The organism is Natranaeroarchaeum aerophilus, assembly GCF_023638055.1.
Taxonomy (GTDB): Archaea; Halobacteriota; Halobacteria; order Halobacteriales; family Natronoarchaeaceae; genus Natranaeroarchaeum; species Natranaeroarchaeum aerophilum.
In genome coordinates, this window is the sequence record NZ_JAKRVY010000001.1 from 317,815 (window position 1) to 372,809 (window position 54,995).

59 protein-coding genes (1 of these 59 running past the window's edge) are annotated in these 54,995 nt (G+C 63.5%); 21 read left to right on the forward strand and 38 right to left on the reverse strand.

Annotated features, from left to right (window positions below; all coding sequences use genetic code 11):
• On the forward strand, window positions 1-315 hold a 315-nt coding region (locus AArcSt11_RS01490), incomplete at its 5' end, for a sensor histidine kinase (protein ID WP_250593905.1).
• Window positions 316-357: 42 nt separating this feature from the next.
• Here AArcSt11_RS01490 and thrC read toward each other — a convergent pair.
• Entirely contained in the window at window positions 358-1,617 is a 1,260-nt protein-coding gene (thrC, locus tag AArcSt11_RS01495) for a threonine synthase (protein ID WP_250593907.1), read from the reverse strand.
• A 98-nt stretch (window positions 1,618-1,715) separates the two neighbouring features.
• On the opposite strand from thrC, the gene leuS reads away from it, so the two are divergent.
• Together leuS and AArcSt11_RS01505 are read left to right on the forward strand one after the other, a co-directional pair.
• Window positions 1,716-4,571 (forward strand): leucine--tRNA ligase, encoded by a 2,856-nt coding sequence (gene leuS / locus AArcSt11_RS01500; protein WP_250593909.1) that lies wholly within the window; start codon window positions 1,716-1,718, stop codon window positions 4,569-4,571.
• A 58-nt stretch (window positions 4,572-4,629) separates the two neighbouring features.
• Window positions 4,630-4,851, forward strand: coding sequence for a DUF7535 family protein (locus AArcSt11_RS01505; protein WP_250593911.1), 222 nt, complete (start codon window positions 4,630-4,632; stop codon window positions 4,849-4,851).
• Here AArcSt11_RS01505 and AArcSt11_RS01510 read toward each other — a convergent pair.
• On the reverse strand, window positions 4,816-5,832 hold the full coding sequence (locus AArcSt11_RS01510; protein ID WP_250593913.1) for an ornithine cyclodeaminase family protein: 1,017 nt from the start codon (window positions 5,830-5,832) through the stop codon (window positions 4,816-4,818). The two genes, AArcSt11_RS01505 and AArcSt11_RS01510, sit on opposite strands and share 36 nt — an antisense overlap.
• 76 nt (window positions 5,833-5,908) lie before the next feature.
• Here AArcSt11_RS01510 and AArcSt11_RS01515 point away from each other — a divergent pair, with 76 nt between their 5' ends.
• Window positions 5,909-7,264: a glycerate kinase type-2 family protein gene (locus AArcSt11_RS01515; protein WP_250593915.1), complete on the forward strand. Its 1,356-nt coding sequence runs from the start codon at window positions 5,909-5,911 to the stop codon at window positions 7,262-7,264.
• A gap of 188 nt (window positions 7,265-7,452) precedes the next feature.
• Here AArcSt11_RS01515 and thsA read toward each other — a convergent pair whose 3' ends face one another.
• From thsA to AArcSt11_RS01530, 3 genes are all read right to left on the reverse strand, one after another.
• Window positions 7,453-9,123, reverse strand: a complete 1,671-nt coding sequence (gene thsA / locus AArcSt11_RS01520) for a thermosome subunit alpha (protein WP_250594952.1) — start codon at window positions 9,121-9,123, stop codon at window positions 7,453-7,455.
• A 164-nt stretch (window positions 9,124-9,287) separates the two neighbouring features.
• Window positions 9,288-9,803 carry a hypothetical protein gene (locus tag AArcSt11_RS01525; protein WP_250593917.1) on the reverse strand — a complete coding sequence of 172 codons (516 nt, stop codon included), beginning with the start codon at window positions 9,801-9,803 and terminating at the stop codon, window positions 9,288-9,290.
• A gap of 87 nt (window positions 9,804-9,890) precedes the next feature.
• The gene (locus AArcSt11_RS01530) at window positions 9,891-10,439 is read right to left on the reverse strand and encodes a KH domain-containing protein (protein ID WP_250593919.1); all 549 of its coding nucleotides are present in this window, start codon (window positions 10,437-10,439) and stop codon (window positions 9,891-9,893) included.
• 97 nt (window positions 10,440-10,536) lie between these two features.
• On the opposite strand from AArcSt11_RS01530, the gene AArcSt11_RS01535 reads away from it, so the two are divergent.
• Both AArcSt11_RS01535 and AArcSt11_RS01540 read left to right on the forward strand, forming a co-directional pair.
• Entirely contained in the window at window positions 10,537-10,917 is a 381-nt protein-coding gene (locus AArcSt11_RS01535; RefSeq protein WP_250593921.1) for a GNAT family N-acetyltransferase, read from the forward strand.
• A gap of 77 nt (window positions 10,918-10,994) precedes the next feature.
• A complete protein-coding gene (locus tag AArcSt11_RS01540; RefSeq protein WP_250593923.1) occupies window positions 10,995-11,576 on the forward strand; it encodes an NADPH-dependent FMN reductase in 582 nt (193 codons plus the stop codon).
• Window positions 11,577-11,583: 7 nt separating this feature from the next.
• On the opposite strand, the gene AArcSt11_RS01545 is transcribed toward AArcSt11_RS01540, so the two are convergent.
• Window positions 11,584-11,835, reverse strand: coding sequence for a GIY-YIG nuclease family protein (locus AArcSt11_RS01545; RefSeq protein WP_250593925.1), 252 nt, complete (start codon window positions 11,833-11,835; stop codon window positions 11,584-11,586).
• Window positions 11,836-11,908: 73 nt separating this feature from the next.
• Window positions 11,909-12,058, reverse strand: coding sequence for a DUF7563 family protein (locus AArcSt11_RS17195; protein ID WP_238478302.1), 150 nt, complete (start codon window positions 12,056-12,058; stop codon window positions 11,909-11,911).
• A gap of 369 nt (window positions 12,059-12,427) precedes the next feature.
• Between AArcSt11_RS17195 and AArcSt11_RS01550 the strand changes: the two genes are divergently transcribed.
• Window positions 12,428-12,595, forward strand: coding sequence for a DUF1931 family protein (locus tag AArcSt11_RS01550; RefSeq protein ID WP_238478301.1), 168 nt, complete (start codon window positions 12,428-12,430; stop codon window positions 12,593-12,595).
• Between the two features lie 53 nt (window positions 12,596-12,648).
• Here AArcSt11_RS01550 and rpiA read toward each other — a convergent pair whose 3' ends face one another.
• The 5 genes from rpiA to AArcSt11_RS01575 form a co-directional block, all read right to left on the reverse strand.
• A complete protein-coding gene (rpiA, locus tag AArcSt11_RS01555; RefSeq protein WP_250593927.1) occupies window positions 12,649-13,335 on the reverse strand; it encodes a ribose-5-phosphate isomerase RpiA in 687 nt (228 codons plus the stop codon).
• A gap of 179 nt (window positions 13,336-13,514) precedes the next feature.
• Window positions 13,515-13,802 carry a DUF8152 family protein gene (locus AArcSt11_RS01560; protein WP_250593929.1) on the reverse strand — a complete coding sequence of 96 codons (288 nt, stop codon included), beginning with the start codon at window positions 13,800-13,802 and terminating at the stop codon, window positions 13,515-13,517.
• Entirely contained in the window at window positions 13,795-14,925 is a 1,131-nt protein-coding gene (locus AArcSt11_RS01565; RefSeq protein ID WP_250593931.1) for an ORC1-type DNA replication protein, read from the reverse strand. The genes AArcSt11_RS01560 and AArcSt11_RS01565 overlap by 8 nt, the downstream gene beginning before the upstream one ends.
• An 85-nt stretch (window positions 14,926-15,010) precedes the next feature.
• Entirely contained in the window at window positions 15,011-15,877 is an 867-nt protein-coding gene (locus tag AArcSt11_RS01570; protein WP_250593933.1) for a DUF4097 family beta strand repeat-containing protein, read from the reverse strand.
• A gap of 87 nt (window positions 15,878-15,964) precedes the next feature.
• Window positions 15,965-17,944, reverse strand: coding sequence for a MutS-related protein (locus AArcSt11_RS01575; protein ID WP_250593935.1), 1,980 nt, complete (start codon window positions 17,942-17,944; stop codon window positions 15,965-15,967).
• Between the two features lie 201 nt (window positions 17,945-18,145).
• On the opposite strand from AArcSt11_RS01575, the gene AArcSt11_RS01580 reads away from it, so the two are divergent.
• Window positions 18,146-18,514, forward strand: a complete 369-nt coding sequence (locus AArcSt11_RS01580; RefSeq protein WP_250593937.1) for a DUF2237 family protein — start codon at window positions 18,146-18,148, stop codon at window positions 18,512-18,514.
• Window positions 18,515-18,623: 109 nt separating this feature from the next.
• Here the strand turns inward: AArcSt11_RS01580 and AArcSt11_RS01585 are convergent, their stop codons facing one another.
• Entirely contained in the window at window positions 18,624-18,812 is a 189-nt protein-coding gene (locus AArcSt11_RS01585) for a hypothetical protein (RefSeq protein WP_250593939.1), read from the reverse strand.
• A 98-nt stretch (window positions 18,813-18,910) separates the two neighbouring features.
• Between AArcSt11_RS01585 and AArcSt11_RS01590 the strand changes: the two genes are divergently transcribed.
• The gene (locus AArcSt11_RS01590; protein WP_250593941.1) at window positions 18,911-20,839 is read left to right on the forward strand and encodes an ABC transporter ATP-binding protein; all 1,929 of its coding nucleotides are present in this window, start codon (window positions 18,911-18,913) and stop codon (window positions 20,837-20,839) included.
• A 26-nt stretch (window positions 20,840-20,865) separates the two neighbouring features.
• Here the strand turns inward: AArcSt11_RS01590 and AArcSt11_RS01595 are convergent, their stop codons facing one another.
• Window positions 20,866-21,486 (reverse strand): histidine phosphatase family protein, encoded by a 621-nt coding sequence (locus AArcSt11_RS01595; protein ID WP_250593943.1) that lies wholly within the window; start codon window positions 21,484-21,486, stop codon window positions 20,866-20,868.
• Window positions 21,487-21,693: 207 nt separating this feature from the next.
• On the opposite strand from AArcSt11_RS01595, the gene AArcSt11_RS01600 reads away from it, so the two are divergent.
• Window positions 21,694-22,092, forward strand: a complete 399-nt coding sequence (locus AArcSt11_RS01600) for a hypothetical protein (RefSeq protein WP_250593945.1) — start codon at window positions 21,694-21,696, stop codon at window positions 22,090-22,092.
• A gap of 1 nt (window position 22,093) precedes the next feature.
• On the opposite strand, the gene tatC is transcribed toward AArcSt11_RS01600, so the two are convergent.
• Window positions 22,094-23,341 carry a twin-arginine translocase subunit TatC gene (tatC, locus tag AArcSt11_RS01605; RefSeq protein WP_250593947.1) on the reverse strand — a complete coding sequence of 416 codons (1,248 nt, stop codon included), beginning with the start codon at window positions 23,339-23,341 and terminating at the stop codon, window positions 22,094-22,096.
• 96 nt (window positions 23,342-23,437) lie between these two features.
• Between tatC and AArcSt11_RS01610 the strand changes: the two genes are divergently transcribed.
• Both AArcSt11_RS01610 and AArcSt11_RS01615 read left to right on the forward strand, forming a co-directional pair.
• Window positions 23,438-25,735, forward strand: coding sequence for a twin-arginine translocase subunit TatC (locus tag AArcSt11_RS01610; RefSeq protein WP_250593949.1), 2,298 nt, complete (start codon window positions 23,438-23,440; stop codon window positions 25,733-25,735).
• Between the two features lie 73 nt (window positions 25,736-25,808).
• Window positions 25,809-25,985 (forward strand): ribbon-helix-helix domain-containing protein, encoded by a 177-nt coding sequence (locus AArcSt11_RS01615; protein WP_250593951.1) that lies wholly within the window; start codon window positions 25,809-25,811, stop codon window positions 25,983-25,985.
• A gap of 18 nt (window positions 25,986-26,003) precedes the next feature.
• Here the strand turns inward: AArcSt11_RS01615 and AArcSt11_RS01620 are convergent, their stop codons facing one another.
• Complete coding sequence (locus AArcSt11_RS01620; RefSeq protein WP_250594955.1) at window positions 26,004-26,771, reverse strand: RlmE family RNA methyltransferase; 768 nt, start codon at window positions 26,769-26,771, stop codon at window positions 26,004-26,006.
• A 134-nt stretch (window positions 26,772-26,905) separates the two neighbouring features.
• On the opposite strand from AArcSt11_RS01620, the gene AArcSt11_RS01625 reads away from it, so the two are divergent.
• Together AArcSt11_RS01625 and AArcSt11_RS01630 are read left to right on the forward strand one after the other, a co-directional pair.
• Window positions 26,906-27,649, forward strand: coding sequence for a DNA polymerase sliding clamp (locus tag AArcSt11_RS01625; protein WP_250593953.1), 744 nt, complete (start codon window positions 26,906-26,908; stop codon window positions 27,647-27,649).
• Between the two features lie 131 nt (window positions 27,650-27,780).
• A complete protein-coding gene (locus AArcSt11_RS01630; RefSeq protein ID WP_250593955.1) occupies window positions 27,781-28,740 on the forward strand; it encodes a C-terminal binding protein in 960 nt (319 codons plus the stop codon).
• A 32-nt stretch (window positions 28,741-28,772) separates the two neighbouring features.
• Here AArcSt11_RS01630 and AArcSt11_RS01635 read toward each other — a convergent pair whose 3' ends face one another.
• Complete coding sequence (locus AArcSt11_RS01635) at window positions 28,773-29,360, reverse strand: DUF7474 family protein (protein ID WP_250593957.1); 588 nt, start codon at window positions 29,358-29,360, stop codon at window positions 28,773-28,775.
• Window positions 29,361-29,444: 84 nt separating this feature from the next.
• Here AArcSt11_RS01635 and AArcSt11_RS01640 point away from each other — a divergent pair, with 84 nt between their 5' ends.
• Window positions 29,445-30,467, forward strand: coding sequence for a DNA primase large subunit PriL (locus AArcSt11_RS01640; RefSeq protein ID WP_250593959.1), 1,023 nt, complete (start codon window positions 29,445-29,447; stop codon window positions 30,465-30,467).
• Window positions 30,468-30,476: 9 nt separating this feature from the next.
• Here the strand turns inward: AArcSt11_RS01640 and AArcSt11_RS01645 are convergent, their stop codons facing one another.
• Window positions 30,477-30,728, reverse strand: a complete 252-nt coding sequence (locus tag AArcSt11_RS01645; protein ID WP_250593961.1) for a DUF7472 family protein — start codon at window positions 30,726-30,728, stop codon at window positions 30,477-30,479.
• Between the two features lie 193 nt (window positions 30,729-30,921).
• On the opposite strand from AArcSt11_RS01645, the gene AArcSt11_RS01650 reads away from it, so the two are divergent.
• Window positions 30,922-31,563: an SWIM zinc finger family protein gene (locus AArcSt11_RS01650; protein ID WP_250593963.1), complete on the forward strand. Its 642-nt coding sequence runs from the start codon at window positions 30,922-30,924 to the stop codon at window positions 31,561-31,563.
• Between the two features lie 7 nt (window positions 31,564-31,570).
• On the opposite strand, the gene AArcSt11_RS01655 is transcribed toward AArcSt11_RS01650, so the two are convergent.
• The 16 genes from AArcSt11_RS01655 to AArcSt11_RS01730 form a co-directional block, all read right to left on the reverse strand.
• A complete protein-coding gene (locus AArcSt11_RS01655) occupies window positions 31,571-32,884 on the reverse strand; it encodes a cytochrome P450 (RefSeq protein ID WP_250593965.1) in 1,314 nt (437 codons plus the stop codon).
• Window positions 32,885-32,942: 58 nt separating this feature from the next.
• Window positions 32,943-33,368: a Holliday junction resolvase Hjc gene (gene hjc, locus AArcSt11_RS01660; RefSeq protein WP_250593967.1), complete on the reverse strand. Its 426-nt coding sequence runs from the start codon at window positions 33,366-33,368 to the stop codon at window positions 32,943-32,945.
• Between the two features lie 26 nt (window positions 33,369-33,394).
• Window positions 33,395-33,781 (reverse strand): helix-turn-helix domain-containing protein, encoded by a 387-nt coding sequence (locus AArcSt11_RS01665; RefSeq protein ID WP_250593971.1) that lies wholly within the window; start codon window positions 33,779-33,781, stop codon window positions 33,395-33,397.
• Between the two features lie 204 nt (window positions 33,782-33,985).
• On the reverse strand, window positions 33,986-34,222 hold the full coding sequence (locus AArcSt11_RS01670; RefSeq protein WP_250593973.1) for a DUF8001 family protein: 237 nt from the start codon (window positions 34,220-34,222) through the stop codon (window positions 33,986-33,988).
• Window positions 34,222-35,139, reverse strand: coding sequence for an ornithine carbamoyltransferase (gene argF, locus AArcSt11_RS01675; protein ID WP_250593975.1), 918 nt, complete (start codon window positions 35,137-35,139; stop codon window positions 34,222-34,224). The genes AArcSt11_RS01670 and argF overlap by 1 nt, the downstream gene beginning before the upstream one ends.
• Entirely contained in the window at window positions 35,136-36,206 is a 1,071-nt protein-coding gene (locus AArcSt11_RS01680) for a [LysW]-lysine hydrolase (RefSeq protein ID WP_250593977.1), read from the reverse strand. The genes argF and AArcSt11_RS01680 overlap by 4 nt, the downstream gene beginning before the upstream one ends.
• Complete coding sequence (locus AArcSt11_RS01685) at window positions 36,203-37,339, reverse strand: aspartate aminotransferase family protein (protein WP_250593979.1); 1,137 nt, start codon at window positions 37,337-37,339, stop codon at window positions 36,203-36,205. The genes AArcSt11_RS01680 and AArcSt11_RS01685 overlap by 4 nt, the downstream gene beginning before the upstream one ends.
• A complete protein-coding gene (locus tag AArcSt11_RS01690; RefSeq protein ID WP_250593981.1) occupies window positions 37,336-38,190 on the reverse strand; it encodes an acetylglutamate/acetylaminoadipate kinase in 855 nt (284 codons plus the stop codon). The genes AArcSt11_RS01685 and AArcSt11_RS01690 overlap by 4 nt, the downstream gene beginning before the upstream one ends.
• Before the next feature lie 59 nt (window positions 38,191-38,249).
• A complete protein-coding gene (argC, locus tag AArcSt11_RS01695; protein WP_250593983.1) occupies window positions 38,250-39,296 on the reverse strand; it encodes an N-acetyl-gamma-glutamyl-phosphate reductase in 1,047 nt (348 codons plus the stop codon).
• Window positions 39,296-40,177 carry a lysine biosynthesis protein LysX gene (lysX, locus tag AArcSt11_RS01700; protein WP_250593985.1) on the reverse strand — a complete coding sequence of 294 codons (882 nt, stop codon included), beginning with the start codon at window positions 40,175-40,177 and terminating at the stop codon, window positions 39,296-39,298. Before lysX ends, argC begins: the two co-directional genes overlap by 1 nt.
• A 28-nt stretch (window positions 40,178-40,205) precedes the next feature.
• Window positions 40,206-40,370, reverse strand: a complete 165-nt coding sequence (gene lysW / locus AArcSt11_RS01705) for a lysine biosynthesis protein LysW (protein WP_250593987.1) — start codon at window positions 40,368-40,370, stop codon at window positions 40,206-40,208.
• A 188-nt stretch (window positions 40,371-40,558) separates the two neighbouring features.
• On the reverse strand, window positions 40,559-42,016 hold the full coding sequence (gene argH / locus AArcSt11_RS01710) for an argininosuccinate lyase (RefSeq protein ID WP_250593989.1): 1,458 nt from the start codon (window positions 42,014-42,016) through the stop codon (window positions 40,559-40,561).
• Window position 42,017: 1 nt separating this feature from the next.
• Entirely contained in the window at window positions 42,018-43,223 is a 1,206-nt protein-coding gene (locus tag AArcSt11_RS01715; protein ID WP_250593991.1) for an argininosuccinate synthase, read from the reverse strand.
• Between the two features lie 306 nt (window positions 43,224-43,529).
• Window positions 43,530-44,234, reverse strand: coding sequence for a DUF7345 domain-containing protein (locus AArcSt11_RS01720; RefSeq protein WP_250593993.1), 705 nt, complete (start codon window positions 44,232-44,234; stop codon window positions 43,530-43,532).
• A gap of 21 nt (window positions 44,235-44,255) precedes the next feature.
• On the reverse strand, window positions 44,256-45,098 hold the full coding sequence (locus AArcSt11_RS01725) for a hypothetical protein (RefSeq protein WP_250593995.1): 843 nt from the start codon (window positions 45,096-45,098) through the stop codon (window positions 44,256-44,258).
• Window positions 45,099-45,252: 154 nt separating this feature from the next.
• Window positions 45,253-46,437, reverse strand: a complete 1,185-nt coding sequence (locus AArcSt11_RS01730; protein ID WP_250593997.1) for a DUF7343 domain-containing protein — start codon at window positions 46,435-46,437, stop codon at window positions 45,253-45,255.
• A gap of 92 nt (window positions 46,438-46,529) precedes the next feature.
• On the opposite strand from AArcSt11_RS01730, the gene AArcSt11_RS01735 reads away from it, so the two are divergent.
• On the forward strand, window positions 46,530-46,724 hold the full coding sequence (locus tag AArcSt11_RS01735; RefSeq protein ID WP_353617656.1) for a DUF7554 family protein: 195 nt from the start codon (window positions 46,530-46,532) through the stop codon (window positions 46,722-46,724).
• Window positions 46,725-46,765: 41 nt separating this feature from the next.
• Window positions 46,766-47,266: a 2'-5' RNA ligase family protein gene (locus AArcSt11_RS01740; protein ID WP_250593999.1), complete on the forward strand. Its 501-nt coding sequence runs from the start codon at window positions 46,766-46,768 to the stop codon at window positions 47,264-47,266.
• On the opposite strand, the gene AArcSt11_RS01745 is transcribed toward AArcSt11_RS01740, so the two are convergent.
• The 4 genes from AArcSt11_RS01745 to AArcSt11_RS01760 form a co-directional block, all read right to left on the reverse strand.
• Window positions 47,267-49,060, reverse strand: a complete 1,794-nt coding sequence (locus tag AArcSt11_RS01745; protein ID WP_250594001.1) for a site-2 protease family protein — start codon at window positions 49,058-49,060, stop codon at window positions 47,267-47,269.
• Between the two features lie 54 nt (window positions 49,061-49,114).
• A complete protein-coding gene (gene lysS / locus AArcSt11_RS01750) occupies window positions 49,115-50,851 on the reverse strand; it encodes a lysine--tRNA ligase (RefSeq protein WP_250594003.1) in 1,737 nt (578 codons plus the stop codon).
• Entirely contained in the window at window positions 50,848-51,573 is a 726-nt protein-coding gene (gene pyrH / locus AArcSt11_RS01755; protein WP_250594005.1) for a UMP kinase, read from the reverse strand. The genes lysS and pyrH overlap by 4 nt, the downstream gene beginning before the upstream one ends.
• A gap of 61 nt (window positions 51,574-51,634) precedes the next feature.
• Window positions 51,635-53,014: a hemolysin family protein gene (locus tag AArcSt11_RS01760; RefSeq protein WP_250594007.1), complete on the reverse strand. Its 1,380-nt coding sequence runs from the start codon at window positions 53,012-53,014 to the stop codon at window positions 51,635-51,637.
• 93 nt (window positions 53,015-53,107) lie between these two features.
• On the opposite strand from AArcSt11_RS01760, the gene AArcSt11_RS01765 reads away from it, so the two are divergent.
• The 3 genes from AArcSt11_RS01765 to AArcSt11_RS01775 form a co-directional block, all read left to right on the forward strand.
• Window positions 53,108-53,938 (forward strand): molybdopterin synthase, encoded by an 831-nt coding sequence (locus AArcSt11_RS01765; RefSeq protein ID WP_250594009.1) that lies wholly within the window; start codon window positions 53,108-53,110, stop codon window positions 53,936-53,938.
• A 288-nt stretch (window positions 53,939-54,226) separates the two neighbouring features.
• Complete coding sequence (locus tag AArcSt11_RS01770) at window positions 54,227-54,487, forward strand: DUF7123 family protein (protein WP_250594011.1); 261 nt, start codon at window positions 54,227-54,229, stop codon at window positions 54,485-54,487.
• A gap of 61 nt (window positions 54,488-54,548) precedes the next feature.
• Window positions 54,549-54,995, forward strand: partial view of a site-2 protease family protein gene (locus tag AArcSt11_RS01775; RefSeq protein WP_250594013.1) — the beginning only. It continues 675 nt past the right edge of the window; the window shows 447 of its 1,122 coding nt (coding positions 1-447); it begins with the start codon at window positions 54,549-54,551; the stop codon falls past the right edge of the window.

Sequence of the window (54,995 nt, forward strand, 5' to 3'; positions counted from 1 at the left end):
GACGCCGAAGCACGAGATGCTTCGAGCCCTGCTTCGCAAGCTCAGCAGGACGCCGCTCAACACGACTCGACCGATACTGACCAGGTCCGGGTCACTGTCGGTGCTCTCGACGATGGTTTTTACGTTGCGGACAACGGTCCCGGTATCCCCGACGATAAAAAAGAGGACGTATTCGACCGCGGCTACACGACCCACGAAGACGGCACCGGATTCGGGCTCCGGATCGTCGAAGTAGTGGCGAACGCCCACGGATGGGCGGTCAATCTCACCGACAGCGAGTCCGGCGGCGCGCGGTTCGAGATCAGAACGGAGTGAAGTTCCAACTACTCCAGATGGTCGAGAACCCAGTTCGAACCCTCAGCCATCGAGATGGTTGAGAACCCCTTCTGTATCGCCCGGAACCGGCTCCGGATCGCCACCGGCTGCGGCGGCCTCGTCCGGATCTTTCAGCAGATGGCCAGTCGTGAGACAGACCACGTTCTCATCGCGGCCGATCACGTCCTGCTCGCGGAGCTTTCGGAGTCCAGCGACGGAGGCCGCGCTCGCGGGTTCGACACCGACGCCTTCTTCGGCGAGCGAGCGCTGGGCGTCGGTGATCTGGTCGTCCGAGACGGCAACTGCAGTCCCACCGGTTTCTCGAATTCCCGGCAATGCCTTCGGCGCGTTGACGGGGTTGCCGATCCGGATCGCAGTGGCCCGGGTCTCGACCGACTCCCAGCGGTTGATCTCGTCGTTGCCCTCCTCGACGGCTTCGACCATCGGCGCGGCTCCCTCAGCCTGTACACCGGTGAGTTTGGGCACCTCGTCTTCGTCGAGTGCGCCCGACTGGACGAGTTCGCGGAAGGCTTTGTACAGTGCGCTGGTGTTACCCGCGTTGCCCACGGGAAGGACGATCCGGTCGGGGAACTCGCCGGTCCGCTCTTGACACTGTTCGAGAATTTCGAGGCCAATCGTCTTCTGACCCTCCAGCCGGAAGGGGTTTAGCGAGTTCAGCAGGTAGACGTGCCCGCTGGTCGCGAGGTCCTGCACGATGTCGAGACAGGTGTCGAAGTTGCCGTCGACTTCGAGGATGCGTGCGCCGTGGAGGCTGGCCTGTGCAACCTTCCCTGCGGCGACTTTTCCTGCAGGGAGGAGGACGAGTGTCTCCAGTTCCGAGCGTGCGCCGTAGGCCGACAGCGCGGCGCTGGTGTTACCGGTCGACGCACAGGCGAGCCGGTCGACGCCGAGGCGGCTGGCGACCTGAACGCCGACGGTCATCCCGCGGTCCTTGAAACTGCCCGTCGGGTTCATCCCCTCGTGTTTCACGTGGAGATGATCGACGCCGGTCTCGGATTCCAGTTCGGGCACCTCGTACAGCGGCGTGTTACCCTCCTGGATCGTCACGCCCATCTCGACCGGTAGGGCGTCGTCATAGCGCCAGACGCCGGTGCCCTCGAAGTCCTCGAACGTGGGGAGGTCGGCGTACCGGACCTCGAGGAGCCCGCCACATTCGGGACAGGTGAAAACGACGTCGTCGAAGGGTGCCAGGGTGTGATCGCAGTCGATGCAGGACAGCCAGACGCCGTCCTCGGCTTCCGGCGGTGCGTTCGCGGCCGGAGCGTCGAGTTTCATGCTCATTACCCGTGTGATAGCACCGCAATGGGAAAAACGGCGCGGGTTCGGCGCTCGCGGGCAAGTTGGCAGTGTTTTTACGCAGCCCCCGAAAACGATACTGTATGACCTACGACCCGCAATCAGTCGAAGCGCGGTGGCGGGAGCGCTGGGCCCAGCAGGGCCAGTACGAGTCCGATCCCGACCCGGACGAGGAGGCGACGTTCATCACCGTTCCGTACCCCTATCCGAGCGGCGGAATGCACGTCGGCCACGTCCGAACCTACACCGTCCCGGACGTCTACGCGCGCTATCGCCGACAGCAGGGCGACAACGTGCTCTTTCCGATCGCGTGGCACGTCACCGGAACGCCCATCGTCGGTGCGGTCGAGCGCCTGAAAAAGGGCGAGGAGGACCAGCTCGACGTCCTGACGAACACGTACAACGTTCCTGAAGACGAACTGCAGGATCTGGAGACCCCGATGGGCTTTGCCCGGTACTTCATCGACAACTTCTACAAGTCCAATATGAAGGACCTCGGGCTCTCGATCGACTGGCGGCGGGAGTTCACGACCAACGACGAGCGCTACTCGAAGTTTATCACCTGGCAGTACGAGACGCTCAAAGAGCGTGGTCTGCTGGAGAAGGGACTCCACCCGGTCAAGTACTGTACCGAACAGGAGAACCCGGTGACGACTCACGACCTGCTCGAGGGCGAGGACGTCGAGTATCAGGAGTACACCCTCGTCAAGTTCACCGCGACCGACGACGGAACGACGATTCCGATGGCGACGCTCCGCCCCGAGACCGTCCGGGGCGTGACCAACGCCTTCGTCAATCCCGGGGAAACGTACGCCGCCGCATCCGTCGACGGCGAGGAGTGGATCGTTTCCGTCGAGGCGACCGAGAAGCTCTCCCTGCAGGATCGCGAGGTCGAGATCCGCGAGAAGTTCACCGGCGAGGAACTGGTCGGGCGGACGGTCGAGAACCCAGTCACTGGCGACGAACTGCTGATCTTGCCGGCCGACTTCGTAGACCCCGATAGCGCGAGCGGTGTCGTGATGTCCGTCCCGGCCCACAGCCCCGACGACTACATCGCTCTGCAGGAAGCCAAAGCGCAGGCCGACGAGCTCACCGAGTACGGAATCGATCCCGACGCGGTCCGGGCGATCGAACCGATCCCGATTCTCGATGTCGAGGACTACGGCGAGATTCCTGCGAAAGACGCCGTCGAATCTGCTGGAATCGAGCACAGCGACGATCCCGACCTGCCCGAGGTCACCAAGGAGCTGTACAACAGGGAGTTCCACACCGGCGAACTCCACGAGGAGTACGGCGAGTTCGCGGGCCGCGTCATCGAGGAGGTCCGCGAGGAGCTGGCGGCAGCGTTCCGCGAGCGCGGCGCGTTCGGACAGCTCTATGACTTCCCCGAGCCAGTCATCTCTCGGGCTGGCGGGAAAGTCGTCGTCGCCTATCAGGACACCTGGTTCCTTCGGTACAACGACGCCGACTGGAAAGCCAAAGCCCACGCCGCTATCGACGGGCTGGATGCCATCCCCGAGAACACCCGTGAGCAGTACGACCACACGGTCGACTGGCTGAACGAGTGGCCCTGCATCAGAAACTACGGGCTGGGGACGAAACTGCCGTGGGACGACGACTTCGTTATCGAGCCGCTCTCGGACTCGACGATCTACATGGCCTACTACACTATCGCTCACCGGCTGGAGTCGGTCCCGCCGGAGCAGATGGACCGGGAGTTCTTCGATACGCTGTTTTACGGTGCCGACGCGGTTGACAGCCCCAACGACACCGCACTCGACCTGCGCGAGGAGTGGGACTACTGGTATCCGGTCGATTACCGCTGCTCGGGCAACGATCTGATCTCGAACCACCTGAGCTTCTACCTGTTCCACCACGCAGAACTGTTCGACGAAGCCCAGTGGCCCCAGGGGATCACCTCGATGGGGATGGGACTGCTGGAAGGCAAAAAGATGTCATCGTCCAGCGGCCACGTCGTCCTGCCCTCGAACGCAATCGAGAAGTACGGCGCGGACACTGTCCGCTTTTTCCTGCTCAACTCCGCCGAGCCGTGGCAGGACTACGACTGGCGGGCAGAACAGGTCGAAAGCACTCGCGACCAGCTCGATCGATTCTGGGAGCGCGCCCAGGAGCTAATCGACGCGGATGCACCCGACACGGAGCCCGAACTCGAACATATCGACCGCTGGCTGCTGGCGCGACTACAGGAAACTGTCGAGACCGCCACCGAGGCGATGGAGCGCTTCGAGACCAGAACCGCGAGCCAGACCGCCTTCTACGGCTTTGAGGAGCATCTCAAGTGGTACCGTCGCCGGACCGACCTCGACCGTCCGGGGGCACGGTGGACGCTCCGAAACGTCCTCGAAACGCGGCTACGCCTGCTCGCGCCGTTTACACCCTTCCTGGCGAATGAACTCCACGAGCAGCTCACCGGGACGCCCGCCGAGGAGGCCCCGTGGCCGCAGGTCGACGAGGACCGCCGGAGCGAGCGCACGCTTGCCGAGGAGCGACTGATCGAGACGCTGTACGACGACGTCGCCGACATCGTCGACGTCACCGGCACCGATCCCGATCGGATCCGTGTGTACGCGCCCGCTGCCTGGAAACGAGACGTCCTCGATCAGGTTATCGAGACCGGCCCGGACGTCGGCGCAGTGATGGGCGAGGTCATGCAGGATCCCGCCCTGCGCGAGAAAGGTAACGATGTCAACGACCTCGTTGGCGATCTGGTCGAGTTCGTCCGCGAGCGCGACGAGGACACGCTGGACGCGCTGCGAGCGATCGACGAACGGTCGGTGTACGAGGAAGCCGCCCCGTTCCTCGCCGACGAGTTCGACGCCGAGGTGACGGTCTACGCGGAGGCGGGCGAGGATATCGAGGATCCCGACGACAAAGCCTCTGCGGCGGTGCCGTTCCGACCGGCGATCCACCTCGAATAGCGCGCCAGCGATCCGATCCTCCCGTCCTGCTTATAAGCGCTCGAACGGATACTATCCTATGAGTACCGACGATACCGACGACGAGCTTTCGCTTCCAAAAGAAGTACTCCGAACCGTCACGCCCGGCGTGAAGGGCAAACGTGACCCCGATATGGACGTCATCGGCTGGGGGATCCTGCTCGGAATGCTCGTCTTGCTGGTCCCGCTGTTGCCCTTTATTATCATCGTCGTGGTATTCACCAAGCTACTCGACTTGCTCTCCCGGCTCCGTGGCGAGTGAGCTGACGAGCTCGAAGCCGTAACCGTCCCCGCTCTCACGGGCACGCTCGTAGACGACGTGAGCCGCTGCAACGTCCTGGATCGCCAGTCCTGTCGAATCGAACACGGTCACACCATCCGCTTCGGTGCGCGCTTCTTGATCGCCGGTCACGATGTCGCCGAGTTCGCCGTACAGGTCGTCGTCGTCCAGTACGCCCTCGCTCCAGGGAACGTTGATCTCGCCCGAGTGGGTACACTGCTCGTAGTCGTCGATCACCAGTTTCGCGGCCCGGAGTACCTGATCGCCAATCTCGTGTTTTCCCGCGGCATCCGCACCGATGGCGTTGATATGGGTCTGCTCGCCCAGATCGGCGAGGCCGACGATCGGCTCTTCGAGTGGGGTAACCGTCGAGAGCACGTCGCAGTGGCCCGCCTCGCGTATGGTGCCAGATCGCACGTCGAAGCGCCCCTCGAACGCGGTGACGAACCGTTCGGCGCGTTCCTCGTCGATGTCACTGACGACAACTTCCTCGATGGGCCGGACCCGTGCAATCGCCTCCAGCTGGGTGTACGACTGGACGCCAGCGCCGACCAGCCCCAGACTCGTCGCGTCTTCGACCGCGAGATAATCGGTCGCCACGGCCGCAGCCGCTCCGGTTCGCTTCTCGGTGATCACGGTCCCGTCCATGATCGAGAGCGGGTATGCCGTCTCCAGATCGGAGTAGATGACAGTGCCGAGAACGGTTGGCAGGCCGTGTTCAGTGGGGTTGTCGGGATGTACGTTGACCCACTTGACCGCGGCGGCATCCCACTCGCCAGCGTCCATGTAGGCCGGCATCGACCGAAAATCGCCGTTGTACTGTGGGAGGTCGATGTAGGATTTGGCTGGCATCTGCACGTCACCGCGAGCGTAGGCGGCAAAGGCCTCTTCGACCGCGTCGATCATCTCGTCAAGCTGCGCGTTCGCCTCGACGTCGTCCCCGTTCAGCAGTACCGTCTCCATACTGAGAGTTTCGGGTGACGGGCCTTAGTTGCTGTTCCCGCGGGGATCTATATCGGGAGCGCCCATTGGTTCGGATATGTCGTTTACGTTCGCCGACGAGGACAGGCTCGCCCGGACGCAGGCACACGAACTCGCGCTTTCGTGTCTCATTGCCGGTATCGAGGCGGCAAACCCCCGCCGGGCGGTCGACCGAATCGTCGACCTCGACGGAAGCGACCTGCTCGTTCGACCGGACGACGATTCGACGTATCGCTATGATCTGGACGTGTACGACCGTATACTCGTCGTCGGTGGCGGCAACGCGGCCGCTCACCTCGCGAGCGGCCTCGAAGGGATCCTCGACACTCGGATCGACGATGGCGTCGTCGTTACTGACGACCCGGTGGCGATCGAGCACGTCGATATCGAACCGGGAGACCATCCCGTTCCCAGCGAGCGCGGCGTCGAGAGTACGCGATCCCTCCTCGACGCTGCCGATCGGGCTGGCGAGGGCGACCTCGTTCTCGCCGCGTTCACCGGCGGCGGCAGCGCCCTGCTGCCCGCCCCTGCTGGCGACCTCGCGCTCGACGATCTACGGGCCACGGCGGAAGCCCTGCTGGCAAGCGGTGCGACGATCGACGAGATCAACGCCGTCCGCAAGCACTGCTCGGCGATCAAGGGCGGTCGGCTCGCCCGTCGTGCCGCCCCGGCGACCGTCGTCGGCCTCGTCGTGAGCGACGTGATCGGCGACGACCGCTCGGTCATCGCGAGTGGCCCGCTCGCCCCCGATCCGACGACCTACGCCGATGCGCTCGCCGTCCTCGACCGATACGACGTCGACGTCCCGGCGGCGGTTCGCGAGCACCTCCAGTGCGGCGACGACGGCGACTTCGCGGAGACACCGACCGACGGTGACCCGGTGTTCGAGCGTGTTGAGACTCACATCATCGCGAGTGCGACCGACGCGCTGGATGCGGCCCGGGGTGTCGCGGCGGATCGTGGCTACGATACGGCGATCCTCTCCTCGCGCGTCCGCGGCGAGGCCCGCGAAGCCGCCAGGACACACGTCGCGATCGCCGAGGAGTGTCGAGCGACCGGAAATCCGCTCACGCCGCCCGCGGTCGTCCTCTCGGGCGGTGAGACCACCGTCACGCTGACAGACGATCACGGTTCGGGCGGGCCGAATCAGGAGTTCGCGCTGAGCGCCGCCTGCGAACTCGACGCGGCGGATATCGTCGTCGCCAGCGTCGATACCGACGGCATCGATGGGAATACCGATGCGGCGGGTGCGCTCGTCGATGCCGAAACGATCGATCCGGCGGCAGGCCGGGCGGCACTCGATCGCAACGACGCCTATTCAGTGCTCGACGAGGCGGGCGCGCTGCTCCGTTCGGGTCCGAGCGGGACGAACGTCAACGATCTGCGCGTGATCGTCGTCGAGGAGCGCTCGTAGCCGATCAGCTCAGCCTGTACGGTAGCCGCTCCGCTGGCGAGTAGCGTGTCCGAAAGAAAGCGTAGTTGTGTTCTGGAAGACGAGTCGACTGAACGGCGTCAGGGGCGTGAAAGCGGTTGTGACCTATTTCACAGCGCCTTCGCCGAGCGAAGCTCAGCGGCCAATGTGAAATCAGAAACAGCCTGATTTCACATTGCGCCGCCCATGCCGCCCATACCGCCCATGCCACCCATGCCGCCGGGTGCGCCGCCGGGACCGCCTGCTGGCTCGTCGTCGTCATCGTCCGTGCCGCCGCCCTTGAGGTCGCCTGCGGCGATCACGTCGTCGATACGCAGGATCATCACGGCCGCCTCGGTGGCGGACTCGATGGCCTGGGTCTTGACGCGGAGCGGCTCGACGACGCCCTCGGCTTCCATGTCGATGACGTCACCGGTGTAGGCGTCCAGCCCAGCCGTGCTGTTGCCGCTGTCGTGCTCACTACGGAGCTCGACGAGCGAGTCGATGGGGTCGAGACCGGCGTTCTCGGCCAGCGTCCGTGGACCGACTTCCAGCGCGTCGGCGAAGGCTTCGACGGCGAGCTGCTCACGGCCGCCGACGGAGTCGGCGAACTGGCGCAGTTCGAGGGCGAGTTCGGTCTCGGGTGCGCCGCCGCCGGGCAGGACTTTGCCGTCCTCCAGGGTGACGCTCACGACGCCGAGACTGTCCTCGATGGCGCGCTCGACCTCGTCGACGACGTGCTCGGTGCCGCCGCGCAGCAGCAGCGTGACGGACTTTGCGTCCTCGACGTCCTCGACGAGAATCTGCTGGCTGCCGGCGACCTCCTGCTGGGAGACGCTCCCGGCGAAGCCAAGGTCGTCGGCCTCGATGTCGGAGACGTTCGAGATGACGCGTGCACCCGTCGAGCGGGCGAGCTTCTCGGCGTCGGAGGACTTGACGCGGCGAACCGCGAGGATGCCCTCCTGAGCGAGGTAGTGCTGGGCCATGTCGTCGATACCGTCCTCGACGAAGGCGACGTCGACACCGGCGTCGGCGAGGTCGTCGACCATCTCGCGGAGCTGGGCTTCCTCCTGGTCGAGGAACTCCTGGAGCTGGTCGGGGTCGGTGACGTTGACCTCGGCGTCGATCTCGGTCTCTTTGACTTCCAGCGCGTCGTCGATGACGGCGACGTTGGCGTCCTCGACGAAGTAGGGCATGTTCTCGTGGACGCGATCCTTGTCGATGAGGACGCCCTCGATGAGCTCGGACTCGTCGACTGCGCTGCCGACGACTTTCTCGACTTTGATGTTGTCCGTGTCGACCTCGTCGCCGTCTGCGACGGCGCTGACTGCACGGACGACGAGTTCGGCGAGGTGGTCTTTGGCGTTTTCGGCGCCTTTACCGGTCATCGCCGTCGCGGCGATGGATTCGAGCGTCTCTGTGTCGTCGGCGCTGACGTCGATCGCGATGTCCTCGACGATCTCTTTTGCTTTTTCGGCGGCCTGACGGTACCCCTGTGCGAGCGTGGTTGCGTGGATGTCCTGATCGAGAAGATCCTCGGCTTCCTTGAGGAGTTCACCGGAGACAACGACCGCGGAGGTCGTCCCGTCGCCGACCTCGTCCTCCTGGGTCTCGGCGACTTCGACGATCATGTTCGCGGCGGGGTGCTCGATGTCCATCTCCTTGAGGATCGTGACGCCGTCGTTCGTGACGACGACGTTCCCCGTGGAGTCGACGAGCATCTTGTCCATGCCTTTCGGGCCGAGCGTGGTCCGAACGGATTCGGCGACGGCCTTGCCGGCTGTGATGTTCATCGACTGTGCGTCCTTTCCGGAGGTACGCTGGCTCTCCTCGGAAAGTACAATCATCGGCTGGTTGCCCATCTGCTGTGACATAATCAACAATGAGTTGATTGCCATTCTATATAAATGTTTTGCTCCACGGAGCACAACACACGGACAGTGCTGGTGCTATTTGTGTTAGTTGTTGACAATGACAGGGGTTTATATACGATACTGAGCGGCGCAGCCGTCAGTCCTTCGGGTAGCTACTCGCCTTCTGGCTCCGGTTCTTCGGGTGCCTGCAGATCGCTCGCCGAGACGAGTTGCTGGACGGTGTCTAGCTCCAGTGCTGCGATCAGCTCCTCGGGCTCACCGTCGGCACGAACCGCTCCAGTTCGCGGGAACTCCTCGACGATCTCGATCGAGTACTCGTCACCGATTTCGGTCCGCATCGCATCTATTTCCTCCTCGATGAACTCGATGATCTCGCCTTCACGTTCCTGGAACCGAGCCTGGATCTCCGCCTGTGCATCCTCCTCGTCGAGTTCGCCGTCCTCGACTTCCTGCTGGACCTCCTCTTGGACCTCCTGCTGGATGGTCGCCTGAATCTCCTGGAGTTGCTGCTGGTCGATACTGGCGACGATTCCGATGCCGCTCTCACTGGCCGCCTCGTCGTCGTCTCCCAGTCCTAACTGTTCAGTACAGCCTGCAAGCAGTGCTGTGCCACCGATACCCGCACCCTGAAGGAACCGTCGACGCCCCGCCTCAAAGTTGTCTACCATTCACCGACAGTAGCCGCTGGAGAAGATTAACCCCTGTGAAAGCGATTCCCTGTCCTCCCAAACCGTTCCGGACACTCGGGACAACTGTCAACCGCTGTACTGGTGGTAGTCCATCCCCTGGCGCTTGAGTTCGTTGTGTTTGCGCTCCAGGAAGGAGTAGACCGAGCCGTGTGGCGCGCCGTCGATGATCATCTCTGCGGCGTCCCGAACTGTCTCGACTTCCTGTGGCGTGCCGATCGTCGCCAGCGTCGACCCGTAGATGACGACTGCCGCACCGGTGAGCTCTTCCATCAGCTCGCGTGTCCGGCCGTTCTCGCCGATCAGTCGGCCCTTCTGGCGCTTGAGGTCGTTCTTGTTGCGCGTGGCCGCGCCGATATCGATGATATCGAGCATCATCATCTCGTCGTCGAGCAGGGCCATCGCGTCCTCGGGTGCGAACCCGCGGCCGATCGCGCGGACGATCTCCGGCCCCTTGAGCGCGGTCACCGGATCGCCGGTCTTTTCGATCCCCACCGAGCCGTTTTCGGAGTCGACATCGAGTCGCACCTCCGCTCGCCGTTCGATCTCGCGGAGCGTCTCACCCCCTTCGCCGATCAGCGCACCGATCCGGTCCTGCGGAATCTTCACGTGTTGCATGGGTAGCGGTAGTAGGTCGATCTGTAAAAGCTTTCTCCGGGACGCCGTACCGTGCGTAGTCGAAACGTCCAATTCGGTGCGCTTCGAAGGGTCCACTGTGGAGTTCGATCTCCGATCCGCCCGCTCTGACGACAGCCTCGGGGTCCGGTCCTTGCTCGATGCCGCCGTCCTTGCAGTCGATGACATCGACGACCGGATCGCGGCAGGTGATGTCCTCGTTGCAACCGCAGACGGTCGAATCGTCGGCGTCGTCGTTCTCGACTCGCGGCCCGATGTGACTCATATCGTGGGAATCGCCGTTCAGCGTCGTCGCCGCGCGAAGGGCATCGGCACCGCGCTCGTCGAAGCGGCGAGTCGCCGTGGCCCGCTTACCGCAGAGTTCGACGAGCGCGTCAGGCCGTTCTACGAGTCACTCGGATTCGAGATCGAACCGGCTGACGACCCCGGCCGGTGTCGGGGTGTTCTCGACCGGGCCTGATCGACTGGCGCCGCGGAACCCACAGCGCCGGATCGAAACGGCTGGTCTTTTACCCCAGACTTCCTCAGATACGAGTAATGACACGGATCGTTGCGGTCCCCGGCAGTCTCCGCTCGGAGAGCTACACGCGGACTGCCCTCCTGTATGCCCTCGACAGCGCCGAACGGGCCGGTGCAGAGACGGAACTCCTCGACCTCCGGGAATACGATCTCCCGCTTTACAACCCGGACCTCGATTCACCGGGAGATAGTGAACTGGTCAAGCGCCGGATCCGCGAGGCTGATGGCGTCCTGATCGGCTCGCCCAACTACCATGGGAGCTACTCCGCCGCCTTCCGCAATTTTCACGATTACTGCAGCTACGACGACTTCGAGGACACGGTTGTCGGTCTGCTCGCTGTCGCGGGCGGGGACGCGTACGCGAGTACGCTCGATCACCTCCGGGTTACGATGCGTGGCGTCCACGCCTGGGTACTGCCAGAACAGGTTGGTATCCCGAACGTCTACGACCAGTTCGAGTCGGACGCCGAGGCTATCGACGGACGGGCGTTCGTCGATTCCGAGATACACCAGCGCGTCGACGAACTCGGGCGGTTGATTGTCGAGCACGCCGAGCGGCTGGGACGGCCCACCGATCTCCGGATCGACACCAACAATTAACCCTTGGTCAACTCCTCTCCTCGATCAACTGCTCTTTTTGTGCTCGCGTCAGCTGTTTGATCTCATACTCCCGAGCCATCGCCGCGGACCTGGTGTCGTGGGGTTCTGAATGGACCAGCTCGACCGGCGTCCTGCCACGAGTGTACTTCGCGCCCGCACCGCTATCGTGCTCGTCAACGCGACGCTCGATGTCGGTGGTGTAGCCGGTGTAGAGCGTCCCGTCGGCACACTCCAGCACGTATACGTAGTGTGTACCCATCGGTGGTGAATCGGACACGGTACAGGTAAAGGCTCCGCGTGGTGATCACCGCGCTGGACTTCCCGGAACGGACTTACGCTTGCTGTGCACGAAGGCGTGCTGCCTCCGCGATACCGGCGTTAGCCGAACAGCTCGGACACGCAAAGATCCGCCCGTATTCGTCAGCGAAGACGCGCTCGAAACGCTCTGAGACGTGCGCGTTACAGTGGTCACACGTGGGCATTGGGCACAACCGGCACAGATAGTACCGGCATCCAATGGTACGTTCTGTCGCACCATATACTTTTCTAAACCACCATCGTTATCTCTCACAACGAAAAGTTTGTTTTCAGAGTTGTAAAGTCCAGTGTAGTGTTGACCTGACCACGAATAACTGATAATCCGGTGAACTCGGCGGGTTGTGGATGTGTCCGTACTGTCGCGCGGGCTGGTCACCAACCGAAGATCAGCGGTGGATTTCTACTGTCTGGACTTTATATCCTGTTACTATGGGGGAATATATGGGCATGACCAGTGCTGGACAACCGTGAGAGGCCCGCTCGCCGGTCGATTTGGGAACGCTTATAAAGTGCGATTTTCAATCTGAGCCCGTATGGCAGATCTAATTGTCAAAGCCGCCGTGAAGGAAGCGCTCGACGACAAGAACGTTGCATCGGACTTCTACGAAGCACTCGACGAGGAAGTCGACGAGCTCCTCGAAGACGCCGCCGCACGCGCCGAGGCCAACGACCGGAAGACGGTCCAGCCTCGCGACCTGTAATTCGGTTCGATCCAACTCCGTTTTTTTGAGCGAACCACAACGGGTAGGCTCGCCTACAGCCGTTCTACGGTTACGTCATCGGCAGTACCAACATGAATCTCGTCGGCGAGATCGACGAATAGGCCGTGCTCGACGACCCCCGGCAGCGTCGATAGTTGCTCCGCCAGCGTGTCCGGCGTCTCGATCGGTCCGAACTCACAGTCGAGGACGACGTTGCCGTTGTCGGTGACAACCGGTCCGTCCTTTCGCTCCGCGCTCCGGAGCGAGGGCTCCCCGCCCAGCTCCCGTATCTCGCGTTCCACGACGGGTCGCGCTGCTGGCAGCGTCTCGACCGGAACGGGGCTGTCGAGCGTTTCGGCGCGCTTGCTCGGGTCGGCGACCACGAGGAAACGGTCGGCTGTGGCGTCTACGACCTTCTCGCGAGCGTGGGCCCCCCCACCGCCTTTGATCAACTGGCCGTCCGCAATCTGGTCAGCCCCGTCAATCGCGAGGTCGACGCCCGGAACCTCGTCGAGGTCGACGACTGGGATCTCCTCCTCGATCGCTAGCTGGCGGGACTGAAACGATGTCGGCACTCCCTCGACATCGAGACCATCTCGTATTTTGTCTCCGATCGCTCTGATGGCGTGGGCTGCGGTGCTTCCGGTCCCGAGGCCCACAACCATCCCGTCCTCGACCGCGGTTGCCGCGTGCTCCCCGGCGCGACGTTTCGCCTTTCTCGATCCGCCTGTGTTTTTCATACCCATCACTGCACAGGCAGACGGCAAAAACGTTTGAGATCCTGTCGGTCCGATTGGCGAACTGGCGACACCGACTACGTCCGGCGGGATGTGTCGCACGACGGCTATCCCCGCCGGAGCCACGTTCAGCGCATGGTCGGATGTCGCCGCCCTCTCGGGTATAAACTCTCGGCCAGTGATCAGCCATCGTCCAGCGCTTCGTGGATCTCCCCAACTAGCCGCTTTGCCTCGTCGACGTGTTCGTCCGCCGCCGGGTCGCCGGTAGTGTCAATCTCCGAGAGCAGCCTGTCGACGTGGCCGATCCGTTCTCCGATCACATCGGGGGACACGTCGGCTCCAGCGATATCTCCGGCGATAGCTTCGGCTTCGCCGATCCAGCGGCTGGCGTCTCGGTCAACCGGCCGTTCGGCAGTGGCTTTGAGGTGTGAATACAGCTCCGCAGTGAGCGCCTGTCGGTCGTCAGTCATTGAGCCGCTCCAGCACCTCCTCCGACTCGTAGGCGAGCGAGAGCGCCCGCGAGCGTCCACGCCCCTCGATCTCGGCGTACTCGGTCTCGACGATACCGAGCTTTTCGAGTTTATTGACGATCTCCGAGTACCGGGTGTATCCCAGGTCGGTGCGGTCGTTGAAAACATCGTAGACCTCGCCTGCCTGCTCACCGTCGTGCTCGGCGATGACCTCGACGAGCGTTTGCTCGTTGTCGGTGAGATTGTTGAGGTTCCGCGAGAGGTGGATGTATTTGGATTTCTCGTAGGCGTCTTCGGCATCCTGGACGCTGATGGTCCGACTGGCGCGCATCTCTGCGTTCAGGCCAGCCCGCCGGAGCAGGTCGATCCCCACCCGGAGATCGCCGCTGTTGGCGGTGAGTTCGGCGACGCGTTCGAGCACATCCGTGGTGACGACGCCCTCGTGAAAGCCCCGTTTCGCGCGCTCGCGGAGGATATCGACGATCTCTCCCTCACCATAGCGGTTGAAGTACACCTCCTCGGGCCGGAAGACACTCTGAACGCGGCTATCGAGCTCGTCGATAACCTCCAGATCGGGGTCCGAGGAGATGACGATCACGCCGATCTTCGCACCGGTGTGTTCCTCGTGGGCACGGAGCAGCGAGTAGAGGGTATCCGACGCCTCGTTCTCGTAGAACAGGTAGTTCACGTCGTCGAGCGCGACGACGAGTACCTCCTCGTCCTCGACGAGCCTGTCGGTGATCTGGGTAAACAGTTTCTTGAACGAGATCCCGCTGGTCGGCGGTTCGTAGTCGAAGACGCCCTCGAACAGCCGGGAGAATACGGAGTATCGCGTCCCGTTGACCTGACAGTTTACCCTGACCGTCTTGATATCCGTCTGTGCACGGAGTTCGCTGAACAGTTTCTGGACTGCGGTCGTCTTCCCAGTCCCCGGTGGACCACGCACCATCGCGTTGAGCGGGCGCGAGCCACGCACTGCGGGCCGCAACGCGTACTTGAGACTCTCCATCTGGCTCCCGCGGTGTTTGAACGTTTCCGGTACGTAATCGATCTCGAAGACGTGCTCGTCCCGAAAGACAGTCTCGTCCCAGCCGAGCATATCGTCTTCGGGATCGTCACTCATCACTTTCACCGTGCTTGCGAATCCACTTAACCCTTCGGCAGTCGCACGTCAGACGCCGAGAATCGGCCCTCTGCGTCCGTTTCGATCAGTCGAAAACCTCGACGGTCACGTCGCCGGTGCTCGACCTGACTCGCACCCGATGGGTCCCATCGCCAAGCGTCCCCTCGAACCGTCCGGACCGCTGTGCGACGGCCTCGAACTGTCCCGCGCCAGTCACGTCGCCCGTACTGCTCTCGGCGTCGGCGGTGACGTCGAGTTCGGGCGCGACCCGCAGGGCTACGTCGCCTGTGTCCGTATCGATCGACACGTCACCGTCCAGCGCCGGAAACCCGACCTCGACGTCGCCCGTGTCGGTGTCTACCTGTCGGAGCATCCGACCGTCCTCGACGGACAGGTCACCCGTGTTCGTCCTGACCCCGGTCGGCGTCGCCGCGTCGCCGGTCTCGACGTCGCCAGTATTCGTCCGAACCTCGGCCACGCCATCAGTCACCTGGATGTCGCCTGTATTTGTCTCCACGTCGGTTTCGGTGTCCCCGGTGGCAGCGGTCAGATCACCCGTATTCGTCTCCAACCGGGCCACAGCTACCGAGGACGGTACGGTGACGTTCAGATCGATCCGTGGTGTCGAACCGAACAGCAGGCCGCTCGCATCGGTATTGCCCTGGACGCGCAGGGCCAGCGAGTCCCCGTTTCGCTCCGCTTCGAGTGTGAGTTCGTCCAGCTGGTCCTCGTCGTTCGCCTGCCTTTCGCCCTCCACGAGCACGTCGTCGCGGTCAGCGGTATCGACTGTCAGGTCGCCGACGCGGGTTTCGACCGTCAGTTGCTCCGTCTCATACGTCCGGCTTATCTCCTCCGTCACGCCGTCGCCGACCGATACACAGCCCGCGAGGGCACCGATTGCCGCCGTTCCGAGCCCACCGAGGAGCGTTCGGCGCGATTCCTCTCGTGTCATATCTTCGTGTTTACCCTCCAGGGGTTTTAATCCGGACCGTCAGTTACCGACGTAGCAACCCTGAGAAAGATTTTTGTACCGGCATTCTCACTCGAATTTCTCCAGTAGTTCGGCGTAGAACTCGGTATCGTGCTCCCCCGCCAGTTTCTCGACGATCAACTCCGGCGTCGAGCGAGCGAGGTGATCTTTGACCGGCGAGCGGTTGACCTGCAACTCGCCGTCGACCAGCCCCTCGGCCTCGATGCCATCGACTGCCACGTCGAAGGTGGCTGTCTCGCGGATCTCGCCCGCGAGGTGGGAGACGAACACGGCGGTCGCACCGTTCTCGTCGAGTGCTTCGAGGATACCCGCGATGATCTTCGCGCTCGCGCCCGGTTCGGTGATGCTTTCGAGTTCGTCGACGAGGACGAGACTGCCAGCGCCGCCGGTCGCCAGCCCCGCGAACTCCCGGACTGTGCTCTCGAACGCCCCGGCGTCGAGGGTTCCCTGTGTTTTGGCGTGGTAGTGCAGATCCTCGAACCGGTCGATTCGGGCCGTGTCGGCGGGCACGGGCAGGCCCATGTGGGCGAGGATCGTCACCGCGGCGACCAGATCGAGCGTCGACGTCTTGCCACCGGAGTTCACGCCCGACAGGAGGGCAACGCCGCCGATCTCGTAGTCGACCGGATCGACGTCCTCGATCGGGACATCTAGCAGGGGCGAGCGCCCGCCCTCGATACCGACATGTCCCTCGTCGCCGCCGAACTCGGGCATCGTGCAGTCGAAGTCGTCGGCGAAACGCGCAACTGCGAGTTCGACGTCGAGTTCGAGCGCCGCCCGGACCAGTGCCTCGGCATCCGCGCGCTCGTCGGCAAGATCGCTTGCGAGGTCTCGCTTGAGCCGGGTGGCACGCCGATCGCGGGCGGTTTTGAGCTCCTCGCGAAGCCGGGAGATCGCTTCTTCGTTTCGCTCGACCGGGAAATGAGGATCCTCGCCGAACGCCCGGCGGGCGATATCGGCCTCGCCACTGTCGAGGGCGAGCGAGCCGATCAGCTCCTCGCGGGCGGCGTCGACCGCCTCCGCGTACTCGTCGGCCAGTTCGCGGGAGAGCAACGAATCGACGCCCGCGCCCTGTTCGACCAGCGAGAGCAGGTCGGCTCCTTCGACTGTGACGTCCTGCTCGCGGATCGACTGGCGGAGGTGATCGTTGGCCACGCTCTCGGCGGTCGAGACGGCGGCGTCCAGATCATCGACGGCGGTCGAGAGCCGGTCGAGTTCGTCGTCACCTGCAACAGTTCCGTCCGTATCGAGGCGGTCGAGCGCGGCTTCCAGCATGTCGAGATCGCAGGGCGGGTCCAGGTCGGTCAGTCGGTGGACGCGGATCGCCGCGCGCAGTCGATCGCGGTTGGCCGCGAAGAAGGCCAGCGGACGCTCGGGGACGATCTCGCTCGGCTCGTCGAGCGCCTTGGGCTGTACCCTGACATCCCCCTCGACGTCGACCCCGGCGAAGGCCTCGTCGATGGCGATAACAGTTGAATAGCCCCGCGCGAGTTCGGCCAGCCCGCGGGCGTCCTCGACGACCTCGACGCTCAATTCGGGGATGGCCTCCGTGGCCTCCCGGTACCGCTCGGCGTCGGTCGTCGCCAGACACCGATCCCGGACCCGCACGTCGCTTGGCTCGTCGAGCGGTTCGACGGCTTCGAGCGCGTCGAGCGCCTCGGGGTCGGCCTCCCGATCCATCGCCGCCTCGACGAAAGACCGTACCTCCTCGACGCGACTCTCCGCGCTCGTGGGGAAGAACGTCTCCAGCCGTCGCTCGGCGTAGGTCGTCACCGTTCGCTCCTGTAGCAGGGAAAGCACCTCGCGGTAGATCTCTCTGGCCCGGTTCGTCGCCAGGAACTCCCCGTCGTCGCCGTGTTCCTGCCGGATCGCGCCGCGAGCGATCCGGGCCGCGCGTCCCTGTGTGATACCCGGTGCGTGCGAGAGCGCCGCGACGTCGCCGGTCTCCAGCGCCCGCTCGGGGTCGTCTAGCTCGGCCAGCGCCGTCGCCGTCTTCTCGCCGACGCCCGGGATCGCCTCGAACTCCATCACTCGCCACATTCGATGCGACCGAGAAAAAGGTCCCGGCGTGGGCGGGTCGAACATCAGGCTGTTTCGATTTGCTTCGAAAGTTGTAGTAATTCACTTCGAAAACTATACTAAGTAACTACAACTTTCGAAGTGTTGACTCTCGACGGGATCTGTCCAACGACACGGGGTTTTTGTCGTTCGCTCCCCGACATACCGGTCGTGCCCCCCGAACAGAACGCGCTCGGCGGCGATCTGGAGCCATGTAGCGAGGACCCAACGACCGGCTATCTGCGAGACGGCTGCTGTCGGGATGTCGACGGTGACCCCGGCCGTCACGAGCTGTGTGCGGTGATGACCGAGGAGTTCCTCCAGTACAGCAAGGCGCAGGGGAACGATCTGATCACGCCCCGGCCCGAGTTCGAGTTTCCCGGACTGGAACCGGGCGACCACTGGTGTCTCTGTATCGATCGATGGGTCGAGGCGAAGGAGGCCGACGTCGCGCCGCCGGTCGTCCTCGAAGCGACAAACGAGTCCGTACTCGATACGGTACTGTTCTCGACGCTACTCGAACACGAGTACGAAGAGTAGGCTCGGAGGCCAGCCATGATATCGCGGCCGCTGTATCGATGGTGCGTTCCCCATACACGACAGCCACGGTCTCTTTTTTGCGTGTCCCGAACCACCGACGCATGACCGCTCACCTGCGGACGCGCTCGACCGTGTACGTCAGTCCGACCTCGTTCGTGTTCTGTTCGTCCGCGTAGCGTTTTGCCTTCGCCCGCGTCTCGAACGGTCCCGCGACCTGATCGCCGTCGAGGGTGACGTAGTACTCGCTCATCCGATCGACTGGGGGCGCGCCGATGACAAAACCGTTGTGGCCCGCCACAGATCTCTGTCCCTCCCGGTCAGTCCGTCTGGCGGGGACTGCCGGAGAGCGCACGTTTTTCCGTATCGCTGGACGATGGGGAGTATCCCGCAATTCCGATGAGCACGGACGATATCCGCGATGATACGATTTTAGAGGAGTACCGTGAGAGCGTCGATCACCCTATTTACCGGCTTTTCAGCGAGTACGGACGCGATCACGCCCACTGGTTCGCCATCGGTGTCGTCACGAGTACGCTCGCTCGATTTCTCAGCCTCGTTCCGCCGGTGATCCTGGGCATCGCCATCGACGCCGTCTTCTCCGATGATCAGGTCTACTCCCTGCCGCTGGTGCCCCAGGCGTGGATCCCCGGCAGTACAGAGGGGCAGTTCTGGCTCTCGGTCGCCCTGATGGGGGTCGCAATGGCGCTCGCGGCGGTGATGAACTTCGGCCGGACGTCGACGCTGAACTGGTTCTCTCACCGGGTCAAACACGAGGTACGCACCGACACCTACCAGCAGATGCAGCGCCTCGACATGTCGTTTTTCAACGACATGCAGACTGGCGAGTTGATGAGCATCCTCAACAACGATACGAACCGCCTCGAACTGTTCCTCGACAACATGATGGACAGCGCCATCCAGCTGGCGGTCCTCCTCCTTGGAATCGGTGCGATTCTCTTCTGGATCAACCCACAACTGGCCCTGGTCACCCTCGTTATCCTCCCGGTTGCTGGACTGTTCACTCTCTGGTTCATGCGCCGCGTCGAGGTGATGTACGCCCAGATCCGCTCGCAGGTTGGTGATCTGAACACGCGACTGGAGAACAACCTCAGCGGCATCGAGGTCATCAAGAGCGCGACGACCGAGGAGTACGAGGGCGACCGCGTCGAGGAGACCTCCTACGAGTACTTCCGGCGGGACTGGCGGGCGCTGCGCATGAACCTGATCTACCGGCCGGGGCTTCAGCTCCTGACCTCGTTTGCGTTCATCGCGACGTTCATCGTCGGCGGTATCTGGGTACTTTCGGGGCCTCCCCTTGCGTTCACCGGGACGCTTTCGGTCGGTGAACTGGTCACTTTCCTCCTCCTGACCCAGCGACTGGTCGATCCGCTCGCACAGATGAGCGAGATCGTCGACCGGTACGAGGACGCCAAGGCGTCGACCAGCCGGATCTACGCGCTGATGGCGATCCCCGTCTCGATCACGGACGCCGACGATGCGGTCGAACTAGAAGACGCGAACGGTCGCGTCGAGTACGACAACGTCGGCTTTTCCTACGACGGCGAGACGACAGTTCTCAGAAACGTCGACTTCGCGGTCGAACCCGGTGAGACTGTCGGGCTCGTCGGGCCGACCGGTGCGGGGAAAACGACGATCCTCAAACTCCTGCTCCGGCTCTACGATGTCGACTCCGGCGCGGTGCGCGTCGACGGCTACGATGTCCGGGACGTGACCCTGGCGAGTCTCCGGGGATCGATCGGCTACGTCAGCCAGGACCCATTCCTCTTTGACGGGACCATCCGCGAGAACCTCACCTACGGCGCGTTCGATGCCACGGACGAGGAGATGATCGAAGCGGCGAAGATGGCCGAAGCCCACGAGTTCGTCCGGAACCTCAGCAAGGGCTATGACACGCAGGTCGGCGAGCGCGGCGTCAAGCTCTCCGGTGGCCAGCGCCAGCGCCTCTGTATCGCCCGGACGATCCTCGCGGACCCACCGATCCTGATCCTCGACGAGGCGACCAGCGACGTCGACACCGAGACGGAGATGCTGATCCAGCGCAGCCTGGATCGAGTAACCGAGAACCGGACGACGTTCGTGATTGCCCATCGACTCTCGACGATCCGTGAGGCAGACGAGATCCTCGTCGTCGAAGACGGTCGGATCGTCGAGGACGGCACGCACGAGGAACTCATCGACGAAGACGGGCTGTACGCCAACCTCTGGAGCGTTCAGGCCGGGGAGATCGACGACCTCGATGCGGAGTTCGTCGAGCGGGCCTCACGCCGGGCCGCGATGCGCTCGCGCGACACCGAAGACGAGTAGCTCCGATCGTACTGTTGGAGGGAATACTACTGGCCGAGAAAGTCGGTGTCACACTCCCGTCTAATGGTCGTGCTGTCGTCATCGATGTGGATCTCCGTCACTGCACAGTTCCCAATCTCGATATCCCTGATCGTTTCGACGATGTCCAGCTCGTGTAGGTCGCCGAGAACAACGTGGATTGGGCCGCCGTGGGTGACGACGACAACGGTCTCGTCGTCCACGCTCTCGCGGAGTTCGCCCCAGGCATCGCGCACGCGACCATCGAAGTCCAGCCAGCTCTCGCCGCGCTCGGGAGTTGCGCTGGCTCCCTCATACCCCGATTCGAGCACCGAGAACTCGGGGTATCCCTGGAAGAGTTCGCCGTACCCGAGCCCCTGCAGGACGCCGAAGTCCCGCTCGCGCCACGCCCGGTCGGTCGTCACGTCATCCGTATCGACTGCACGGCGGATCTCTCGGAGGGTTTCGACGGTGCGCCGGAGATCGGAGGCGACGATCCGATCGATATCGTACGTTGCTGCGAGATGTTGGCCGAGCGCGGCCCCCTGTTCCCGGCCACGGTCGTTCAGCCCGACCGGTGCCCAGCCCTGTACCCGATGCTCGTCGTTCCACGCCGTCTCGCCGTGGCGTACCAGCACGACAGTTCCCATCGCCGCTTCGTTCGGACGCCGCCGAAAAGTACCTTCGCGTCGCGGTGAACTGGTGGCCCAACGCTCTGGGCCAGCTCTGGTGAACGATCGGCCACTTCTTACCGAATATAGCGACTGAATCAGATGTCTGTACGGAACCGCTGGATGTGCGGGCGAATATTGGGCGATTCTATACACTCCTTATCCCGGCTGTGTTTCACTCTATCAATGGAAGACGCGGAGCTACCGGCCGAGTGGCATCGAGACGAGCGATATGACCGGCTTGCCCGTCGGTCCGGTAACGATCCGAAGTACGTGGGCTACGTGCACGACTCGGGCGACGCACGAGTCCACATCGCCTTCCCCGAAGCCGAAAGCGGTGACGACGGTGCGTACACCGTTTTTGTGACGCTGTTTCCGTACACCGAACTCTCGGAGTCGGCAACGGTGCGTGCCGTGACGACCAGTGACCGGTCCGAGGAAATCGCCCGGCAGTTCATGAAGCTCTTCGACGGCGTCTACGACGGCCCTAGCACAATAGAAGACGCCATCGAGTACGCGCTCGAACGAACGCGCCCGCCGGATGTCGCCGACACGTCGCTGGTCAACGACGAAGGACAGCGGTAGCCTACCGCCCGGTCCACTTGACCAGCAGGAGCGTTCCCTCGAACAGGCCGACCATCGTGATCGCGACGATCAGCGGGGCCATTCCGGTCGGATCGGGGCTGAAGAGGAAGGCGAGGCCGAGGAACGCCCCCCAGAAGTAGAGGCGGTGCTCGGCAAGCCATTCCCGGGAAGTGATCCCCATCATGATCGCCAGCATGACACAGAGCGGGATCTGGAAGACGACGGCCATCAGCCCGAGCATCGTGATGATGAGACCGAAGGTATCCTGCAGCCCGAAGGCGACGTGCATCTCCTCGGCCCCATCCGAGTAGTACAGGAAGTACTCGAAGAGGCCGGGGAGGATCAGGTAGTACGCGAAGGCCATCCCGACGACCGCGAGCACGAGACTCGTGGGTACTGCGGCAAGGTAGTACCGGCGCTCGTGCGGGTAGAGCCCGGGTCGCATGAACAGGTAGGTCTGGTAGACGGCGATCGGGAGTGCGATCGCTAGCCCGGCGATACTCGCGAGTTTCAGCTCCGTGAGCTTGTGTTCGAGCGGCCCGTAGACGTGAGGGGCCGCGATATCGGTCTGTGGCAGGATGTCGTACCACATGTGGATGATGACGTCCGATGCAAAGGGGAATACGAGGAGTGTCACTATCGCGGCAGCAAAGAGGACGACGGCGAGCCGCTGGACCATCTCCTCGATATGCTCTGTCAGCGGCATCTCCTCGTCGTCCGGTGGGGTTGCGGGCTCGTAGTCGCCCGACTCCGAGGAGTCCGGGACGTTCATTTCCGACGTCGCGTGACTGCCGTCGGTCCGGGCCTGATCTGACATGTCGGCGTCCGGATCGTGGGCAGTTGCCGGACTCGTCTCCTCGTCGCTCTCTGGATCGTCGGAGACACTGCTGTCGTCTTCCTCGTCGGCGTTGGCATCGTCCGACTCGTCGTCACTTTCGCCGTCGATATCGTCCGCCTCGTCAGCATCCGCTGTCTCTTCCGACGTGCCGATTGTCGATTTCGTCTCGGACTGTGCCACTCTGGCACGATCCCGGGCGGGCTTCGATCGATTACCCCAGTTCGTCGCTGCGGTGTTTTCGTCGTCGGGATCGGAATCCACACGCTCCTCTGTCGATCCTTCGTCGATATCAGGGCCGTTGCCGCCCCAGTCGTCGGCATCCGCGTCGCTGTCCGACGACTCGTCGGGTTCGTCCCGCTGCTCGTCGTCGGGGAGGTCCTCGCCGCCCTCCTCGGTCGGATCCTCACCCATCTGATCGAATGTAGGGCCACGGTCCGTTATAGGCCTTTTTACTGCACTCCCGAGGAAGAAGATTGATAACGGCCAGCGGTTAAGTCCCGGTAGTCTATGAGTTCGGCCGTCGACGAAGACACGGCCCAGACGATCGCCGAAGGGCGCGAGACGATCGGTGGGATCCTCACTGGCGCACAGAAGCATCTCCAGAAGGCGTTTATGGCCTTCGTCATCGGGATGATGGGGACGATCTGGGCCATGCGGATCTACGTCTGGGACTTCCTCGAAGCAAACACGACCTCCCGGATGAGCGAAGCCGTCGCGTCCAACACGGACATCGTCGTCAGGACGCCCTTTGACGTTATTCTCCTGCAGATCAAGATCGGGCTGGTCGTCGGTGCGCTCTGTACGATTCCGGTGCTCGTCTACTACGGTCGAGAGGCGATCCTCGAACGCGCAGAGGAGTCGATTCCGATCAACCAGCGACGCATCGCCGGGTTCGTGATCGCCATCCTCGGGCTGTTCGTCGGCGGGATCGTCTACGCCTACTCTTTCTTTTTCCCCTTCATGTTCGATTTCCTCGCGACCAACGCGACGAACGCGGGGATCAAACCCAGCTACGGGATCGTCAGGTACACCGAATTCATCATCCTGCTAACGCTTTCTTTTGGTCTCGCCGCACAGCTCCCGCTCGCGATGGCCGTGTTATCCTACACTGAAATCGTCTCCTACGAGACGTTCCGCGACAAGTGGAAGTACGCCGTGCTCGGCATCTTCGTCTTCGGGATGATCTTCTCGCCGCCGGATCCGTTCACCCAGATCATGTGGGGTGTCCCGCTGGTGACGCTGTACGCCGCCAGTCTCGGCCTCGCCAAGGTGATCACCAACGTCAAGCGCGCCGGGCAGGCTCCTGACCCGGTCGAATCCGGGAAGTTCCGCCGCAAGGCAGGTGTAGTCGGTATCGCCGCAGCCGGCGTCTTTGCCGGGACGTTCGCGTTCCTCGCGCTGGGTGGTGTCGAACTCCTCAATGCCCAGTTGCTCCCGCGGCTTCCCGACCTGCTCCATCCCGGCGGTGACATCGCTGTCGGCGGGACGCTCGACTGGACGATCACAGCCCTGCAGGCGGGGCTTCTCACGGGGCTGCTCGGGGTTGCCTACTACACCCTCGGAATCCTCAAAGCGCCCGTCCAGCCGAAGTACTCCGAGCGTGGGGTCGGGGGCCCTGCTCCGGCGAGTGCGGGCGATCCGGCCGAGATCGACCTGGACGGGCTCGATGCCGCGGGTATCCAGTCGGCCCCGCCGGAGGCTTTCGCCGACCTAACCGAAGACGAGGCGCTGGGGCATGCACAGACGGCGATGGAGGCCGACCAGCCTGAGAAGGCGCAGGCGATCCTTGACCGGTTCGACGAGGCGGAGGAAGCCGAGGAAGCCGACGCAACGGCAGCAGATACTGAGGAAACGTCTGCTGAGGAAGACGGCTCGGATATCGTCACTGACACTGCTTCCGGGATGCTCAATCCCTTCTTCTCCGAGGAGAAAGACGAGGACGACATCGGCGGCTACTTCTATGATATCCGTTTCATCGTCGAGAGTCTCACCTCGAAGATGTTCCGGATCTTCGGCGTCTTCACCGTCGTCTTCGTCGGTCTGTTCATGTGGCTGTACTCCGGCGGAATCGGACTTATTCGTGAACAGTTCCTGGCCCGGGTCCCGCCGGAGCTCCGGACCGAGGTACAGGAAGCGACTGGCGAAGGCATCGCTCGGCCAACCTATCTCCCGGGCGTCGAGATCAACGAGACGTTCGCGGCGACCGATGAGGTCATCGCGCTCCACCCTGTCGAGGTGCTGATATTCGAGGTGCAGGTCAGCGGTATCATCGCCCTCGTGGCGGTGCTCCCGATGATCCTCTACTACGCCTGGCCCGCCCTCGAAGAGCGAGGACTCGTCAGCGACGACGCCGGATCACGCAGCGTCTTCTACACCTGGGGGGCGTACCTCTTTGCAAGCCTGATCGGCGGGAGCCTGCTTGGCTTCTTCATCATCGCTCCGGCGATCATTTCCTGGTTAGTCGCCGACGCGGTCGACGCCGGGATGATCGTCGCCTTCCGGCTCAGGAACTTCTTCTGGATGGTCTTTTTCCTGACCGCCGGGATCGGCCTGCTCGCGAACATCCCGATGACGATGTGGCTCTTTGCCCGGAACAACATCATCTCTTTCGAGGCGATGTACTCTCGCTGGCGGATCGTCACGATCACGATCTTCGCGCTCTCGGCGGCGTTCTCGCCCGGCGGCCTCTTCACAATGCTGTTGCTCGCCATCCCGATCGCGCTCGCGTACCTGATCGGGCTGGCGATCCTGTGGGTGCTCACGCTGCCGCGACGAAAACTCCGGCGGGGCGGAACGCCATCGTAGCCGAGCAGTGTCTGGATTCCTGGAGCGCTCCGGCAGTCGCCATTCTTAGTAGCCCCGGGTCGTATTCTCGGGTATGCCAAAGATCAGCGTCGAGATACCACAGGAACTGCTCGAAGATCTCGACGACCACGTCGGTGATGAGGGCAAGTACGTCAACCGCAGCGACGCGATCCGGGCGTCGATCAGAAAGAACCTCGATATTTTAGACGAGATCGACGCCCGTCACGGCCGTCTCGACTCGGAGAACTGATCGACCCGCTCGGAAGAACTAGTCGATCCGCTCGGCGAAGCCGAACTGCGGCTTGACGTCCTCGATCCGCACGTCGACGGTCTCGCCGATCTCGGTGTCGGGGACGAACAGCCGAAAGCCCTCGACGCTGGCGATGCCGTCGCCCTCGCCCCCGACGTCCTCGATAGTTACCGTCACCTCGTCACCCACACGGACCGGCGCAGTCAGGCGGTCCTTGGCGACGAGATAGATCTCGGAGGACTCATCGCGGGAGGCATCCGGCGTCATCGTCCGGACGTACTTGAACTCCGCTTTCATGTCCTCGCGGAGCGGGTCGACGTCCTGTCCCTGAAAGATCTTCACGGCGAAGTCGCCGCCGCTGTCGAGGACCTCCAGTGCAGTCTCGAAGGCCATCCGTGCGAGGTGTGCCGACCGCGCCGCGTCGAGGTTGTACTCACCGGTCATGTTCGGGGCCATATCCGAGATGACGACATCGACATCGCCTGCGACTTCACGGACCTGTTCGCGAGCGTCCTCGTCGGTCATGTCACCGCGGATCGTTTCGACTGTCGCGTCGGTCTCGATATCGTCGATCCGCTGGCGGTCGACACCGATGACGGTGCCGTCAGCACCTACTTCTTCGGCTGCGACTTCCATCCATCCGCCGGGAGCGGCCCCGAGGTCGACGACCACATCGCCCTGCCCGAGGAGGTTCTCTTCGCGGTCTAGCTGCTTGAGCTTGAACGCCGATCGCGACCGGTAGCCCTGCTGTTTCGCTCGATTGTAGTATTTGTCTTTCCGTGGCATCTGATTGGGCATAGTTGACCGTCCGAGCGTTTACGCGCTTCGCTTGGCGGCTCCCCGGCATGTCACACTGTAGGCCTCACGCGCGAGCGCGAACGCGTGGGTTTTTATGGTGCGGGGGCACAAACTGATGATATATGTTCAAGGCGATCGTTAGCGCGGAGACGCTCAAAACGGCTCTGGACTCCGTGAGCGTGCTGGTCGACGAGTGCAAGATTCATCTCAACGAGGACGGCATCTCGATTCGAGCGGTCGATCCGGCCAACGTCGGTATGGTCGATCTCTCGCTGGACGCAACGGCATTCGAGTCCTACGAGGCTGATGGCGGTCTGATCGGCGTCAATCTCACCCGGCTCGAAGACATCGCCGGGATGGCCGATTCGGGACAGCTCATCGAACTCGAGCTCGACGAGGAGACGCGCAAGCTTCACATCCAGATCGACGGGCTGGAGTACACCCTCGCACTGATCGACCCGGACTCGATCCGACAGGAACCCGACATTCCGGATCTCGACCTCCCCGCGGAAGTCGTCATCGAGGGCAAGGATATCGATCGCGCAGTGAAAGCCGCCGATATGGTCTCCGATCACATCGCACTGGGCGTCGACGCCACCGACGATCAGTTCTACGTGCAGGCGGCGGGCGACACCGACGACGTCCACCTCGAACTCGATGAGGGCGACCTGATCGATCTCCAGTCCGGCGATGCCGAGTCGCTCTTTAGCCTCGACTATCTCAAGGACATGAACAAGGCAATCGCCAACGACGGCGAAGTAACAATGGAACTCGGCGAGGAGTTCCCGGTCAAACTTCACTTCGAGATCGCCGAAGGCAACGGGAACGTGACCTTCATGCTCGCACCGCGGATTCAGTCCGACTGATACGTTCGACCGTTCTCAGCTGTTGAGTCGGAAGGTGCCTTTTATTAGTCTTCATCCCTCACATCTGAATACGTCAAACGGCACAGACGCCGTTCTCACGACGTAAAAACACCATCTTCCGTTAACAATCTATGACCAAAACTATCGCCGTCAGCAACACGCCGTTTATCAAAGAAGACGTAGTCAGCGAACAGCTCTCCGCCATCGATCACGAACTTGTACCGATCGAAACCGGTGACACCGACGGGATCGTTGAGGCCGACCCCAACGCGGTGATCCTCGACGTGAACACCGGGGTTACGGCAGAGCTCGTCGCCCAGCTCGACAACCTCGAGATCGTCGCCCGCGCCGGGACGGGCTTTGATAACGTCGACGTTGAAGCCTGTCAGGATGCAGGAATTCCGGTGGTCAACGTCCCTGGCTACTCGACGAACGAGGTATCGACACATGCCTTCTCCCTGCTGCTCGCGTGCCGACGGACGCTCGTCGAGTACGATCGAGACGTCAAGGCAGAAGAGTGGAACTGGATGCCAAACCGGACGTTCCCCCGGTTTTACGGCTCGACACTCGGGATCGTCTCCTTTGGGACGATCGCCCGGCGGATCGCCGAACTCACTGCAGGGTTCGATCTCGATCTGGTCGTCTACGATCCGTACGTCGATCAGGAGGTCGCCGACGAGTACGACGCCGAGATCGTCGAGTTCGACGAACTGCTCGAACGCTCGGACGCCGTGACGATCCACGCACCACTCACCGACGAGACCCATCACATGTTCGACGCCGAGGCGTTCGAGACGATGGCCGACCACGCGATCGTGGTCAACGTCGGCCGGGGCGGGATCATCGACGAGGACGCGCTCTACGACGCGCTGGTCGAGCGGGAGATCTTCGGTGCCGGTCTCGACGTGATGGAGGAGGAACCGCCGTTTGGATCGAAGCTTCTGGAGCGTGACGATGTCGTGCTCACGCCCCACGCGGCGTGGTACTCGGCGGACTCACATCAGGATCTGAACGAGACGGTCTCGAACGACGTCCTGCGCGCGCTGCAGGGCGAGGACCCCGAGAACACGGTCGAGCCGAAAGGCTGGTAGGCGACTTTCGACCGGGTTCGTGAGGGCACCGCTCAGTGGCCGTCGATCACGCGTTTTGCAGCGACTGCTTTCTCTTTCCAGCCGTAGCCCTCCTCGTGGACGTGTCGTTTCGAGTCGACCAGTTCCTCGGGTGAGGACTCCTCGAACCCGCCCCGGGCCCAGGTGCCGCTCTCGTGGAGCCACTCGATGACGTTCTCGCGGGTCTCGGGCCAGTCCAGTCCGACCATCTCGAACCAGGCGATCAGCGCGAAGACGCTGTTGTCGTGACAGCCCGGCACCGAACCCTCCTCGTAGATGGTTTTGACGGGATCGTGGGTCGGCGTGCTGACGCGCTCTTTGCGCTCTTCGGGCGTCAGCAACTCTAGCACGCCCTCGGCTTCGCGAACGCGGTGCTCCCGCTGGAGCTGTTCGAGCGCCGCGGCGTGCAGCCCGCTCCAGCGCCCGTCGACGGCCTCCCGGAGGGTCGACTCGGCACACGGCTCCGCCGATAGCACCGACAGAATCGCCGTATACGCGCGTTCGATCTCGTGCCACTCCGTCCCCGAGAACCGGCACTCCGGCTCGTGGAGGTTATTCGTCGTCCGGCAGCCGGGACACGGGTACGCGAAGTACGACGTCACATCCGCTCATACGTGGTCGATCCCAAAAACGCCCCGGTTGTGGGATCGGTCGTTTTATCCTGCCGCGAACGCAATCCCGGAGCGATGAAGCGCCTCTACGCCCGGTACCCGTTCCTCGACGACGCCCGCAAAGCCGTCGAAGCGGCGGAGGTCGATCTCGTCGAACTCGTGAACCGCGACGGTGCGGCCGCCGTCGACCGGGCCGTAGAGCGCGTCGACGCCGCGTTGCGAGAGGGAACCATCGGCCAGCCCCATCGTCGCACTCGCGTCGAGTTGCTCTCCTACCCGATCGCTCGCGTCCTCGTCTCACTCGTCGACGAGCACGTACTGATCCGCAAGTACGCCCACGCCGAGGCGGCCGCCGCTCGCGAGCGGTTCGAGGCGGATCTCTCTTCGGACGACCAGCTCAAAAGCACCAGCGACGAGCGCCTCACCGTCGACCGCTTGCTCGCCGAGTTCAACCTCGCTGGCGACGTTCGCCCGGCTTCCGAGGGCTACCGCGTCGCCGTCGGGTCGTATCTCCGGCTCTCTGCGGACCTCGACGGGGAGGACTGGCGACTGGTCAATCGCGCGCTCTCGAACGGATCGGTCCCCGTCGAGGCGGCGGAGCTCCACGACCTGCTCCAGCAGGCGATCCGGGACCGGATCACGGAGGGGCTTCCGCTCTCGGTCCCCGATCCGATCGCAGCGGGGCTCGACGATGCGGTCGATAGTCTCGACGAGTCGCTCGCGGACCGCCAGCTCAGCACCGACTTCGACGCCGTCCGGCCCGATCTGTTTCCGCCATGCGTCCAGGCGCTCCTCGACCGTGTCGAGACGGGCGACGACCTCGACCACACCGGCCGGTTCGCGCTGACGGCCTTCCTTACGAGCGTGGGGATGTCCCCCGATGAGGTCGCCGAGATTTCGGCTGGCGACGACGTCAACGACGAGACAATCCAGTATCAGGCTGCGCATCTGGGAGCAAACGGGACGGGGGAGTATCCACCACCGAGCTGTGCGACGATGGACGCGTTTGGACTCTGCGTCGACAAGGATGAGCTCTGTTCGGAGATTGACCATCCGCTTACCTATTACGACGAACGGCTGGATGCGTCCGCCGAGTAGCCGTCGAAATCAGTCAAACCCGTGGTCTTCGTCCGCTTCGTCGTTGTCTTCCGCACTGACAGTGTACGCCAGCACAACGCCGACCGCAGCCATCAGCAGAATAAAGAAGATCACGCTCCCGACGAGCAACATTCCGCCATCATCCGTCAGCGCTCCGTCGGTCGCGTAGGTCGATCCGACCCACATCATCGTGGCGATCATGACCGCGACAGCACCGACGGCTGCGACGATTTCGATCACTCGTTCCCGCTCGAGGTCCATACCCCATCGAACCCACGGGCCGATCAAAAGCGCTTCGATGAGTGTGTCTCGGCCGGTATGGTACGAGAAGACCGACTCCTCGGACCTGCGGCCCCTGTGACTATGCCACAAACCACTTCTACTGGTCCCGGGCCCTCATGGATGACACAGGATCTGGGGAAGCCTTAGGCCGCTCCAGAACCTACCAGCTAGTATGACGCACTCCGCACACACACCCGCGTCAGCCGCTCTCCCCGACAGTTCGCTGGAGGAGCTCGACGACCGCTCACGCCGGGCACTGACCGAACGAATAGCAGTCACCGCGCTCGGTCGCGGGACCTACGAGGTTGTCGGCCAATCCGAGGACGCCTATCTCGTCGACCTCCCGGCCGGTCGCTGTACCTGTCCGGACTACCGATTCCGCGACGAGCGATGCAAACACGTTCGACGCGTGGCCATCGAGATTACGGCCGGTCGTGTGCCCGCACCGGATCAGATCGCCGTCGGCTGCGAACGCTGTGGCGAGACTCTGTTCGCCGATCGCACAGCTCCCGAACCATACCTCTGTCCCTCTCACGATCTCTCTGTGGGGGACGCCGTCTACGACCGCGAGACAGGCCAGCGACTCCTTGTTGTCGGGCTGTCGGACCGCCGTGCTGACGAGGTGTCAATCTCCACGATTCGGGGCACCGTCGCCGACCACTACTCGAACCGCGAGTACGACGCCGACGACCCCGTGGTCTCCGTTGTCTATCCGGACTCGTTTGAGCTAACCAATCACGGTCCCGTCCCCGGCTCGCTGACCGTCTACTCCTTCCCGCGTTCGCGGCTCTCAACCGAGCCGCTTTCGGACTGAAGGGCTCTCATCGCCGCTCGATCTGCATTTCCATCCCCTCGGCGGGGTGCATCGTGAGCGAGCCTCGCAGATCGAGTGGGCCGTCGTCAACCCTGTCCAGCGTCCACTCGCTCGCGACCGTCGCCAGCACCATCGTCGCCTCTACGAGCGAGAACCGCTTGCCGATACAGCTTCGAGGCCCCGCGCCGAACGGAAAGTATGAAAACTGCGGGTTCGATGGGGACTCCCAGCGTTCCGGCCTGAACGCCTCCGGCTCTTCGAAATTCGCCGGGTCACGGTGGATCGCCCACTGTGGTAACATCACCAGCGCACCCTCCGGAACCGTGTAGCCGCCGAGTTCGACGTCCTCCGTCGTCTGCCGGAACATCGTGTACACCGGCGGATACAATCGCATCGCCTCGTCCAGCACCCAGCGGGTGTACTCCAGTCGTGGGATGTCCGCCATGCCCGGTTTCCCATCGAGAACCTCGTCGATCTCCTCGTGCAGTCGGGCCTCTGCCCTGGGATTCTCTGAGAGAAGGTAGAAGGCGTACGTGAGCGTCAGTGCCGTCGTGTCGTGGCCCGCCAGCAGCATCGTCATTGCCTCGTCACGGACCTGTTTGTCCCCAATCTGCCCCTCATCACGAGCGCGTAACAGGATCGAGAGCAGATCGTCGCCGTCCAGCCCCTCGGCCGACCGCTCTGCCACAACGTCGTCGATGACGCCTTCGAGGGTCTCGATCGCCGCCCGGTACTGGCGGTTCTCCGCAGTCGGTAGCCAGTCGGGAACGATCGCCCGCCGCGGGTCCGGCTCGAACCGGCGACCCAGCGGCTCCAGATTCTCCTGAACGATACGAGTTCGCTCCGGGCCGAGCTCGGTGCCAAACATCGCGTCGACGATGATCTCGACGGTCACCGTCGCCATTTCGACCTCGATATCGCGCACATCGCCGTCCGCCCAGCCGCCGGTGAGTCTCGCGGCGCGGGTCGCCATCATCTCCGTGAGTTCGTCGATCCGATCCGGCGCGAACGCTGGCTTGGCTATCTGGCGCATCTCCCGCCAGAACTCACCTTCGCTCAACAGTAGCCCGTTGCCGAGTAGCTCCTCCATCGCGTCGCTCTGGAACTTCGGCTTGCGAAAGCGATCCGGCTCTACCACGAGCACCTGCTCCACGAGGTGAGGAGAGGAGACCATATACGTCTCGTTCGGCCCCAGGTCGAACGTCGCGACGTCGCCGTAGGCGTCCCGGACTGCCTCCATGAACCGGAAGGGGTCACGGGAGTAGTACGGAGTGGTCCCGACGATCGGGAAGTTGTTCGGACCGGGGGGCTTGGGATGCATTTGTCCGGATCTTGGCCCACACAGGTATGAACCGCACGCAGGTAAGATATCTGACAGTTCAACTATCCACGTCGTCGAGGCGCGCCTGACTGGAGTGGCCGGTCAGTTCGTCGAAATCCGTCCCGTCGGCGAGTGCGGTCTCCTTTTTGACCCGGTAGTTGCCGCCGTCAGTCGTGTACAGATCGGCAGGGTGGAAAAAGTACCAGTCCTCCCGATCGAAGCGGACGCCGATCCGGGGCTTCGCGCCGAAGTTCTGGGAGAAGTACACCAGCGCCTCGACCTCCTCGCCGGTCAGGTAGATCGGATCTCCGGCGCTGGATTTTGCCTCGACCGCGTAGAAGGAGTCGCCGTCCCCCGCGAGTACGTCCGGTAGCTCCCGATCGGTGGCGCTCCCGCTCGCCGGAGCACGCATCACGGCGAATCCGGCCGCGTCGAGTTCGTTTACGAGTTCTCGCTCTCGCCTGTCGCCCTTCGCGTTCGACATCGGATTAATGCTGGGTCGGCGCTCTCTTAACCCCCGCGCTCCTCCTCGAACTCTTCGATGACACCGTGGACCTGCTCGGCCCACGCGTCGAGCCCCTCCTTCAACATCTCCTTGGCCTCCGGTAGTGGGACGGCCTTGTACTGGTAGACGTACCCACCGGAGTCTAGCAATCGGCGCTCACGGGTCGCCAGCCCCAGATCGAGCAGCGTCGTCAGCGCCCGGTTGACGTTGCTCCGGTCCCGATCCAGCGCGTCGGCGAGCTCCTCGACGGTGCTTCCGGGCTGGTCGAGGAGCCGGATGTACGTCCGCGTCACATGCTCGTTGACGCCGAAGACACAGGACATCACGACGGTAAAGTCAGGCTCCGCGGCTTCCATCAGTTGCCGCATATCCGGGTCGCGGGTATCGCTCATATCTTGCCATTGGCCGACGCAAAGATAAATCCGAGCACTCCTGACAGATTGTGCCAACCCGGACTAGGGTTTATAAAGTATACCGGGGCCATACCGGACTATTCCGGATAGGACTGCCACGGCGCAGGACGAGACAGGTGTGCGACACGCCGCGTCGTGGTCCGTAGTGTCGCCTGCTTGCCCCTCAGTGGGCCGCAGCGCCGATCAGTCGCTGCTGTACCCGAACTGTCGGATACACTCGCGCATCTCGGCTTCGTCATCGTGTTTGTGCAGCGTCGTCGGCGTATCGCAGTAGTAGGTACCGCCGTCGAAGCGTAACGTCACGTTGTGGGTCGAGCCGAGCATCTCCGTCTCGACGATCACTCGTTGTCCGTCGTTGAGCGCCGCAACTAGCTCGTCAACACCGAGTTCACCGGACACGACACGGAGCGGTTCTGTCATCACTTGGCCTGTTCGTCCAGCCACACCATCAATCCTTTCTGGGCGTGCAGGCGGTTCTCCGCCTGATCCCACACCACCGAGGCATCGCTCTCGATGACGTCGCCGGTAATCTCCTCGCCGCGGTGGGCGGGCAGACAGTGCATGACAATCGGATCATCGGCCGCGTCTAGCAGGTCCTCGTTCACCTGGAATCCCTCGAAGTCGCTCATCCGGACATCGCGTTCGTCTTCCTGACCCATGCTGATCCAGACGTCGGTGTAGACCACATCCGCATCCTCGACCGCCGCGGCGGGATCGGTCGTGATCGTCGGCTCTCCGCCCAGGTCGGCGGCCCGCTCGACGACATCGTCGTCGATACCGTACCCCTCTGGTGTGGCGACGGTGAGGTCGACACCGGTGAGCGCACAGCCGAGCGCGAACGACTGGGCGACGTTGTTGCCGTCGCCGACCCACGCCGCAGTGACGTCGTCCAGATCGCCGCAGTGTTCCCGGATCGTCAGCAGATCCGCGAGCGTCTGACAGGGATGTGCGTCGTCAGTCAGTCCGTTTATAACTGGGACATCTGCGTAGCGGGCCAGCTCCTCGATGTTGGCGTGTTTGAACACACGGGCCATCAGGACGTCGACGTATCGCGAGAGCGCCCGCGAGGTGTCCTTGAGCGGCTCGCCCCGACCCAGCTGGATATCGCTCTCACCGAGGAAGACGGCGTGGCCGCCGAGCTGGGTCATGCCGGTCTCGAAGGAAACCCGGGTGCGTGTGCTTGGCTTCTGGAACAGCATACCGAGCGTCTGCTGGTCGAAGTCGTCGTGGTCGAAACCGTCTTCGTACTCGCCTTTGTACTCGCTGGCGACGTCAAGGACGGTCTCCAGTTCAGTGCGTGTCAGGTCGTCTACGTCGAGGAAATGTCGTGGACTCATTCGTGCTCACCCATGAGGCGTTCAGTGACCGATTCGAGCACGTCGATCGAGCGGTCGTACTCCGCAAGCGACAGGTGCTCGTTCGGCGCATGATCGAGATCGGAGTCGCCGGGACCGTATGAGACGATCTGACAGTCCCAGTGGTCCGCAAAAACGTTCATATCGCTCGTGCCGGTCTTTCTGAGCAGGCGTGGATCGCCACCAGCGTTCCGGATAGAAACGCGGAACGCACGTGCGATCCCGGTCCGTGGGCTCTCCATCACCGGTTCGACCTTGTCCTTCCAGTGGACCGAGCCCATGCCATCGAGATAGCCGTCGGCGATCTCGCGGACCTCTTCGACGGAGAGCTCCGGCGGGATCCGAAGCTGTACGTCCATCGTCGCCTCGACTGAGAGCCCGTCATCGGTCAGTCCCCCGTCCATCTCGGTCGGCTTCGGCGTCACCCGCTCGAACACTGGCTCCCACTCGTCGGCCTCGAACTCGTCTTCGATGTTCGACCACCAGGCAATCGCGTCCTGAATGGCGTTGTTCTCGGGACGGGAACTGTGCCCTGACTCGCTGGTTGCGACGTAGGTTCCGGCGAGCAGCCCACGGTACCCGAGCGTGACGCCGTCCCAGCCGCTTGGCTCGCCGTTGATCACGGTTTCCGGGACGGCGTCCCGGTCATCGATCGCGAAACGCGAGCCGCGGGAGTCGACCTCCTCGCCGACGACGCCCAGAAAGCTGACGCCAGTTTCGACGGCGGCGACTGCCATCGCGGCGAGCGCACCGGTTGCGTCGACACTCCCGCGGCCCCACAGCACTTCGCCGTCCTCACCTTCCTCGACCCGTACCGGGATGTCGCCCGGAACGGTGTCGATGTGGGAGGTCAGCAGTACGGAGTCGTCGGCGGGTGCACGGACGTTGCCGACCTCGTCGATCCAGACTTCGCGGTCGTGGGCCTCGAAGAAGGCGGCGAGTCGCTCTGCGGCCTCTCGCTCCTCGCCAGTCGGCGATGGGATGCTCACCAGATCGACGAGCAGTTCGCGGGCCGCCTCGCTCGCGCTGGATTCGACAGCTGCAGTCATCCGTCCTCACCCAGGATATCGACCAGCGCGTCGACGACTTCGTCGGCGTGCTCGCGCTTGATGGTCAGCGGCGGGAGCAATCGTAGCACCGACCGTCCGGCGGGCAGCGCGAGGATACCGTGGTTCAGCGCAAGCTGTTTCAGAAGTCGGTTAGACCCGCGCTTTACCTCGATGCCGATCATCAGCCCCTCGCCGCGGACGTCGCGGACCGTGTCACCGAGTTCGGCCTCGATCTCTTCGCGGAGATAGTTCCCGACCTCGTCGGCGTGGGCCGGTACCTCCTCGTCGACGATGGTCGAGACGGTCGCCTCGCCGGCGGCACTGATGACGGGGCCGCCGCTGAACGTTGAGGCGTGGGAACCGTAGTTCTCGGCGATCCAGTCCCGACACAGCGTTGCGCCGATGGGGAGGCCGTTGCCCAGTCCCTTCGCGCTGGTGATCATGTCGGGGACGACGCCGCTGTCGTCAGCGGCCCACAGGCTCCCCGTCCGACCCATTCCCGTCTGGACCTCGTCGAAGATCAGCGCGGCATCTGCCTCAGTTGTCGCCTCGCGTGCCGTTTCGAGGAACGACGCCTCAGCAGGGTTGATGCCCCCTTCGCCCTGAATCGGTTCGACGATCACTGCCGCGGTCTCCTCGTCGACAGCCTCCGCGAGCGCCTCGTTGTCGTTGTACGGCACGAACTCCACGTCGCCGATTAGCGGCTCGTATGGCTTTTTGTACTTGTTTTTCCAGGTCGTCGCCAGCGATCCCATCGTCCGGCCGTGAAAGCCCTGCATCGTCGCGATAATCTTCGAGCTCTCGGTTGCCGAGCGGGCGAACTTCAGCGCCGCCTCGTTGGCCTCGGTGCCGGAGTTACAGAGCCAGACTTTGTCGATCCCCTCGGGTGCGGTCTCGGCCAGCTGTTCGTACAGGTCAGTCCGGCTCTGAACCGGATAGGATGCCTGTACGTAGGTCAGGTCGTCGAGCTGCTCGCGGACGGCGGCGTCGACGGCCTCGTGGTTGTGGCCCAGCGGGACGCAGGCGTAGCTCGCGCCCATGTCCAGATACTCGTTCCCGCTGTCGTCGTAGAGATAGGCCCCCTCCCCACGCTCGATCTGGATTGGCTTTTCGTTGAAGACGAACCCGCTCATACCTCTCCCTCCGTGGTCTCGGCCAGTGTGTCGGCAGTGATGTGGGTGCCCCCCCCGTCGACAGCGTCGGTGATCGGCATCTCGGCGTTGGCATCGGCGACGACGACCTCCGGAGAACCGCCCGAGAGCGCCTCCTTTGCGGCCATGACCTTCTTTGTCATGAACCCTTCCGCGGCGTCCTCGATCCGTTCGAGCCCCGCGGGGTCGTCGGCGCGCTCGATCAGGGTCGTCTCGTCGTCGGGGTCGGCGAGGATGCCGGGGACGTCAGTGAGAACGACCAGCGTCGCGTCGAGCGCTCCTGCGACTGCGGCCGCAGCGCGGTCGGCGTCGGCATTGACGGGCGTCACGCCGCCTTCCTTTTCCTCGCCGAGCATCGGAACGGTCACGACCGGGGTGTAGTCGTCGCCGAGCAGCGTCTCCAGCAGATCGGCGTTGACGTCGGTGATCTTGCCGGAGTGATCGCCGCGTTTGATCTTCTTTTTTCCGTCCTCGACGACGCGGACGGCGGACTTCCGGCGGCCAGTGATGAGCCCGCCATCGACACCCGAGAGACCGATTGCGTCGACGCCCTGATTCTGGAGGCCCGCGGTGAGATCGGTGTTGAGCTTGCCCGGCAGGACCATCTCGAACACCTCCATCGTTCGTTCGTCGGTAAAGCGCCCGACGACGCCGCCCGGCGTCTCGACGTACGTCGGCTCCTCGCCGAGTGCTTCGAGCGTGTCGTCGACGGCGGTCGAGCCGCCGTGGACGACGACTACCTGTTCACCCTGTTCGACCAGTCTTGCTACGTCGGCGAGTGCACCTGCCGGGTCGACGGCACGCGCTCCCCCGATCTTGACGACCGTTGTCATGAGAAGTTCTTGAATGTATGCAGCATCTGTCGGTATCAAAAGTTGACGGTTCGCGGCCGCTACGGCGATCCCACGGGGTGGAGCCCCTGAAATTCGAGCCCGGCGGTCTCGTTGAGGCCGAGCGCGACGTTGGCCGCGTGGACGGCCTGCCCCGCCGAGCCTTTCATCATGTTGTCGATCGCCGAGAACACGACCACCCGTTTGTTCGAGGGGTCGAGCTCGAAGCCGACCTCGCCGTAGTTCGTCCCGGCGACGGCCTTCGGTTCGGGATAGCGGTAGACGCCGCTCCCGCCCGCGGCCATTCGCATGAACGGTTCGTCCTCGTACGCGCCGCGATACGCTTTCCAGAGGTCGCCCTTCGAGACGGGACCATTCGGAAAGACGTGCGCAGTCGCCGATGCCCCGCGGATCATATCGACTGCGTGGCAGGTAAAGGAGAGGTCCAGCCCGAGGAACGACTCGATTTCGGCCTCGTGGCGATGCCCCGTGGGCGCGTAGGGGCGAACGACGCCCGAGCGCTCGGGGTGTGAGGAGGCGTCGCCGCCGCCCGCACCGCCCTCCGAGGAGCCGACCTTCACGTCGACGACGACCTGCTCGGAGCCGTCGAGGACGCCCGCCTCGATCAGCGGGTGCAGACCGAGGATCGTCGCGGTGGCGTTACAGCCACCCGAAGCGATCAGGTCCGCGCCCGGCAGTGCCTCGCGGTTGATCTCCGGGAGCGCGTAGACCGATTCCTCGAGCAACTCGGGGCGGCTGTGCCCGTCGTACCATTCCTCGTACTCCGCTTCGGTATCGAGGCGAAAGTCCGCCGAGAGGTCGACGACGGTCTCGGCCGCGTCCTGAAACCGATCGATCTGCTCCATCGAGACGCCGTGTGGCGTCGCCGTAAAGAGCACGTCGACGCTTGCCAGCTCCTCGGGATCGGAAAAGCGCAGGTTGGGATGGGTCCCGCGAAGGTTCGGGTGGACCGAGCCCACGGATTTCCCGTCGTAGCTTCGGCTCGTCGCCTGTTCGATCTCGAACTCGGGGTGGGCCGCCAGCAAGCGAAGCAGTTCGCCACCAGTAAAGCCGCTCGCGCCGACGACGCCCGCGGTCAGATCGGCCATCAGGCCGTCACCTCCGCTTCGACCTGTGCTTCGAGCCAGTCGACGACCCCGCCGGTCACGTCGATGTCCGTGGCGTCGTTCAGCGCCTTGAACTCGACGGTGTGGTTGACCTCGTGGACGGTGTAGCCCTCGGGATCGCCGTTCTCGTCGACGCCGGTCTCCATCAGATCGACGCCCAGCAATCCGCCGCCCACGGCGTCGCTGGCCTGCTCGACGAGGGATTTCGCTTCCTCGTCCAGCTCGAACGAGTCGGTTTCTGCACCCTTCGCGGCGTTGGTCAGCCAGTGGTCCGAGGAACGGACCATCGCGCCGACCGGCTCGCCGTCGACCGCGAGCACGCGGATATCACGGCCCGGCTTCTCGACGAACTCCTGGACGTAGAACACCTTGTGCTCGTAGTGGCCGAGCGTCGCCTTGTGTTCGAGGATCGCTTCCGCGGCGCTTTTCGAGTCGATCTTGGCCATCAGGCGTCCCCACGAGCCGATCACCGGCTTGAGGACGCAGGGGTAGCCAAAGGATTCGATGATCTCCATGGCCGAGTCCTTGGTGAAGGCGACCTCGGTGTTGGGAGTGGGGATGCCCGCCTTCTCCAGTGCGAGGCTGTTCTTTACCTTGTCCGCACAGACCTCCGCGGTCTCGGCGCTGTTGACGATCGGGATTCCGTAGGCCTCACAGAACTGCGTGGCGTACTTGCTCCGGCTGGTCGCCAGACAGCGATCGAGTACGACGTCAAGGTCGGTGAACGTCTCCGGCGGCTCCCGGATCGAAAAGCGCTGTTTGCGCACGTCGATCTTGACGACGTCGTGATCGCGCTCGCGAAGCTCCTCGAGCAACAGTTTCTCGTCTTTCCTGATCCGGGAGTAGAGTAGTCCGACTTTCATTGTGTCCTCGCGACCGCTCCGATCGTCATTACTCGCCCCAGTCCTCTTCGAGCTCGGGGGCCTTGTCGAGCTCCGGCGGCTCGACGTCGATCACTTCGAGCTCCGCGCCACAGGTGGTACAGTCGATGATCTCTCCGACTTCGAGGTTGTCGTGCAGCGAGACCTCCGCGCCGCATTCGACACATTCTGCCATTGTACTCCCCTCTCGTCGCTATATCTACTTAAATCCTGCGAACTTATCAGAGAAAAGAAACTCGCATACTGGACGCTAACAGAGTAAAACGAACTGTTTCGGAACTTTCACTGGATCAGTATCAATTTCTATATGTGTTGTCCCCGGGCGGGGATCGCCGTCTCCGGGGTGGCTGTCGCTGCGGTAGCTCACGCATATGTGCTCACCTCGTCTTCGAGCAGCTCCGCCGCAGTGGCGAGCGCGTTGCGACGCCCGGCGAGGCCGACCTGATGGGCGGCAAGCTGATCCTCGGCGTCTCCAAGGTACGCCTCGACTGCCGCCGGTGCGGGGCCGCCGACCGAGTCACGCGAGGCGACGCTCTCGGTCGGGTCGAGTGCGGCCTCGACGGCGTCCGGGTCGACGTACTCCGCGAGGGGGCTGTCGAGCACCTCACGGGCCGCGGCGTCGACCGCATCACGGTCAGCCCCTCGCTCGGACGCAACCGCCACCACCTCGTGGGCGGTCCGGAAGGGGAGCCCGTTCGCAGCGAGCAGGTCGGCGACGCCGGTCGCCGTCGAAAAGCCCTCGCCAGCGGCCTCGGCAAGGAACTCCTCGGGCCACTCAGCAGTAGCAACTGCCCCGCCGACCACGTCGGTCGCGTCGAGCACGGCATCGACCGTCTCCCAGGCGTACGGCGTCGCGGACTGCAGGTCGCGGTTGTACGCGCGTGGCAGGCCCTTGAGCGTCGTCAACAACCCGTTGACCCCGGCGGCCGCCTCACCCGCGGTCGCACGAACGAGTTCCAGGGTGTCGGGGTTCTTCTTCTGGGGCATGATCGAGGAGGTCGAGGCGTACTCGTCGGACAGCTCCACGAACCCGCGGTTGGCGAAGACGATCACGTCCTCGGCCAGGCCCGACAGGGTCGTGGCGTGGGCCGCCAACGCCGTCACGCTTTCGAGCAGGAAATCACGGGTCGAAGAGGCGTCCATCGAGTTTTCGACGATTCCCTCGAAGCCCAGCAGCTCGGCGGTGCGCTCGCGATCGATATCGAACGTCGTCCCGGCGAAGGCCGCCGCACCGAGCGGCGAGCGGTTCACGCGCTCGTAGGCGTCGAGCAGGCGTTCGGTATCGCGTGCGATCGCCTGCTCGTACGAACAGAGCCAGTGAGCGACCGTTGTCGGCTGTGCGGGCTGCAGATGGGTGTAGCCGGGCATCACGGTCCTGGTGTGCTCGCTTGCGGTGGAAAGCAGCTGTTCGCGCAGGGCGACCGTCGCCGCGACGGCGTCGAGCAGGTCCTCGCGCAGCCGGTAGCGAATGCAGGTCGCCACCTCATCGTTGCGCGAGCGCGCAGTGTGCATTTTCCCACCCTCGGGGCCGACGCGCTCGATCACGGCCGTCTCGATCGCCGCGTGGACGTCCTCGCCCTCGGGCAGCGCCTCGTGGCCCGCCGCCTCGATCTCGTCGAGCGCGGCGAGGATCTCGCCGGCGACCTCGTCCTCGATAACGTCCTGCTCAGCGAGCATGACGACGTGGGCGCGATCGACCGCGATGTCGGCGGCGAAAATGCGCCGGTCGGCGTCCATCGAGGAGAGAAACTCCCGGGCGGGGCCGCCGCTAAAGCGATCCCGGCGCACTACGTCGGAACTGGGGGTTTCCTCCTCGGTCATCTTACTCGTCCCCGTCGACGCGTTTCGTCACGGCGTTTGCCAGACGGCCCTGATAGCCGTGGTACTTGGCGACGCCGGTGGCGTCTTTCTGGGTGATGCCCTGTCCCTCGATCGTCTCGGTGTTGAACGACGCGGCGGCCTCGGAGTAGGCGGCGTACTCGCTCTCGCGGCCGACCGGGCGGGCGCTCCCGCCGTCGAGCTTGATCGTCGCCGTTCCGGTGACGCGTTTCTGGGTCTGTTCGATGAACCCTTCGAGCGCGCCAACGAGCGGCGCGTCGATCAGCCCCTGATACGCTTTTTTCGACCACTGCTGGTCGACCTGGGCCTTGAATTCGCGTTCCTCCTGCGTGAGGACGAGCCCTTCCAGCGCCTCGTGGGCGTTGAGCAGCACCGTCGCGGCGGGATGCTCGTAGTTCTCGCGCACTTTCAGGCCGAGCATCCGATCTTCCATCATATCCGTGCGGCCGACGCCGTACGCGCCCGCCCGCTCGTTGAGATGTTCGATCAGTTCGACGGGTCCGTACTCCTCGCCGTCGACGGCGACCGGTTCTCCCTGCTCGAACTCGATCTCGACGAGGTCGGTATCCTCAACGGTGCCCGGTGCATCCGTCCAGTCGTAGATCTCCTCGGGCGGGACGTAGTTGGGCTGTTCGAGATTTGCGCCCTCGACCGAGCGACTCCAGAGGTTGGTGTCGATCGACCAGTCGCCCTCGTTGCCGCTCTCGACCGGCAGGCCGCGTTCCTCTGCGTACTCGATCTCCCACTCGCGAGTAAGTTCGAGTTCGCGCACGGGTGCGATCACGTCGAGATCGGAATCTCGCCAGACGGCCTCGAACCGGAGCTGGTCGTTCCCTTTCCCGGTACAGCCGTGGGCGACCGCATCACACCCCTCCTCGATTGCAGTTTCGAGGATCGCGTTGGCGATGACAGGGCGTGCCAGTGCGGTCCCGAGCGGGTAGCCCTGATAGGTCGCGTTCGCCTTCAGCGAATCCAGACAGAGCTGTGCGAACTCCTCTCGGGCGTCGACGACGTGCGTTTCGACGCCGAGGGCCTCCGCCGTTTCCTCGGCCTCCTCGAACTCTTCGGCTGGTTGTCCGACGTCTACCGTGACGCCGATCACTTCGTCGTATCCGTACTCCTCTTCGAGCAGCCCGACACAGACCGTCGTATCGAGTCCGCCCGAAAACGCGAGAGCCACACGGTCCATTTGTACTCGAATCCAGCTTTCGGACGGTATTAAATCCTTTTCTTTCAGTTTTTGAATAAAATGCGTAGAGATGCCTATAGCAGGTCTAAACGGTTTTCAGAGGGTTTTGAAATTCGTAGCGTCGGGGATATGATAATAGTGGGCCTAGAGACGGCCCCGCCGCCGTCGTCGACCGAAGGAAGGGTGCGGAGACTCGCCGCTCGTGGGCGCATCGGACGCCGTCGCCACGCGAGCGGTCTCCATGATAGCTATAGCTACATTATTCGCCGTATTAAACACTTGCGTGTTGGGCCCGGACACTGGCTTTCAGTGCCGTCGAGCGATCAGCGCGATTCCGAGTAGGGCTGTAAGTGCTGTGCCGATCCCGAAGCCGGGCAGGTCGTCGTCAGCGTCGCCCGTGTCGTCTGCGCCGGTCGCCGCGTCACCGTCGGCACTCAGCACGACCTCGAAGCCGTCCAGATCGGTCCCGGCATCCCAGGTCGCCGTGCCATCGCTTTCGCTATCCGGTGCCGGCGTTGCGTCGCTTACCTGGTAGCCGTCCGGTGCGACGATGGTCAGCGGGCGATCCGTCTCGTACCCGCTGGCGAACGGTTCGGTGACAACGAGGTCGTCGCCGTCCGTTGCGGCGAAGTTCGTCCACTCGACTGTCATCGACAGGACGCCGACGTCATCCTGCCGTTCCGCACTGACGCTCTGGCCCGTCACTGCCATCGTCCGATCGGTTCGGTCGCTGGCCGTGTCGGCGACCGACTGCATGTTGCCCTCGAACCGGTCGAGCGCGGTCGCTTGCGCCTCCTCGTCACCCACTAGCGACTCGAAGGCGTCGGCTTCCTCGTCGGTGTCGAGGTCGTAGGTCATCGTCAGCGTGACCTGCGCGTCTCCCGAGTCGTCGAGCTCGACGAGCAGGGACGGCTCGGTGTCGCTCTGCTGGGCTCCTGCGACCGGCGTCACGGCGAGGCTACACACCACGAGTCCTGCGAGTACCGTCGCTATCGTGCGATTTGAAATCATCGGTGATGAAGTGTAGTTCCGTCAGTAGTCCGCTCCGACGTCGGTCTCGGTATCGCCCTCGACGGTCGTTCCGTCGTCGTCGCTGTCCGCCTCGACGTCGGTCTCGGAGTCAGCTTCGGCCCCGCCGTCGTCGGTGCCCGCGTCAGCATCGGCGTCCGCCCCGGCCTCGGCGTCCGAGTCGCTATCTTCCTCGTCGCTCTCGCCGTTCATTCCGGGAATGTCGACGCCGACCTCGCCGTCAGCACCGACGCCGATCTCGATGCTCGGCCCGGCGTCGTCAGCCGCTGCGGCACTGCCGCCAGCGATCTTCTGTGCAGCCTCTGCGACTGCGGGTCCACCGAGCTCGCTCGCGCGGTCCTGGAGCGTCTGGATGGCCTGCATGTCGATACCGTTTGCGGCGAGGATCTCCTCGTCGAGGCCCTCAGTGCTCGCCTCGCTCTGTGCTGCGAGGTTCGCTGCAGTCTGGCGTTCGGAGGCCACTACGGCCATCTCGGCCTGGAACTGCCCTTCGGTGATCTCGCCGTTGTCGCGTTTCTCTTCGAGTTCGTCGACGCGGTCTTCTAGCTCGTCGACGCGTTGCTCGACGTCGTCGAGCTGTTCGCCGACGACCTCACCCTGTGCTTCGGCGCTCGCTGACTGTGCGACTTTGATGCCGAAGGTCCGTTCGTTCATCTCACCCTCGAACTCCGATTCGTGTACGGCCACGACGCCGGCGAACTGCTCGCCCGGCTCGACGTCGCTGTCATCGTCCGATTCGTCGTCATCCTCTAGCGCGTGTGCCTGCCCTGCGACGGCCATGGGCGCTGCGGCGACCATGGACACCACGACGGCAAGCGCCACGAGTGCGGTCAGGGTGCGTCTCATTGCAATCATCCGTTGGAGCGGGAGGAGTATATAAAATACAGTCTGTGAGCCCGAATCACCGACGATTAAGCCGGATTAAATCGGATTTCAAACTGCTGCTGTCCGGTGGTTCTGTCTATACTGTTAGAAGATATACACTAAAGCGACGAATGATTTATATCATATCGTTCTCGTCGACCTCGGGGAGCCTCACGACGTTCTCGCGGCCGATCCGGAACGTCTCGACCGTTCCCTCCTCGCGCAGCTCGCCGATCACCTGGCTTGTCTTCGCGTCGGTCCAGTCCAGCTCCTGGACGACCTGCTGCTGTTTCAGTCGCCCGTCGTGTTGCTCTAACAGCTGGATGACCCGCTCTTCGTTGCTGAGGAGCTCCGACGGTGGGCCGTCGTCCGACTCAGCAGTGGCGTCACCATCGTCGTTCGCACTCGAGCCGTCGTCGCTGGCGTCCGGTGTCTCTGTCGCTGCTGCTGGCTCCGTGCCTGCGTCACTCTGAGCCGTAGCAGCGCCGTCGTCGTCCGGCTCGTCGGCGAGTCCGCGGCTGTAGAGCCACCAGAGCATAAACAGCAGTGCGACGCCGGTAACGCCGCCACCGACCGGTATCAGTGGAACTCCGTCGCTCTCCTCCCCATCGACCGGCCCGTTATCGAGCCCGTCACTGTCGTCCGGTTCGGTGCTCACAACGACTCGCGGCTCGTCGCCGACGAAGCTGGTCTCCGAGCCGCGCCAGAGCACCGAGTCCGACCGTGTCTCGCCGGGCTCGGGCCGGACGTCGACGAGGCTGTACTCGCTGGGCCAGCCGACGACGAGCCGGCTCTGGTCGTCGAGGAAGAACCCGGAGATGGCGTCCCCGATCTCCATGCGGTCGCCGTCGACGGCGGCGAACCCGCTCCACTCGAACTGGTATGTGAGGACACCGTACTCCTGTGGGATCGACTCCGTTCGCGTGGCCACCGTGTAACCGCTCGCGGACATTTCTCTATCCGTCTCCTCCGCTGCCGACGCCACCGTGTCGTCCATCGACTCGGCGAACCCGTCGACGTACTCCTCGGGGTTCTCTTCGACGTCCGACTCGATCGAGGCGAACGCCTCCTCACTCTCGTCGTCGTCGAGTTGCTTCCAGTACTCGACTGTCCAGGCCGCCGTCCCGTCGCTGTCGACGGTCACGGTTAGCCGTACGTCGTCGGCGTCGAACGCCTCCTGGGCGGTCGGTGTCTCCGGCCCCGACTCCTGCAGCGAGTGGCTTCGATCGTCGACTGCCCCTGCGACGCCGCCGACGGCGAGCACCGCCACGACGCCCACGGCGAGACAGAGGACGAGTCCCCAGTGGTCCCTCGAATCCATCGTTGCCATCGTTCTCATCCTTGCCGGTAAAGCCTTGTTGCTCTCCCCCGACGGCCGATGTCCTTTTGGGACCCCCGTGACAAGCGGGTGGTATGATGGATTCCCGCGCAGACGTCGAGGTCGAGACCCTCCTCCGTATCGCGCTCGTGCTGGTCATCGTCGTGCTCGTGCTCGAACTGCTCTCGATGCTGATCAGCGGGCTGGCGTCACTGCTCGGCTTCCTCCAGCCGTTGATCCTGCTGGCCGTTGCCGTCCTGATCGTGCTCTGGTTGCTCGACCGACTGTAGGGTCGACAGGCTCATTTCGCTGGCCCGGATAGCCATCGCCAGTGTACAGTCTCAACGCTCCCGTTCCCGGTCGTGTTGCCGCGCTCGCAGGCGAGCTGTTCCCCGAACTCGTCGGTTTCGAGTCGATCCGCGAGGAGCATTCGGTGCTGCTCAAACGGCTCGGCGACGACGACTTTGCCCACCTCGCAGAGCGGGTTCGCCGGGAACTTCGGGGGGCTCCTGCCGTCGAGGCGAAAATCACGGGGATCGACTACTTCGCGGAGCCGCCACGGGGCTCCCAGCCCGTCGTCTACCTCAGTGTCGAGTCGCCGGGACTACGACGCCTCCACGAGCAACTTGTCGACGCGTTCGGCGCGATCGACGGTCTCGAAGGCGACGATTACGTGATGCACGTCACCCTCGCCCGTGGTGGCGGAGACATCGAGACCGCCCGAGCGCTCGACGAGCGGGAGGTAGAGCCGATCACGTGGACGATCACGGAGCTTCGGCTCTGGGATGCAAAACACGGCGAAGCGGCGCGAACGATCCCGCTCCCGGCCTGATCACGCGAGCAGCCGGGGGCCGAAGATGACCAGCAGCAAGCACAGCAACATTGTCAGTCCGACCGTTGTCGTAACCGTCTTTGTCAGCTGATACGACCCCTCGATCGGCAGCCGCGAGACGATCGCTTCGGTACTCGTCCGCAAGATGTGCCCGCCATCGAGCGGGAACGCGGGAATGCAGTTGAAAAAGCCAAGCTGGATGTTGATCCAGCCGACCCAGAACAGGATATTCGCCAGCACGAAAGTCCCGGCTCCGAGCGCCGCCAGCGGGCCATCGACGACGTAGAAGTTCATGATCTCGCTCGTGAACCCGGCGAAGCTCTCGGGGAAGGTTGCGCCCCCGATAATCCCGGCAAGCGGGAGGAACAACACGAGTAGCGTCTTGCCGATGAACGAATCGGTGACGCCGGGGTCGATTGCGGCTTCCTCGTCGTTCTCGCCGCCGAGGATTTCGAGGTATGTGCCTGCGGGGTAGTACTGTAGCCCCCACTCGCTGGTCGTGATGCCGTTCACGCCGGGTGCAACCGACGCCGCGCCGACGAGTGCACCACCGTCGTCTGCTTCGGCGAACGTCACCTCGTGGGTGGTGCGATCGATCCCCTCATACACCACGATTTCGGCGGTCTCATCGGGGGATTGCTCGTCCATCACGTCGCTGAGATCGTCGCCGGTGAGGACGCGTTCCCCGGCGATCCCCGTAATAACGACGCTCGATCCCGGTTCGAGACCGGCATCGTCAGCAAGTGGTCCGTCCTCGGCCACGACGACAAGCGCCCCGGTTGCGAACGTCTCGTCCACCGCCTCGCCGTTCCGGTCGATGTCCACAGTCACGACCTCCTCCGCGCCAAGTGCAGTCTGCAGTTCGTCCCGTGTATCGACCGTCTCGCCGTCGACGGCGGTGATGCGGTCGCCTATCTCGACGTTGTCGGGACCGCCCTGTGTGACAGCGTCGACGACGAGCCGTTGTTCGATCGTCCTCTCTTCGTCCTCGTTGAGTTCGACGGTCACCGCTTCCCGGTCAGTGTCCGCGAGCGCTCCTTCGAGGTCGCTGTTCGTCTCGATCGGCTCGCCATCCAGTGCAGTGATCCGGTCGCCCCGGTCGATTCCTGCCGTCTCCGCCCCCGAGTTGGGGACTGGACCGGCAATCGACGCGCCCGGTGCGACGGCGATCGCGCCGGCAACCGGGCCAAAGAGCAGCGCAAACACGAGCACCGAGAGCACGAAGTTGTTCGTCACGCCCGCCGCGAACATCCGGCTACTCCCACCACGGCTCGCATTGCGCTGGCTCTCCTGTTCGGGTTCGACGAACGCGCCGATCGGGATGATCGCCAGCATCGCGACGCCCATCGAGTTGATGTCGATGTCCTCGACGCGACAGAGCAGGCCATGCCCGCCCTCGTGAACGACGAGGCCGACGAGCAGGGCCAGCACGATTTCGGGAGCCATCGACAGCGGCAGGAAATCGTTGACGCCGGGGATCGCCAGCACGTTTCGCGGCTGTGTGACCTGTGTGGGCTGTGGCGAGGAGAGCGCCAGCGCCGCCGAGAGCACGAGCATCAGGAAGGCACCGACCATCACGACCAGCGCGATGCCGAGCCCCATGTTCGCCCACGCCCGCCAGAACCGATCCCACTGGGAGAGCCAGTCGAGGAACTCCCGACCGCGTTTCGTGTGGATCGTCGTGATCGGCCCCTGCGTGTTGACGTACTCGGGGAGCCAGCCGCGCTGGTTCGCCGTCCGTACGAGGACCCAGTAGGCGAGGATCCCGCCTACGACCCAGACCAGCGTACTCATTGGACTACCCTCGGGGAGGCGGTTTGATATGGGTTTGGTTTGGAAGGACTTCGGCTAGCGCTCGCGCCGGAGCCGGGCAAGCACGAACGCCTCGTCGAGTTTCGCGAGGAATGTACCGAGCTTCGGCCCCTGCTCCTGATCGAACAAGAGCCGGTAGCCAGCCGAGAAGAAGTCACCGACTTCGACGTCGTGGCGTCGAGCGATCTCGTAGATCTCGCTCTGGATCGCCTCGGGGTCGTCGTGGGCCTCGATGAAGTCGGCGAGTTCGTCGAGCGCGGCTTCCGTGTTCGCGTCGAAGTCGACGTCCGGCATCGACTCGCGCTTGAGCTCGTAGTTGTAGGCGTTGTCCGTCCTGCTCGCCCAGCGACGTGCCTGTTCGACCCGCGCCAGGGCGTTTTCGACGACTTCGTCGCTCGCGTCCTCGGGAATGTGGCCCTCCCGCTTTGCGATCTCCTCGCGGAGGGTGGGATCCTCGGTCATACCAAGCACTGCGGCAAAGCGGAACGGAATCCGGACCGGTCGATCGCTGTCGGCGGGATCGGCACCCGGTTCTAGGTCGTCGACGAGGAACGGGTAGACGCGTTCGGCGAAGGCGGCCTCGGACTCGTCGGTCGGTTCGACGTCCCCGTAATAGATGGCTTCGAGACGGTCGAACTCGTCGACGAGCTGGTCGAGTCTCGGGATCGAGAAATCCCGCGAGCGGGTGGGGTCCTTCGCGAAGAAGTACCGGAGGACTGCGGGTTCGATCAGCTCCAGCACCTCCGACACCATCACGACGTTGCCCGCCGACGACGAGAACGGCTCGCCGTCGAGGGTGAACCACTCGTAGACCATCGGCACCGGAGGCTCGATGTCGAAGACGTTCTGCGCGATATCGACGCCGCTGGGCCAGGAGCCCTCGGCGTGGTCCTTGCCGAAGGGCTCGAAGTCGACGCCGAGCTCGCGCCACTGGGTTACCCACTCGAAGCGCCAGGGGAGCTTGCCGTCCCGGAGCGTCGCGGTTCCCTCGTGGCCACAGCCCTCGATCGTCTGGTCGCCCGCCTCCATGTCGGTGCAGCGATAGTCGACGGTGCCAGCGTCGGCGTCAACGTCGGTCACGGTCTCTGTTACCTTCCCGCACTCCCCACAGATCGGGTTGAACGGGACGTACTCCTCGTCGACCTTGTCCTGATATGCCGCGAGAACCGCCCGGGCTGTCTCCCGGTTCTCCAGCAGGTACTCGGTCGCTCCTTCGAACCGGCCGTCCTCGTAGCAGGCGGTGTTCGAGACGAGTTCGATCGGGATATCCAGATCGTCGGCGATTCCGCCGATCAGCGTCGAGAAGTGGTCGCCATAGGAGTCACAGCACCCGAAGGGGTCGGGTATCGCGGTGTAGGGCTTGCCCAGATTTCGGCCGAGGGCACTGGCGTCGACCTCACCGAGCCCGACGATCTCGCCGTCCAGATCCGCGAGCTTTCGGGGGAGGCCACGCAGCGGGTCGCGGTCGTCAGTCGTGAAGATCTGGTTGACCGCGTACCCGCACTCGCGGAGAACTTCGGCGACGAAGTAGCCAAGCACAATTTCGTTTGCGTTGCCCAGATGCGGGATGCCGGAGGGCGAGATACCGCCCTTGATCACGATCGGTTCGTCTGGGTCCCGTGTCTCGACCTGATCGGCGACGCGATCGGCCCAGAAGGCGTGGTGGTCGCCCTCGTCGTCTTCGCGCAACAGGTACGGGTCGTGCTCCGGCGGGACGCCGTGGTCGGGGCGCTCCGATTCGGACTCTCTGTCGGTGGTTGAGTTCTCGCTCATCGCTCTCCGTCAGCCCAGTAGGTCGGTTCGTCGCCCGCGCCCTCGGGGATCACGTCGGTCCCGTCATGGTCGCCGTAGCGGACCGCTTCCGAGATACGTTCGGGTTTCGTGCCGTCGAGGACGATGGTTCGCATCCCCGAGCGCTGGATCACTTTCGCGGCGAGCAGATCGACCGGTGCCGAACTACCCGCGTTCATCTCGATGCCGGCGATCACGTCGACGAGTTCCGCCGCGGAGAGCCGCTCGTGTTTCGTCGCGTCGTCGGTTTCGTTCGGGTCGGCACTGTAGACGCCGGGGACGCTGGTGGCGTAGACCAGCAGGTCGGCGTCGACGTACTCCGCGAGAGCCGCGCTGACGGCATCGGTCGTCTGTGCCGGCGCAACGCCACCCATCACACAGACGTCGCCGCGCCGGATCGCTTCGCCCGCCTCTTCGTACGTTTCGGCGGGCGAGGGAACGGCTTCCTGTCCGAGCGCGGAGATCAGGAGTCGCGCGTTCAGGCGCGTGACGTCGATCCCGATCTCGTCGAGTTTCATCTCGTTGGCGCCCAGATCCCGCGCCGTACCGATATACTCGCGCGCGACGGTGCCGCCGCCGACGACCGCGCCCACGGTACAGCCGTCCTCGACCAGTCCCTCGATGACGGCGGCGTGCTCGCGGATCCGTTCGGCCCCCAGATCCGGAGCGAGTACGCTCCCGCCGATAGAAACGACCACTTTCATGCTACTCCACGATACCCCTGTTGCAGTCTTAAGGGTTGCCAAGTCCGGCGTTCCGTGGGTGTTACCGTTCGTCACCCTCGTCCGGGACTTGCTCCTCCGGAAGCTCGATCCGGACCTCCAGAATCCGGTTGTTCTCCGCGGTCTGGACGACCAGCTTCACCCCGTCGTGTGTAACCGTCTCGCCCTCCTCGACAAGGCGTCCGGCCCGGTCGAACACGAAGCCAGCGATCGACTCGAACTCGCCGCCCTCCGGTAGCTCGATATCGAGCGCCTCGTTGACTTCGTGGACGTTCACTTCCCCCCGGACCAGCACGCTATCCTCGGCAAGCCACCGTATCGGGACCTGTTCGGTCTTGCCGAGCACCTCACCGATGATCTCCTCGACGATATCCTCCATAGTGACGATTCCGGCGGTCGTCCCGAACTCGTCGACGACGATCGCCAGTCTGCGTCGGTCCTCCCGGAGTTCGGTCAGGATCTCGTCGACGTCTTTCGATTCGGGGACGATGTACGGCTCGATTGCGACGTCACGCGCGGTCAGGTTCTCGCCGTTGCCGCTCGCGTCAACGAGATCGTTCACTTCCACGACGCCGACCACGTCGTCGAGGGTCCCCTCGTACACCGGGAGCCGGGAGTAGCCGCTCTCGATGGCGACATCGACTGCCTCCTCGACGCTCGCTTCGGCGGGGACGCCGACGACATCGAGACGTGGTACCATCACTTCTTTGGCGATCCGGTTGCGAAAGCGGAGGATCCGCTGGAGCATCTCGTGTTCGTCGGCCTCCAGTACGCCCTCGCGCTCGCCCGTCTCGATCATATCCAGGATCTCCGATCGCGTGACGTAGGCGTTCTCGAAGTTCCCCTCGCTGCCCATGAGCCGGTTGATGATCCGCGTCAGCCTGTCGAAGATCACGATCAGCGGAAAGAGCAGATATTCGGACAGTTTCAGCGGCTTCGATATTCGCAGGGCCCACGACTCGCTGTTCTCGACGGCGTAGGATTTGGGCGCGCTCTCGCCGAACAGCAGGACGATCGATGTGACACCGAACGTAGCGATGAGGACGGCCTGTCCGCCGTCGAAATACATGCCGAGCAGACCAGTCGCGATCGAGGACATCGCGATGTTGGCGATGTTGTTCCCGACCAGAATCGTCACCAGCAGACGCCGTGGCTTCGATTTCAGGGCTTCGAGCGTCTTCGCTCCGCGGGCACCCTCCTCGACGAGCGCGCTGACGCGGTGGTTCCCAAGCGAAAAGATAGCGATCTCCGAGGAGGCAAAGAAGGCCGAAAGGCCGATCAGTACGACGATGGCGAGGATTCCACCCGCTGTGACCGTCTCACGTGACAACACGTCGACTGCACCGTCGACCGGTGGTGCTCCTCCGGCGAGAACCGTCGACAGCAGATCGAGTACGACCGGATCGGATACGAACGGGATCATTGCGGGAACGTTTCGGTCCCAGCCGTATAGTTTCACTCGATGGTCGTCGCGTGCTCCAGAACGTACAAACCCCGGGCACCCATGCGTTGAACTATGCAACTACTTGGCGTCGTCGGGCCCTCGGACTCGGGGAAGACAACGCTCGTCGAACGGATCGTCAACCGGCTGAGCGAGCGTGGTCGGGTCGCGACAATCAAACGCATGACACACGCGCCCGAGATCGATACCGACGGCAAGGACACGCACCGCCACCGGAGCGCCGGTGCCGAGACGACCTACGGAATGACCGACGACGATGGCTGGTTCGCTACCGGAGAGGAACGCACACTCGACGAGACGCTTGCCGAACTCGCAACGACGCACGACTACACCGTCGTTGAAGGCTACAGTGAGGCGGACCTCCCGCAGGTGGTACTCGCAGGTCGGGAGCACGCGGGGACTGCCATTGCAGAGGGGGAGGACGCCGACGCGGTCGATGTTCCAGCCGTGATCGAGTCGCTGGATGGACTCGAACCGTTCGAGTCGCTCGAATCGCTCGTAGCGAGCGCAAAACGCGCGCCGGAAGCCGAACGCGCCGGTGCAATCGCTACGTTCACCGGGCGCGTTAGAGCGAAAGACGGCGACGAGGACGCCCCGACGGAGTACCTGCAGTTCGAGAAGTACGACGGCGTTGCCGACGACCGGATGGCGACGATTAGCGAGGAACTGGAGTCCCGTGACGGCCTCCAGCGCGTATTGATGCATCACCGGACCGGCGTCATCGAGTACGGCGAGGACATCGTCTTCGTCGTCGTCCTCGCTGGACATCGCGAGGAGGCGTTCCGCACCGTCGAAGATGGCATCAACCGCCTCAAAGACGAGGTGCCGTTGTTCAAAAAAGAGGTTACGGTCGACGAGGAGTTCTGGGTCCATCAGCGGGAGTAGGAGTTCGCGGGCGCGGTAACAGCATGGATCGAAGCCGAACATCGCCCGTCGAACCTGTTATTATCTCATTGTGTCAGGTAGTACCATACTACTATGCAGAAGCACAAAGTTACTGCTTTAGAAGCTATTTTAAAATATCTAGGTGTATCTGAGAGAGTTATAAAACATCAACCGAGTCCGTAAAACGTCTACTATTTCTGGTGAAATCAGCAAATCGGGCCGAAACAGGTCGAAGTAACCTCCCTTTATAACATATCTCGGATGGGTAGATGGAATCAGGTGGTATCAATGAGCGCAACTCCACAGCCCTCCACGAACGACGATCCGCAAAATAACCGCACCAAAGAAGAGCGCCTTCGCGAGTACCTGGCGGAGAAAGCCAACGATGGCGAGCTCTACTTCAAGGGCAAGTTCATCGCGGAGGACGTCGATCTCTCGCCCAAAGAGATCGGTGCACTGATGGTCAAGCTCAGGGATTCCTGTCCGGATCTGGAAGTCGAAAAGTGGTCGTACACGAGCGCGACGACGTGGCGTGTCGAACCTGCGTGAGCCTGTCGCCCGTCCCCGCGCCGTGGACTCTTTAACCGTGGCGAGCATTATGATCGAATAGATGCACGCGACGGAGTCGCCCGATGTCGGCCCGCCACTGTCGGAACTTACTGGTCGCTTTCACGTCCACGAAGTACGCACCGAGGACGACCGTATCGAGTACTACGGAGTACCGCTTGTATCCCACGAGCATCTGCTTCGCGAACTGTGGCCTGTGTTCAACGACGCCGGATACAGGATTAGCTTCAGTAGACGGGGGCGGACCGACGTCATCGTCGCGGAACCGATCGATACCGGGATGGATGGAATCCCATGGACGAATATCGTACTCCTGCTGGCGACGATCGTCTCGACGCTGATCGCGGGCGCACTCTGGTTTCACATCGATCTGTCCGACGGCGTATTTGCCGTACTGGAAGCCTGGCCGTTTACTGTCGCCTTGCTCACCGTGCTCGGCATCCACGAACTGGGTCACTACGTGATGAGTCGATACCACGGCGTCAACGCG

Bases quoted from the DNA above. Each gene is read 5' to 3' on its own strand.
- thrC (WP_250593907.1), bottom strand. From the start codon at position 1,617: ATGAGCATGAAACTCGACGCTCCGGCCGCGAACGCACCGCCGGAAGCC.
- leuS (WP_250593909.1), top strand. From the start codon at position 1,716: ATGACCTACGACCCGCAATCAGTCGAAGCGCGGTGGCGGGAGCGCTGG.
- AArcSt11_RS01505 (WP_250593911.1), top strand. From the start codon at position 4,630: ATGAGTACCGACGATACCGACGACGAGCTTTCGCTTCCAAAAGAAGTA.
- AArcSt11_RS01510 (WP_250593913.1), bottom strand. From the start codon at position 5,832: ATGGAGACGGTACTGCTGAACGGGGACGACGTCGAGGCGAACGCGCAG.
- AArcSt11_RS01515 (WP_250593915.1), top strand. From the start codon at position 5,909: ATGTCGTTTACGTTCGCCGACGAGGACAGGCTCGCCCGGACGCAGGCA.
- thsA (WP_250594952.1), bottom strand. From the start codon at position 9,123: ATGGGCAACCAGCCGATGATTGTACTTTCCGAGGAGAGCCAGCGTACC.
- AArcSt11_RS01525 (WP_250593917.1), bottom strand. From the start codon at position 9,803: ATGGTAGACAACTTTGAGGCGGGGCGTCGACGGTTCCTTCAGGGTGCG.
- AArcSt11_RS01530 (WP_250593919.1), bottom strand. From the start codon at position 10,439: ATGCAACACGTGAAGATTCCGCAGGACCGGATCGGTGCGCTGATCGGC.
- AArcSt11_RS01540 (WP_250593923.1), top strand. From the start codon at position 10,995: ATGACACGGATCGTTGCGGTCCCCGGCAGTCTCCGCTCGGAGAGCTAC.
- AArcSt11_RS01545 (WP_250593925.1), bottom strand. From the start codon at position 11,835: ATGGGTACACACTACGTATACGTGCTGGAGTGTGCCGACGGGACGCTC.
- AArcSt11_RS17195 (WP_238478302.1), bottom strand. From the start codon at position 12,058: ATGCCCACGTGTGACCACTGTAACGCGCACGTCTCAGAGCGTTTCGAG.
- AArcSt11_RS01550 (WP_238478301.1), top strand. From the start codon at position 12,428: ATGGCAGATCTAATTGTCAAAGCCGCCGTGAAGGAAGCGCTCGACGAC.
- rpiA (WP_250593927.1), bottom strand. From the start codon at position 13,335: ATGAAAAACACAGGCGGATCGAGAAAGGCGAAACGTCGCGCCGGGGAG.
- AArcSt11_RS01560 (WP_250593929.1), bottom strand. From the start codon at position 13,802: ATGACTGACGACCGACAGGCGCTCACTGCGGAGCTGTATTCACACCTC.
- AArcSt11_RS01565 (WP_250593931.1), bottom strand. From the start codon at position 14,925: ATGAGTGACGATCCCGAAGACGATATGCTCGGCTGGGACGAGACTGTC.
- AArcSt11_RS01570 (WP_250593933.1), bottom strand. From the start codon at position 15,877: ATGACACGAGAGGAATCGCGCCGAACGCTCCTCGGTGGGCTCGGAACG.
- AArcSt11_RS01575 (WP_250593935.1), bottom strand. From the start codon at position 17,944: ATGGAGTTCGAGGCGATCCCGGGCGTCGGCGAGAAGACGGCGACGGCG.
- AArcSt11_RS01590 (WP_250593941.1), top strand. From the start codon at position 18,911: ATGAGCACGGACGATATCCGCGATGATACGATTTTAGAGGAGTACCGT.
- AArcSt11_RS01595 (WP_250593943.1), bottom strand. From the start codon at position 21,486: ATGGGAACTGTCGTGCTGGTACGCCACGGCGAGACGGCGTGGAACGAC.
- AArcSt11_RS01600 (WP_250593945.1), top strand. From the start codon at position 21,694: ATGGAAGACGCGGAGCTACCGGCCGAGTGGCATCGAGACGAGCGATAT.
- tatC (WP_250593947.1), bottom strand. From the start codon at position 23,341: ATGGGTGAGGATCCGACCGAGGAGGGCGGCGAGGACCTCCCCGACGAC.
- AArcSt11_RS01610 (WP_250593949.1), top strand. From the start codon at position 23,438: ATGAGTTCGGCCGTCGACGAAGACACGGCCCAGACGATCGCCGAAGGG.
- AArcSt11_RS01615 (WP_250593951.1), top strand. From the start codon at position 25,809: ATGCCAAAGATCAGCGTCGAGATACCACAGGAACTGCTCGAAGATCTC.
- AArcSt11_RS01620 (WP_250594955.1), bottom strand. From the start codon at position 26,771: ATGCCACGGAAAGACAAATACTACAATCGAGCGAAACAGCAGGGCTAC.
- AArcSt11_RS01625 (WP_250593953.1), top strand. From the start codon at position 26,906: ATGTTCAAGGCGATCGTTAGCGCGGAGACGCTCAAAACGGCTCTGGAC.
- AArcSt11_RS01630 (WP_250593955.1), top strand. From the start codon at position 27,781: ATGACCAAAACTATCGCCGTCAGCAACACGCCGTTTATCAAAGAAGAC.
- AArcSt11_RS01640 (WP_250593959.1), top strand. From the start codon at position 29,445: ATGAAGCGCCTCTACGCCCGGTACCCGTTCCTCGACGACGCCCGCAAA.
- AArcSt11_RS01645 (WP_250593961.1), bottom strand. From the start codon at position 30,728: ATGGACCTCGAGCGGGAACGAGTGATCGAAATCGTCGCAGCCGTCGGT.
- AArcSt11_RS01650 (WP_250593963.1), top strand. From the start codon at position 30,922: ATGACGCACTCCGCACACACACCCGCGTCAGCCGCTCTCCCCGACAGT.
- AArcSt11_RS01655 (WP_250593965.1), bottom strand. From the start codon at position 32,884: ATGCATCCCAAGCCCCCCGGTCCGAACAACTTCCCGATCGTCGGGACC.
- hjc (WP_250593967.1), bottom strand. From the start codon at position 33,368: ATGTCGAACGCGAAGGGCGACAGGCGAGAGCGAGAACTCGTAAACGAA.
- AArcSt11_RS01665 (WP_250593971.1), bottom strand. From the start codon at position 33,781: ATGAGCGATACCCGCGACCCGGATATGCGGCAACTGATGGAAGCCGCG.
- AArcSt11_RS01670 (WP_250593973.1), bottom strand. From the start codon at position 34,222: ATGACAGAACCGCTCCGTGTCGTGTCCGGTGAACTCGGTGTTGACGAG.
- argF (WP_250593975.1), bottom strand. From the start codon at position 35,139: ATGAGTCCACGACATTTCCTCGACGTAGACGACCTGACACGCACTGAA.
- AArcSt11_RS01680 (WP_250593977.1), bottom strand. From the start codon at position 36,206: ATGACTGCAGCTGTCGAATCCAGCGCGAGCGAGGCGGCCCGCGAACTG.
- AArcSt11_RS01685 (WP_250593979.1), bottom strand. From the start codon at position 37,339: ATGAGCGGGTTCGTCTTCAACGAAAAGCCAATCCAGATCGAGCGTGGG.
- AArcSt11_RS01690 (WP_250593981.1), bottom strand. From the start codon at position 38,190: ATGACAACGGTCGTCAAGATCGGGGGAGCGCGTGCCGTCGACCCGGCA.
- argC (WP_250593983.1), bottom strand. From the start codon at position 39,296: ATGGCCGATCTGACCGCGGGCGTCGTCGGCGCGAGCGGCTTTACTGGT.
- lysX (WP_250593985.1), bottom strand. From the start codon at position 40,177: ATGAAAGTCGGACTACTCTACTCCCGGATCAGGAAAGACGAGAAACTG.
- lysW (WP_250593987.1), bottom strand. From the start codon at position 40,370: ATGGCAGAATGTGTCGAATGCGGCGCGGAGGTCTCGCTGCACGACAAC.
- argH (WP_250593989.1), bottom strand. From the start codon at position 42,016: ATGACCGAGGAGGAAACCCCCAGTTCCGACGTAGTGCGCCGGGATCGC.
- AArcSt11_RS01715 (WP_250593991.1), bottom strand. From the start codon at position 43,223: ATGGACCGTGTGGCTCTCGCGTTTTCGGGCGGACTCGATACGACGGTC.
- AArcSt11_RS01720 (WP_250593993.1), bottom strand. From the start codon at position 44,234: ATGATTTCAAATCGCACGATAGCGACGGTACTCGCAGGACTCGTGGTG.
- AArcSt11_RS01725 (WP_250593995.1), bottom strand. From the start codon at position 45,098: ATGAGACGCACCCTGACCGCACTCGTGGCGCTTGCCGTCGTGGTGTCC.
- AArcSt11_RS01730 (WP_250593997.1), bottom strand. From the start codon at position 46,437: ATGGATTCGAGGGACCACTGGGGACTCGTCCTCTGTCTCGCCGTGGGC.
- AArcSt11_RS01735 (WP_353617656.1), top strand. From the start codon at position 46,530: ATGATGGATTCCCGCGCAGACGTCGAGGTCGAGACCCTCCTCCGTATC.
- AArcSt11_RS01745 (WP_250594001.1), bottom strand. From the start codon at position 49,060: ATGAGTACGCTGGTCTGGGTCGTAGGCGGGATCCTCGCCTACTGGGTC.
- lysS (WP_250594003.1), bottom strand. From the start codon at position 50,851: ATGAGCGAGAACTCAACCACCGACAGAGAGTCCGAATCGGAGCGCCCC.
- pyrH (WP_250594005.1), bottom strand. From the start codon at position 51,573: ATGAAAGTGGTCGTTTCTATCGGCGGGAGCGTACTCGCTCCGGATCTG.
- AArcSt11_RS01760 (WP_250594007.1), bottom strand. From the start codon at position 53,014: ATGATCCCGTTCGTATCCGATCCGGTCGTACTCGATCTGCTGTCGACG.
- AArcSt11_RS01765 (WP_250594009.1), top strand. From the start codon at position 53,108: ATGCAACTACTTGGCGTCGTCGGGCCCTCGGACTCGGGGAAGACAACG.
- AArcSt11_RS01770 (WP_250594011.1), top strand. From the start codon at position 54,227: ATGAGCGCAACTCCACAGCCCTCCACGAACGACGATCCGCAAAATAAC.